This window comes from Paracoccus aestuarii (assembly GCF_028553885.1).
In the GTDB taxonomy this organism is placed as follows: Bacteria; Pseudomonadota; Alphaproteobacteria; order Rhodobacterales; family Rhodobacteraceae; genus Paracoccus; species Paracoccus aestuarii.
Genome location: NZ_CP067169.1, coordinates 831,217 through 882,500, shown reverse-complemented (window position 1 = coordinate 882,500; position 51,284 = coordinate 831,217). Strand labels below are relative to the sequence as shown.

Genomic DNA, 51,284 nt, shown 5'->3' with positions numbered 1-51,284 from the left:
TAACGTTTTTTGATGAAACTTTTCGACAGGGGTAGAAACTGCTCGGTTTGCGGGGAAACTCGGCCCGTTCGGACCGATCGGTTCGTGTATCCCCTGCAAGTCGGCTTTGAAACATCCCTGTGACTGCCTATTATCACGGCAGTCTTTCGGCGGGTTTCCGTCGCTTGAAATGTTGCACAGATGCAACGGCTGGCGTGGCCCCGCAACGGAACGGGCCCGGTGCCGCACCGGAAAACCCCACGAAAAAGGCCCGAACCAGAGGTCCGGGCCTTGATGGCGCACCGATCGATCCGCGCTCAGGGCAGCGAATCCGGCCGCAGGTCGCGGGCGACGTGATCCAGGACGGCATTTACGAAGCGCGCCTCGCGTCCCTCGGGAAAGAAGGCTTCGGTCAGGCGGACATATTCCGAGATGACCACCTTGGCGGGGGCGCGTTCGGCCACGATCTCGGCGCCCGCGGCGCGGAAGACGGCCCGCAGCACCGGGTCGATGCGGTCGATGGGCCAGCGCGCCACCAGGCCGCGATCGGTCGCTTGGTCGATGCGCGACTGCCAGGTGACGGCATCATCGACGATGCGGTTGAACAACGCCTCGTCGGCCTCGGCGGTGGGGCCGTCGCGATCCTCGAAATCGATGCGGAAGTTCTGGAATTCGCGCGTCACGCGGTCGGCGGACTGGCCGGCGGCCTCCATCTGGAACAGGGCCTGCACGGCATAGAGACGCGCGGCGCTGGACAGGGTGCGGCGGTCGGGGCGGGGGCTGCGGTCCTGATCGGTCATGCCTTGCCCTGCCCTTCCAGCTCGCCCGCCAAGCGAATCACGTCATGGCCCGGCGCCATGACCGGCCCCGGGCGCGCGGACCAACGGCGCGACAGCGCCACCAGATGCAGCGCCGCCGCGGCGGCACCGCCGCCCTTGTTCTGGCCTTGGGGATCGGCGCGGACCTCGGCCTGGGGGCGGGTCTCGACCGTCAGGATGCCGTTGCCGATGCACAGCCCCTGCAGCCCCAGCAGCGTCAGCGCGCGCGAGCTGTCGTTGCAGACCGTGTCGTAATGCGTCGTCTCGCCCCGGATCACGCAGCCCAGCGCGACATAGCCGTCGTAGCCAGGCCCCCGCGCCGCCAAGGCGATGGCGGTGGGGATCTCCAGCGCGCCGGGCACCTCGACCACCTCCAGCATGGCGCCGGCGGCATCGGCCACGGCGCGCACGCCCGCCAGCAGCCCGTCGGTGATGTCCTTGTAATAGGGCGCCACGACCGCCAGCAGCCGCACCGGGCCGTCGATCCGCGGCAGCGGCAATTCATGATGTTGGGTGTTCGACGCCATCTCTCAATCCTTGGGAATAGGCCGGGTGGAATGGATGGAAAGCCCGTAGGCGTCAAGCCCCACCACCTTGACCGGCGCCGAATTGGTCAGCAGCACCAGGTCTGACAGGCCCAGCGCCGACAGGATTTGCGCGCCCAGCCCGTATTGGCGCAGCGTGTGCGGGCCGACATCGCCGCCCTCGCCGATCGCCTCGGTCAGGTCGCGGATCAGGACGACGACGCCGCGCCCCTCCTCGGCGATGGCGCGCATGGCGGCGGGCAGGCTGCCCGCGCCCTCGCGCCCGATGCCCAGCACGTCATGCAGCGGGTCCAGCGCGTGCATCCGCACTAGGACCGGCCCCTCGGCGGTCAGATCGCCCTTGGTCAGCACGACATGTTCGGTGCCCTGCGTCTCGTCGGCGAAGACGCGCATCATCCAGTCCCCGCCATGCACGGACCGCACCGCCTGCTGGGAGCGTTCCGCTATCAGGTTGTCATGGCGGCGGCGGTACCGGATCAGGTCACTGATCGTGCCGATCTTCAGCCCGTGGCGCTGCGCGAAGGCGATCAGGTCGGGAAGGCGCGCCATGCTGCCATCCTCGTTCATGATCTCGCAGATGACGCCCGCCGGGTTCAGCCCCGCCAGGCGCGAGATGTCGACCGCGGCCTCGGTATGGCCCGCGCGGACCAGGACGCCCCCGTCGCGGGCGCGCAGCGGAAAGATGTGGCCGGGCGTGGCGATGTCGGCCGCGCCCTTGGTCGGGTCGATGGCCACGCTGATCGTGCGGGCGCGGTCATGGGCGCTGATCCCGGTGGTCACGCCCTCGCGCGCCTCGATGGACATGGTGAAGGCGGTCTCGTGGCGGCTGGAATTCTTGGGGCTCATCAGCGTCAGGCCCAGGGTCTCGATCCGCTCGGCGGTCAGCGACAGGCAGATCAGGCCGCGGCCATGGGTGGCCATGAAGTTGATCGCATCCGGCGTGGCCATCTGGGCGGGAATGCACAGATCGCCCTCGTTCTCGCGGTCCTCGTGGTCGACCAGGATATACATGCGGCCGTTGCGGGCCTCGTTGATGATGTCCTCGATGGGCGCGATCGCGTCGGAAAGGTCGCGTTCGACCGGGCCGGGTTCTTCAAATTGCATGCTGTGGTCCTTTGGGCGCGCGTCCTGCAAGGTTCGGGCTGCGAGGTTCGGGCTGCGGGGTTCAGGTCTGATGGGGGCGGTCGGCCATCGCCTCGGCAAGCCGGGCGACATAGCGGGCCAGGGTGTCGATCTCCAGGTTGACGGCATCGCCCTCGGCGGCATCGCCCCAGGTGGTGACCTGCTGGGTATGGGGGATCAGGTTGATGCCGAAGCGGTTGCCCTCGACCTCGTTCACGGTCAGCGAGGTGCCGTTCAGCGTCACCGACCCCTTGGGCGCGATGAAGCGGGCCAAGTCGGCGGGCGCCTCGAAGGTCAGGCGCAGGCTGTCGCCCTCGCGCGCGGCCCGGGTGATGCGGGCGACGCCATCAACATGGCCGCTGACGATATGGCCGCCCAGCTCGTCGCCGACGCGCAGCGCGCGTTCCAGGTTCAGGCGCTGGCCCAGGGACCAGCCCTCGGCGCCGATGCGCGTCTTGGACAGCGTCTCGGCTGAGATGTCGACATCGAACCAGTCGTCCCCCTTGGCGATGACGGTCAGGCAGACGCCGTCGCAGGCGATGGACGCGCCCAGATCGACGCCCGCCATGTCATAGGCGCAGCCGATCCGCGCGCGCATGTCGCCCCGCATCTCGACCGCGCGGACGGTTCCGATATCCGTGATGATGCCGGTGAACATCGCGGCCCCTCCCTGATGGTTACGATCCGAACTAGGCCATCCCCCCTGCCCGTTCAAGCGTCAAGCCGCGACGCCGCGGCAAGGCCTGCTTAACCGCGATGCACAAAAATCTGGAACCGAGGGGCGAAGCATGGCATGTGCGGACCAACGGGCCCGATGGTTTCAACGGGCCGCCCCTGTTCCAAGTTCCGCATGTTCCACGCCGGTCCCCATCTGTCCGACCCCGCCCCCCAGGCGCGGCGGGGGCCACGGTCTGGCGCTGCGGGTTCAATGCGGGGGACGAATTCTTCTGGTCCGACCCGGCACGGTTCCTGCGCCACGAAGGCTCGGTGGCGGATTGGCCCGACCATCTGCAGGCGATCCTGGACGACAAGGGCGTGACCGACATCGTCCTTTACGGCGATGTGCGCCCCATTCACGCCACCGCCCGCCGCCTGGCGGCGGAACGCGGCATCCGCGTGCATGTCTTCGAGGAAGGCTATCTGCGCCCCTACTGGATCAGCTATGAACGCCAGGGGTCGAACGGGAATTCGGCGCTGATGCGCATCCCGCTGGCCTCGATGCGCGCGGCGCTGCGCGAACAGGTCAGCGAGATCCGCCGCCCCCCCGCCCATTGGGGCGACATGCGCCATCACAAGTTCTATGGCGCCTTCTATCATTTCCTGATCCTGGTCGCGAACCGCCGCTATCGCGCCTATGCCGGGCATCGGGCGATCCCGGTGATCCAGGAATTCCGCCTGAACCTGCGCCGGCTGGTGCTGGCCCCGGTCTACAACCTGGGCCGCGCGGTGCAGTGGCGGCGGCTGCGGCTGTCGGGCGTGCCCTACACGCTGGCGCTGATGCAGCTGGAACATGATTCGAACTTCCTGGGCCATTCGCCCTTCACCCGCAACGCCCAGTTCATCCGCCTGCTGGTCGAGCATTTCGCCCGCTCGGCCCCGCGCCACCACCACCTGGTCTTCAAGGCCCACCCGCTGGAGGATGGCCGCGCCGGCAACCGCCGCGCCATCCGCGAGGCGGCGGCCGAATTCGGCATCCCCGACCGGGTCCATTACATCCGCGGCGGCAAGCTGGCCGAGATCCTGTCCCATGCCCGCGCGGTGGTCACGGTGAATTCCACCGGTGCCCAGCAGGCGCTGTGGCGGGGGATTCCCGTCAAGACCCTGGGCCGGGCGGTCTATGAAAAACCGGGGCTCGTGTCCGAACAGCCACTGGACGATTTCCTGGCCCGGCCCGAGGCGCCGGACCCCCAGGCCTATCGCGTCTTTCGCGACTATCTGCTGCAGACCAGCCAGATTCCCGGCGGTTTCTATGCCGGCCGGTCGCGCGCCCATGCGCTGCGGCTGGTGGCCGACATGCTGCTGTCGCATCAGGACCCCTATGACACGCTGGCGGCGGGGCCGATCCTGCCGCGTCGACAGGTGAGCCGCCATACGCAATAGACAGAGGTCTTGCGTCAAGAAGCGATAGCCTGTTCCTGCAACCGACGTTAGAATGGCACGAAACCGGCCCCGAGGTCGGGATAAGAAACAGGAGTATGTGAGGTGACAGTTTCCATCCAGCCGGCAGTTTCAGTCCGGCTGCTTCTGATTGCGTCGCTGGTCCTGCTTGCGGCCTGCGGCCTTCCGCGCTCGGGTCCCAACAAGTCCGAGATCATCAGCGGCGCGGTCGAACGCGGCGGCAACACCCAGGTGATCTATGTCAACGACCACGTCACCCGGGCATCGGCCTTCGCCCCCAGCTACGGCTTCTCGAACAGCTTCCGCGCGGCCGGACAGGTCGGCGCGGATGAGATCCGGGCCGGCGACGTGCTGGGCCTGTCGATCTGGGAAAACGTCGATGACGGGCTGCTGACCTCGCTCGGGGCCAGCTCGACCACCCTGACCGAGATCCAAGTGGACAGCGACGGCTTCATCTTCGTGCCCTATGCGGGCCGGGTCCGGGCGGCGGGCAACACGCCCGACCAGCTGCGCCAGACCATCACCGCGCGGCTGTCCGAACAGACCCCCGATCCGCAGGTCACCGTCCAGCGCGTGGCGGGCGACGGCGCGACCGTGTCGGTCGTGGGCCGCGTGGGCGCCCAAGGCGTCTATCCGATCGAACGCCCGACCCGGTCGCTGTCGGCCATGCTGGCCCGCGCCGGCGGCGTCGCCATCGAACCCGAGGTCGCGGTCGTCACCGTCAAGCGCGGCAATGACAGCGGCCGCGTCTGGCTGACCGACCTTTACGGCAGCCCCACCAACGACATCGCCCTGCGCCCCGGCGACCTGATCGTGGTCGAGGAGGATCAGCGCACCTTCACCGCGCTCGGCGCGCTTGGCGGGCAGACCCGCGTCCCCCTGGGCAACGAGGTCATCAACGCGGCCGAGGCGATCGCCATGGTCGGCGGCCTGAACAGCGCCCTGGCGGACCCGACCGGCGTCTTCGTGCTGCGCGACGAACCCGAAGGCGTGGCCAGCCGCGTGCTGGGCAAGCCCGTCCGCGGTTCGCAGCGCTTCGCCTATGTGCTGGACCTGACCCGGCCGAACGGGCTGTTCCTGGCACGCGACTTCATCATCCGCGACGGCGACACCGTCTATGTGACCGAGGCGCCTTATGTCCAATGGCAGAAGACCCTGTCGGCGGTGACCGGCGGCGCGGCGACCGCCGATTCGCTGACCAGCATCGGCAACTGAACCGGCCATGCGCCATGACGACATCACAGCCGCCGGGCCATCCCGGCGGCTGTGCGTTTTCAACCTAGGCTTTCTGACGCGGCCCCGGATCGCCCGGATCCTGACCCTGGCCGGGCAGCGCCCGGTCCTGGCCCTGCCCCGCCCCGGCGACCACGTGGGCATCTGGGGCGCCAGCCCCACCGCTTGGCGCGGCCGCGCCATCGCCGCCCGCCGCGACTGCCCCGTCACCACCGTCGAGGATGCCTTCCTGCGATCCGTCCTGCCCGGCCGCGCGCGCGGCAGGCTGGCGGCGCGCGGCCCCCTGGGCCTGCTGATCGACCCGGTGGGGCTGCATTTCGACCCGACCCGCCCCTCGCTGCTGGAGGGACTGATCGCCCGCCCCCCCGATCCCGACCGGACCGACCGCGCGGTGCGCGCGCTGGCGCGGCTGCGGGCGGCGGATCTGTCGAAATACAACCATCACGACCCGGCCCTGTCGGCCCCGCCGCCGGGCTATGTCCTGGTCGTGGACCAGACCCGGGGCGATGCGTCGCTGCAGGGGGCCAACCGGGCACTGTTCCTGCGGATGCTGCAGGCCGCGCGGGACGAACATCCCGGCAAGCGCATCGTGATCCGCAGCCACCCGGAAACCGCCGCGGGCCTGCGCCCCGGCCATCTGGGCCCCAAGGACCTGCGCGCGGGCGACATGCTGAGCGACGGCCCCGTCTCGCCCTGGCGGCTGGTCGAGGGCGCGGATGCCGTCTATGCCGTCAGTTCGCAGCTGGGATACGAGGCGCTGCTGGCCGGGCACCGCCCGCGGCTGTTCGGGCGGCCCTTCTATGCGGGCTGGGGCCTCAGCCAGGACGAGGATCCCATTCCCCGGCGCGGTTCCGCCAGCCGGGAATCGCTCTTTGCCGCCAGCCATCTGGACGGGCCGGTCTGGTATGATCCCTGCCGCGACCGGCTGACCGATCTGGACGGCGCGCTGGACCAGATCGAGGCCGAGACCCGCGCCTTTCGCCAGGATCGCGACGGCCATCTGGCCCATGGCATGCGCCTGTGGAAGCGCCGGTTCCTGTCGCGCGAATTCGGCGATGTCCGGCCGCTGCGCTTTGCCAAGGCGCCCTCGCCCCAGGTCACGCTGGCCTGGGCGGGGGCGGCCGCGGCGGTGCCGCAGGCGATCCGGGTCGAGGACGGGTTCCTGCGGTCACGGGGCCTGGGCGCGGCGCTGACGCCGCCCTTGTCGCTGGTGGCGGATGATCTGGGGATCTATTTCGACCCGACCGCGCCATCGCGGCTGGAATCGCTGATCGCGCTTGGGCCGCCGCCCTGCGGGCGGGCGCGGGCCGAACAGCTGATCGCGGTGCTGATCGCCGGCGGGGTCACGAAATACAATCTGGGCGGGGCGACGGCCCTGCCCGACGCGGGCGGGCGGATGCGCATCCTGGTCCCCGGCCAGGTCGAGGACGATGCCTCGATCCTGCGCGGCGCGGGGGCCGAGCGCACGAACCTGGCTTTGCTGCGCCGCGTCCGTGCCGAGAACCCGGAGGCGCAGATCATCTTCAAGCCCCATCCCGATGTCGAGGCCGGGCTGCGTCCCGGCCGCATCGCCCCCGCCGATCTGGCGGGGCTGGCCGATCACGTGGCCGACCGCGCCGATCCGGTGGCGCTGATCCAGGCCTCGCAGGCGGTCTGGACGATCACCTCGACCCTGGGCTTCGAGGCGCTGCTGCGCGGGTGTCCGGTAACCACGCTCGGCGCGCCCTTCTATGCGGGATGGGGTCTGACTCGGGATCTGGGGCCGGTGCCCGCGCGGCGGCGGGCGCGGCCCGATCTGGCGGCGCTGGTCCATGCCTGCCTGATCGCCTATCCCCGCTATCGCGATCCGGTCACGGGCCTGCCCTGCCCGGTCGAGCTGGCCTTGGAACGGCTGATCGCGGGCCGGACCGCGCAGCCCCCCGCGCTGCGCCTGCTGGCCAAGCTGCAGGGCGCCTTGGCGGGCCATGCCTGGATCTGGCGGCGCTAGGCCCGGCGCCAGCGGTGGAACAGGTCGGGGCCGATCACCCGCGTCTCGGCCAGCGTGAAGCGCGGCGCATCGGCCAGGCGCGTCCAGCCCGCAGGCCCCAGAAAGGGCCGCGCATCGCCCCCCAGCACCAGCCCCGCCTGATAGGCGACCAGCTGATCGACCAGCCCCGCCTGCAGCAGCCCCGCCGCCAGCCGCCCCCGCCCTCGCAGAAGACGCGGGTGATGCCGCGCGCGGCCAGGTCGGTCATGATCGCGTCGGGCGCGCCCTCGACCCGCCACAGGGGGCCGTGATCGGCATCCTGCACCGCCAAGGGCGGCAGCGCCTGCGATGACACGACGATCCGCACCGGCTGCTGCGGGGTGTGGATGCCCCGGACGTTCAGCTGCGGCAGATCGCTGCGCGCGGTCGCCCCGCCGACCATCACCGCGTCATGCTGGGCGCGCAGCGCATGGACATGGGCCCGCGCCGCCGGGCCGGTGATCCAGCGGCTTTCCCCGCTGGCCATGGCGATGCGGCCGTCCAGACTGCTGGCCAGCTTCAGCGTGACGAACGGCCTGCGCGCGCCGATCCGCAGCAGGAACCCGGCCTGCAGTTCCGCCGCGGCCCGGGCGCGCACGCCCTCGGTCAGGGCGATGCCCGCATCGCGCAGCATCTGGTGGCCGCGCCCGGCGACGCGGGGATCGGGATCGGTCAGCGCGGTCACCACGCGCCGCACGCCCGACGCGACCAGCCCCGCGGCGCAGGGCGGGGTGCGGCCGTGATGGGCGCAGGGCTCCAGCGTCACATAGGCGGTGGCGCCGCGCGCCAGCGGTCCCGCCGCATCCAGCGCCATCCGTTCCGCATGGGGCCGCCCGCCGGGCTGGGTCCAGCCGCGCCCGACCACCCGGCCCTCGCGCACCAGGATGCAGCCCACCGCCGGATTGGGCCAGACATTGCCCAGGCCGCGACGGGCCAGGCGCAGCGCATGATCCATGTGCCGCGCGTCATCTTCCGCGGCCAGGCTCAATCCGCGGCGGCGCCGGGGCGCAGCTCGGACACGAACTTGTCGAAATCATCCGCATCCTGGAAATTCTTGTAGACGCTGGCAAAGCGCACATAGGCGACATTGTCGATCCGCGACAGGGATTCCATCACGATCTCGCCGATGGCCTTGGAGGGGATGTCGGTCTCGCCCGTGCTTTCCAGGCGGCGGACGATGCCGCTTATCATCTGTTCGATCCGGTCGGGTTCGACCGGGCGCTTCTGCATGGCGATGCGGATCGACCGGGCCATCTTGTCGCGGTCGAAATCCTCGCGCCGGCCGTTCGACTTCACGACCACCAGATCGCGCAGCTGGACGCGTTCATAGGTGGTGAAGCGCCCCCCACAGGACGGGCAGAACCGGCGGCGGCGGATCGCCACGTTATCCTCGGCGGGGCGGGAATCCTTGACCTGGGTATCGACATTTCCGCAAAACGGGCAGCGCATTCCGTTGTCCCTGTGCCTTGGGCGATCCGCGACAACTATAGGCAGCTTGGCAGGGATTGGGTAGCCCGATCTTCCGCCCCACAAGATAGGCCCCCCGGAACCTGTGGCCCGAATGCCGCGTTGCCCGGCATCCCAGCAACCCCGGAGGTTCCCATGGCCCAGACCCTGTTCATCACCGGCGCATCATCCGGCATCGGCGCGGCCACCGCCCGCGCGGCCGCCGAGGCGGGGTGGAACACCGCCCTCTTCGCCCGCTCGGCCGACCGGCTGCGGGACCTGGCGGACGAGCTGGGCGGACAGGCGCTGGTCCTGACCGGCGACGCCACCGATGCCGAGGCCTTGAGCGATGCCGCCGCGCGCTGCGCCGATCATTTCGGGGGCATCGATGCGGGTTTCGCCAATGCCGGGCGCGGGCTGTCCAAACCCGGCACCGAGGCGGGCGATCTGGACGACATCCGCGGCATGATCGATCTGAACGTGACCGGCGTGGTGCTGACCGCCCGCGCCCTGCTGCCGCATCTGCGGCGCAGCAAGGGCACGCTGGTCCTGACCGGGTCGGCGGCGGGGCGGCGCCATATCGCGGGCTCGATCTATGGCGCGACCAAATGGTTCGTGCACGGCTATGCCGGCAACCTGGCCGAGGAGATGCGCGAATGGGGCGGGCGCTGCGGCGTCGTGGCGCCGGGAATGGTCGACACGCCCTTCTTCGACGCGGGCGCGCCCGACAAGCTGCAGCCCCAGGATGTCGCGGCCGCGGTCCTGCAGATGATCACCGCCCCCGAACGCGCCGCCATCCGCGAGGTCTTCCTGATGCCCCAGCAGGGCTAGACCGCCTGGAACGCCATCGCCACATGGCGATCATGGGGCGCGCGCCGGTGTTCGACCAGATAGACCCCCTGCCAGCGCCCCAGCATCATCGCCCCGCCCTGCACCGGGATCTGCAGCGTCGTGGGCAGCATCGCGGCCTTCAGATGGGCGGGCATGTCGTCCGGCCCCTCGTAGCGATGCGTGATCCAGCCCATCGAGGGATGATCGGCGGGCGGCGCCAGACGGTCCAGCCATGCCAGCAGGTCCTGCTGCACCTCCGGGTCCGCATTCTCCTGAATCAGGATCGAGGCCGAGCTGTGGCGCACCATCAGCGTCAGAACCCCGTCCCCCGCGCCGATCCCGCCCAGCCATTCCGCGATCCGCCGGGTGATCTCGTGGCAGGCGGGGCCGGACGTGCGGATGGTCAGGCTGTCGATCATTCCGCGGCCTCGGGACCGGGCAGCGAGGCCGCATCGTCGTCACGGTCGTGATCCAGCGCGATCTGCTTGCTGGCCCGGGCGCCCAGGGCGCGCAGCATCTCGACCTGGCGGATGACATTGCCGGGGCCGCGAGACAGCCGGTCCATCGCCTGCGCCTGCGCGCGGCTGGCTTGGTCCAGCGCCTTGGCGACGCCCTCCATCGACTCCACGAAGCCCGCCACCTTGTCATAGAGCTGCCCGGCCCGGCGCGCGATCTCCATGGCATTGGTCTCGCGCCGCTCGACGGCCCAGATATGGTCCACGGTGCGCAGCGTCAGCATCAGCGTCATCGGCGTGGTCAGCCCGACCCGGCGTTCCATCGCAAAACCCGCCAGCCCCGGATCGGCGCGCAGCGCCTCCGAGAAGGCGCCTTCAATCGGGATGAACATCAGCACGTAATCCACTGAATTGTCGTCCATCCGCTGATAGCCGCGTTCCGACAGCCCGGTGATGTGGGCGCGGATCGCCGCCACATGGCGGCGCAGGGCGGCCTCGGCCTCGGCCGGGTCGTCCGAGGTCGCCGCCAGCTCGTAATCGTTCAGCGAGACCTTGCTGTCGATCACCATCGCCTTGCCGCGGGGCATGCGCACGACCACGTCGGGGCGCCACAGCTTGCCGGCCTCGTCGCGCCAGCTGGCCTGGACCTGGTAATGCGTGCCCTCCAGCAGGCCGGATTCCTCCAGGATACGCTCCAGAACCATCTCGCCCCAGGCCCCTTGGCGCTGCTTCTCGCCCTTCAGGGCGCGGGTCAGGTTCACCGCCTCGCGGCTGATCGCCTCGCTGCGGTTGTGCAGGGACAGGATCTGTTCGCGCAGCCGGGCGGATTCCTCGTCCAGCACCTTGTTGCGGGCCTGCAATTCCGTCTGGAACCGCCCCACCTGGTCGCGAAAGGGCGCCAGCAGCGCGGAAAGCTGGTCGTTCTGACTGCGCTGCAGATCCTCCTGCTGGGCGCGCAGCGTCTCGGCCGAGAGCAGCTTGAAATGCTGGGTCATCTCGGCGCGCAGCTCGCGCAGGGTGGCGATCTCGCGCGCGCTGGCCTCGGCATCCTTTTCGGCGCGCAGCCGGGTCTCGGCCAGCCGCGTCTCCAGCTGAGACAGCTGCTGGCGGGTCTGGTGCAGCGCGTCGGTCAGCCCGTCACGCTCCTCGGTGATCCGGGACAGGCGCTGGCCCGCGGCCTCGGATTCCACCTCCAGCCGGGAATGGCGCAGGGCCCGGTCCTGCAGGTCGGCCTGGGCGCGGGCCAGTGCCGAACGCCCCCGCAGCCACAGGGCGACGGCCAGGCCCGCGACGGCCAGCGCGATCAGGGTCAGCGGGTCCAAGGACTGGGGCATCGGCCCGTCCCCCCTTTCGTGGTCTCAGACGGCGATGGACATCATGAAGGCGACGACGCCGCCCGCATAATCCCCGCGATGCACGGTCGAGCTGTCGGATTTCGCGAACCAGTCCATCAGCGAGGCCTTGTCGCGGTCCGAAAACCGCATCCGCCAGTCCTGGAACCGGCGATGATCCAGCGATCCCTGGTCCAGCACGTCCAGCGAGACATGCCGCCGGTCGCGCTCGATCGAGGCCACGACGTCGCGCAGCCCCTCGACCGGGCCTTCCAGCCATTGAAAGAACAGCCCGTCCTCGTAATGCAGGCAGCCGGTCAGGCCCAAGGCCTGGTTGCGGCGCCGGGCCTCCAGCAGGATGTCCTGCAGCTCGTCCGCGCCCAGCCCGTCACGCGCCGTGCTTCGATAGAGGTAGAACCCGAGCCCCTCCACGCTGTTCAGATCACTGGTCAAGGAACGACCGCAGTTTTCTGCTGCGCGAGGGATGTTTCAGTTTACGCAATGCCTTGGCCTCGATCTGGCGGATACGTTCGCGGGTGACGCTGAACTGCTGCCCCACCTCTTCCAATGTGTGGTCCGTGTTCATGCCGATGCCGAAGCGCATGCGCAGCACGCGCTCCTCGCGCGGGGTCAGGCTGGCCAGGACACGGGTCGTGGTCTCCTTGAGGTTCTCCTGGATGGCGCTGTCCAGCGGCAGGACGGCGTTCTTGTCCTCGATGAAATCGCCGAGCTGGCTGTCCTCCTCGTCCCCGATCGGGGTCTCGAGGCTGATCGGCTCCTTGGCGATCTTCATCACCTTGCGGACCTTCTCCAGCGGCATCTGGAGTTTCTCGGCCAGTTCCTCGGGGGTCGGCTCGCGGCCGATCTCGTGCAGCATCTGGCGGCCGGTGCGGACCAGCTTGTTGATCGTCTCGATCATGTGGACCGGGATGCGGATGGTCCGCGCCTGATCCGCGATGGACCGGGTGATCGCCTGCCTGATCCACCAGGTCGCATAGGTCGAGAACTTGTAGCCGCGGCGGTATTCGAACTTGTCCACGGCCTTCATCAGGCCGATATTGCCTTCCTGAATCAGGTCCAGGAACTGCAACCCGCGGTTCGTGTATTTCTTGGCGATGGAGATGACCAGACGCAGGTTGGCCTCGACCATCTCCTTCTTGGCCTGGCGGGCCTCCTTCTCGCCGCGCTGGACCTGGGCCACGATGCGGCGGAATTCCTCGATATCGACACCGACATATTGCCCGACCTCGGCCATGTCGCCGCGCAGCTTTTCCACCGCATCCCGCGAACGGTCGAACAGCGCCTGCCAGCCGCGACCGGCCTGGGCGGACATGCGGTCCATCCAGGTCGGGTCCAGCTCGGCCCCGCGATAGGCGTCGATGAATTCGCGACGGTTGATGCGGGCGGCATCGGCCAGCTTGACCATGCCGCTGTCGATGGTGACGATGCGGCGGTTGATGCCATAAAGCTGGTCGACCAGCGCCTCGATCCGGCCGCTGTTCAGGTGCAGCGAATTGACCAGCACCACGATCTCGGAGCGCAGGGTCTGGTAGTCGCTCTCCGCCGTGGCGGAAAAGCTGTTATCCTCGTTCAGCGTCGCGGACATGCGCTGATCCTGCATGTCGGCCAGCCGCTCGTAGTAATGGGCGATGGATTCCAGCGTCTCCAGCACCTTGGGCTTCAGGCTGGCCTCCATCGCGGCCAGGGACAGGTTCGCGCCCTCGTCCTCGTCCTCGTCCTCCTCGACGCGCAGGGGGTTGCCGTCGGCGTCGTATTCCTCGCGCTTTGGGGCCGCGCTGGCGCCGGCATCGCCCTCGGCGACCAGCTCCTCCTCGTCACCTTCCTCGCCGTCCATGGACTGGCCGAAGGTCGTCTCGAGGTCGATCACGTCGCGCAGCAGGATCTCCTCGTCTAGAAGCTCCTCGCGCCACAGCGTGATGGCCTTGAAGGTCAGCGGGCTTTCGCACAGGCCCGCGATCATCGTGTTGCGGCCGGCCTCGATGCGCTTGGCGATGGCGATCTCGCCCTCGCGCGAGAGCAGCTCGACGCTGCCCATCTCGCGCAGATACATGCGGACGGGGTCGTCGGTGCGGTCCAGCTTTTCGGTCTCGGTCGCGGCGACGGCCAGTTCGCGCGACCCGGACCCGGCGGCGACCACGGCCCCGCCTTCGGATTCCTCGGCGGCCTCGTCATCCTCGATGACGTTGATGCCCATCTCGGACAGCATCGACATCACGTCCTCGATCTGCTCCGAGCTGACCTGTTCGGGCGGCAGGACGGAATTCAGCTGGTCATAGGTGATGTAGCCACGGTCCCGCGCCTCGGCGATCATCTTCTTGACCGCAGCCTGGCTCATGTCCAACGAATGGGCGTTGTCGTCCTTGTCGGTCTTGTCGTGGTCGTCGTCCTTGGCGGCCATCCAGGGCTCCTTCTCGGCGCGGCGTGGAGAGACGATTCGCTGGAGGCCGCGAATCGTCGCAAAATCGTTTCGGTTCTAGCGCGGTTCCCGACCGAATCAAAGGCCGGGCCCCGCTGATGATTCGCAACGGCGATTCGCGGTCACCGCCGGGGCGGCTTGCGCCAGATCTGGCCCGACAGCCAGTCGGAAAGCTGCGCCGAGAGCGCGTCGCCATCCTCGCCCGCATCCTTGACCCCGTCCAGTTCGCGCCGTTCGGTCAGGTGCCGGGACCGGGCGATCTGGCTCATGCGCCATGTCAGGCCCTCGTCGGCCTCGCCCTGCATCTCGGTCTCGGCGCGGCGCAGTTCCTGGTGGGTCGCGCGGGCGACCTCCAGGCGATCCAGAAGATCGGCAAGGATCAAGGAAGCGGCATCATCGGCCTTCTGTTCGATCACCGTCGGGGTCAGGCCCAGATGGGCGTCGCGGCGCAGGGTTTCAAGGCCGCGCCGCCCCGCGGGGCTGTCCGCCCGCGTCAAAAGATCATGCAAGAGCGCGGCCCGGTCCGGATCGCGCGGCAGCAGCCGTTCCAGGCGCGATTCCACCGGGATCATCGCCGCGGGACGCAGCGCGCAGATCAGCAGCGCGGCGCCCTCCAGCAGGTCCTCGCCCTGTTCCGGCATGGGCGGCGCGATGGCCGAGATCGGCGCCCGCGGGGCCATCGAGGCCCCTTGGCGCCGTGCCGGGCCCTGCCCGGCCGCCCGGCCCGGCCGCTGCGCCCGGCGCGCGGCGCCGAAGAGGTCCCATTGCTTGCGGCGGATCTCCTCGGCGTAATGGCGGCGGGTGGGCTCGTCGGGGATGCGGGCCACGGCCTCGGCCAAGCGCTGGTCCAGCGCGGCGCGGCGTTCGGGGCTGTCGAAGACCTGGCCCGCCGTCTCGCGCGACCAGAGCAGGTCGATCAGCGGCCGCGCCTGGTCCAGCACCGCACCCATCGCGCCCGGCCCCGCGGCGCGGATCAGGTCGTCCGGGTCCTGGCCCTGGGGCAGGAAGGCGAAACGCAGCGCCTGACCCGGCCCGGTCAGCGGCAGCGCCAGGTCGATCAGCCGCTGCGCCGCCCGCTGGCCTGCCGCATCCCCGTCCAGCGCGATGATCGGTTCGGGCGAGATGCGCCACATCAGCCGCAGCTGATCCTCGGTCACGGCGGTGCCCAAGGGTGCCACCGCGCCCTCGAACCCGGCCCGGGCCAGCGCGATCACGTCCATGTAGCCCTCGGCCACCACCAGCCGCTGGCCCTTGGAGACCGCCGCCCGCGCGGGCCCCATGTGATAGAGGTTGCGCCCCTTGTCGAAGAGCGCGGTCTCGGGGCTGTTGAGGTATTTCGCCCGCGCGTTCGGGTCCATCGCCCGCCCCCCGAAGCCGATGCAGCGCCCCTGGCCGTCGCGGATCGGAAAGACGATGCGCCCCCGGAACCGGTCATAGGGCGCGCCGCCCCCATCGGGCCGCGCGGCCATGCCCGCATCCACGATCCGCGCATCGTCGAAGCCCTTGTCGCGGAGCGCGGCGGTCAGGGCGGTGCGCTGATCGGGGGCGAAGCCGATCTCGAACCGGTCCAGCGCGGGCTGGTCCAGGCCGCGCCGCTGCAGGTAATCGCGCGCCTCGGCCGCGGCCCCGGTCTGCAGCTGCAGGCGGAACCAGCGGCAGGCGGCCTCGGTCACCTCCAGCAGCTGGGCGCGGCGGTCGGTGCGTTCGCGGGCGCGGGGATCGGGTTCGGGCATGGACAGCCCCGCCTCGGCGGCCAGCAGCTTGACCGACTCGATGAATTCCATCCCGTCATGGTCGCGCAGGAACCCGATCGCGTCGCCCTTGGCGTGACAGCCGAAGCAGTAATAGAACCCCTTCTGGTCGTCGCAATGGAAGCTGGCGGATTTTTCCTGATGGAACGGGCATGGCGCCCACCAGTCGCCGCGCGCCTGGTTCGACTTGCGCAGGTCCCATGTCACCTTCTTGCCGATCACGCGGCTGATCGGAACGCGGTTGCGAATCTCGTCGAGGAAACCGGGGGGCAGGGACATGGGCGCGATTATCGGTCATGCCCGCCCCGCCCACAAGGCGTCACGCGCCGACCGCCCCGCGCGCCAGGCCCCAATAGATCTGGACGATGCGGTCGCGATCCAGCCGCCCGCCCTCGCGATACCAGTTCGTCACCCCGGTCAGCATCGCGATCAGCGCCAGCGTGGTCAGCTTGGGATCCTCGATCCGCATGGCCCCCGCCGCCACACCGTCGCGCAGGATCGCCTCCAGAGCCGCCTCGTAGCGGCCGCGCAGGGCGGTGATGCGGGCGAAATTCGCGGGCTCCAGGTTGCGCAGTTCCATATAGGACAGAAAGACCGCATCCGGGTGGTCCAGGCTGAAGGCGATGTGGAACCGCACGAAGCGTTCCAGCCGGGCCAGGGGCGCGGCCCCGGGATCGTCGCGCCAGGCATCCAGCAGGTCCTGCATGTGGCTGTCCAGCAGGTCACGCAGCAGCGCCTGCTTGTCGGGCGTATAGGCATAGAGCGCGCCCGCCTGCACCCCCACCGCCGCCGCGATCTGGCGCATCGAGACCGCCGCATAGCCGTGCCGCGCGAACAGGCGGCGCGCCGTGTCGCGGATCAGGGGGCCGGTGATATGGGCGCGGGAACCTTGCGTGCGGGCCATGGCGCCCTGTCTAGCGCGCGGCGGGGGGCGATGAAAGCGGCGAAGCCGTTGCCCGGCGCGCCCGGCCCGCGTAACGATGCGGGGATGAGACATCTGCTTGCCCCGACCCTGACGGTCACCCTGATCCTGTCCGCCTGCGCGCCATCGGACGATGCGGCCTATCCGCGCCTGCTGCCGACCGACCGGATGCTGGCCGAACCTGCGCTGCCGGCCCATGCGGGCCCGGCCCGCGCCGATCCCGGCCCGGTCCGCACAGCGGCGGTCGGGCGGGCTGATGCGCTGCGGGCGCGGGCCGATGGCCTGCGCGGCCCCGTGGTGGACCCCGCGCTGCGCGACCGCGCCGCCAGGTGATTGCCAAGCCGGGTACGGACTGGTAAGAAAACCTTACCAGTAGCGAAAGGCCCGGCCATGCCCGTCATCACCTGCATCGACGACCTGAAGCGCCTGCACCGGGCGCGGACCCCGCGGATGTTCTATGACTACGCGGAATCGGGCAGCTATACCGAACAGACCTTTCGCGACAACACGGCCGATTTCGCGCGGCTGAAGCTGCGCCAGAAGGTGGCCGTGGACATGTCCGACCGGCGCCTGTCGCGGCGGATGGCGGGGCTGGACGTGACCATGCCCGTGGCCTTGGCCCCCGTCGGGCTGACCGGCATGCAGCATGCCGATGGCGAGATCCACGCCGCCCGCGCGGCCGAGGCCTTCGGCGTGCCCTTCTGCCTGTCCACCATGTCCATCTGTTCGATCGAGGACGTGGCCGAGCACACGACCAAGCCCTTCATGTTCCAGCTTTATGTGATGAAGGACCAGGATTTCCTGGCCGCGATCATCGACCGGGCCAAGGCTGCGGGCTGCAACGCGCTGGTCCTGACGCTGGACCTGCAGATCCTGGGCCAGCGGCACAAGGACCTGAAGAACGGGCTGTCGGCCCCGCCGCGCATGACCCTGCCGACGATGCTGGATCTGGCCACGCGCTGGCGGTGGGGCATGGGGATGCTGGGGACTAAGAGGCGGCATTTCGGTAATATCGTAGGCCATGCCAAGGGCGTGGGCGACACGCGCAGCCTGATGAGCTGGACGGCCGAGCAGTTCGACGAGCGCCTGGACTGGGACAAGATCGCCCGCATCCGCGACATGTGGGGCGGCAAGCTGATCCTGAAGGGCATCCTGGACCCGGAGGATGCCCGCATCGCCGCCGATTTCGGCGCGGACGCGATCGTGGTCAGCAACCATGGCGGCCGCCAGCTGGACGGGGCGCTGTCCTCGATCCGCATGCTGCCCCATATCGTCCAGGCGGTGGGCACCTCGGTCGAGGTGCATATGGATGGCGGCATCCGCTCGGGCCAGGACGTGCTGAAGGCACTGGCCCTGGGTGCGCATGGCACCTGGATCGGGCGCGCCTGGCTGCATGGGCTGGGGGCCATGGGCGAGGCCGGCGTGACCCGCGCGCTGGAGATCATTCGGAAGGAGCTGGATGTCAGCATGGCGCTCTGCGGGGAACGCGACCTGAATGCGGTCGGGCCTCAGAACCTGTTGATCCCGCGCGGGTTTCTGGACGAATACCCGGTCGCCTGACCCGCGCGGCGCCGGTCCAGCGCCAGCACCACCGCCAGCGGCAGCAGGAAGCCCAGCACCGCCCCCGTCGGCGGATGGTCGATGCCCAGCATCGGCAGGCCCTGCAGCACCAGCACATGCGCGACATAGATCGCCGCCGCCGCCCGGCCCAAGGGCAGGTCCGTCCGCGGCAGCCGCCAGCGCATGACCAGCAGCAGGATCGCCGGGCAGGCCAGCAGATGGCCCGGCGGCATCTCCAGCAGGGGGTCCTCGCCGATGCGGTGCAGCCAGAACAGGTTCTCGGCCACGCAGGCCGCCAGCCCCAGCACCGCCGCGGCCCAGAGCCACCCCGCCCCGATCCGCGGCAGGCCCTGCGCCATCAGCCAGCCCATCGCCAGATAGGGATAGAGATAGAGCGGCCCGTTGCGGTAATGCTCCATCGGCACCTCGGACAGGCCGGCCATGCGCGCATATTGCAGCGCCAGCCCGGCGCCCCCCAGCACCACCGCCGATGCCGCGACAGCCCCCCGGCCCAAGGCGGCAAAGCCCGCCAGCAGCACCCCGGCCACGGCCAGCCCCTGCAGGAACCACAGATGCATGAAGCCCAGGACCAGCTCGGACCCGGTCAGCGCCAGCGGCCGGTTCGCGTAATAGGGGCCCAGGAACACCAGATAGATCGCCGACCAGACCGCATAGAGCACCAGCAGATGCCCCGCCCAGCCCGACAGCCCGCCCCGCCGCATCACGCCCGCCAGAAACCAGCCCGCGATCAGCGTGAAGACCGGCACGGCCACGCGCAGCACGCTGTTGCCCAAGGCCAGCCAGACCAGACCGGCCTCGCCCGCGTCGCGGATCGACTGGCGCGCCAGGCCCGAATGGGCCACGACCACGAAACCCGCCAGAACCACCCGCAGGTAATCGACCGCGATCATCCGCTGCATCCGCCGCCCCTCTGGCCAGACCCTCCGGCCCGGCATATGTGTCGGGGCGATGACAAGTCAAACCCAATACGTTTGACGCTTCACATCCCGGCCGTTTTGCGCTAGGGGCACCCCCTGGCGCCACGCACCCTTGGAGGATGGCGCCCCCAACAATGGTTAAGGATTAGAAAAATGGCCAAAGAGATTCCGAATCTGGTGGCCGAGGCACGTGCGGGGTCGGGCAAGGGGGCCGCTCGCCAGGCTCGCCGCGACGGCAAGGTGCCCGGTATCGTCTATGGTGACGGCAAGGACCCGGTCTCCATCCAGTTCGACTTCAACAAGCTGCTGACGCAACTGCGCGCCGGCCGCTTCATGTCGACCCTGTGGAACCTGCAGGTCGAAGGGCAGGAAGACGTCCGCGTCATCTGCCGCGGCGTCCAGCGCGACGTCGTCAAGGATCTGCCGATCCATATCGACTTCATGCGCCTGCGCCGCACGTCCAAGGTGAACCTGTTCATCCCGGTGGAATTCATCAACGAGGACAAGTGCCCCGGCCTGAAGCGCGGCGGCACCCTGGTCACCGTCCGCCCCGAGGTGGAGCTGGTCGTGACCGCCGGTGACATTCCCGACCACATCACCGTGGACCTGGAAGGCCGCCAGATCGGCGACACGCTGAACATCAGCGACGTGACCCTGCCCGCCGGCGCCAAGCCGACCATCGACCGCGACTTCGTGATCGCCAACCTGGCCGCGCCCTCGGCGCTGCGCTCCGAGGATGACGCCGCCGAAGGCGAGGGCGATGCCGCAGCCGACGCGCCCGAGGCGCCCGCCGAGGCCTGATCCCGCGCGGATCGGTCGCATGACCTTGGGGGCGGTGCCACTGGCGCCGCCCCTTTCCATTTCGCCCCCGCCTTGCTAGCCCGCCGTCAAGGAGACATGCATGGAACCCGTCAACATCATCGGTGCCGGCCTGGCCGGATCGGAGGCCGCCTGGCAGATCGCCCGCATGGGCGTGCCGGTCATCCTGCACGAGATGCGCCCCCAGGTCGAAACCTTCGCCCACAAGACCGGCGACTGCGCCGAGATGGTCTGCTCGAACAGCTTCCGTTCGGATGACGACGTGATGAACGCGGTGGGCCAGCTGCATTGGGAGATGCGCCAAGCGGGCGGGCTGATCATGGCCATGGCCGACCGTCATCGCCTGCCCGCGGGCGGCGCGCTGGCCGTGGACCGCGAGGCCTTCGCCGCCGCCGTGACCCGCACCCTGCAGGACGAGCCGCTGATCACCATCCGCCCGGGCGAAGTCGCCGATCTGCCCGATGCCGGCAACTGGATCGTGGCGACGGGGCCGCTGACCTCGGACCGGCTGGCCGGGTCGATCCGCGGGCTGACCGGGACGGATGCGCTGGCCTTCTTCGACGCCATCGCACCGATCGTGCATGCCGACACCATCGACATGTCCATCGCATGGGAACAGTCGCGCTATGACAAGGGCGAGACCGAGGCCGAACAGAAGGCCTATATCAACTGCCCGATGAACCGCGACGAATACGAGGCCTTCATCGACGCCCTGCTGGCCGCCGAGAAGACCGAGTTCCACGAGGGCGAGACGGCGGGCTATTTCGACGGCTGCCTGCCGATCGAGGTCATGGCCGAACGCGGCCGCGAGACGCTGCGCCACGGCCCGATGAAGCCCGTGGGCCTGACCAATGCGCACAAGCCCCAGGAAAAGGCCTATGCCGTGGTCCAGCTGCGCCGCGACAACGCCTTAGGCACGCTCTATAATATCGTGGGCTTCCAGACCAAGATGAAATACGGCGCCCAGACCCAGGTCTTCCGCATGATCCCCGGTCTGCAGAATGCGGGCTTTGCGCGGCTTGGCGGGATCCACCGCAACAGCTTTCTGAATTCGCCCACGCTGCTGGACGACCGGATGCGCCTGCGGCCCGCGCCGCATCTGCGTTTCGCGGGCCAGGTCACGGGGGTCGAGGGCTATGTCGAAAGCGCCGCGATGGGCCTTCTGGCCGGGCGCATGGCCGGTGCGCAGGCGCTTGGCCGCGACCTGGCGCCGCCGCCCTTCACCACCGCGATGGGCGCGCTGGTCAACCACATCACCGGTGGGGCCGAGGCCAAGACCTTCCAGCCGATGAACGTGAATTTCGGCCTGTTCCCCCCCCTGCCCGAGATGCGCGGCGGGCGGCGCGGCCGCAAGGACCGCTATCCCGCCTATACGCAGCGGGCCAAGGACGATTACGCGGCATGGCTGGCCGCCCAGTGACCACCGGCCCGGTGACGCGCTTTGCGCCGTCGCCCACCGGGCTGCTGCATCTGGGTCATGCGTTCTCGGCGCTGACGGCGGCGGCCCATGGGCGGTTCCTGCTGCGGATCGAGGATATCGACCGCGAACGCTGCCGCCCGGAATACGAGGCCGCGATCTCCGAGGATCTGGCCTGGCTGGGCCTTACCTGGCCGCGGCCGGTCCTGCGGCAATCCGACCGGATGGCGGCCTATGGCGCGGCGCTGCGGCGTCTGGCGCCGCTTTGCTATCCCTGCCGCTGCCGGCGGGGGGACATCCGCGCGGCGCTGTCGGCCCCGCAGGAAGGGGCACCGCCCGCGGGGCCGGACGGGCTGATCTATCCGGGGACCTGCCGGGGGCGGGACATGGCGGATGCGGGCCCGGATGACGTGATCCGGCTGGATGTCGGGCGGGCCTTCGCGGCGCTCGGGGTCGACCGGCTGTCGTTTCGGGACCAGGACGGCGCGGATCATCCGATGGGCGCGCGGGATTTCGCCGCGACCATCGGCGACGTGATCCTGGCGCGGCGAGGGATGGGCACGTCCTATCACCTGGCCGTCGTGGTCGATGACGCGGCCCAAGGCATCACCTTGGTCACGCGGGGGCTGGACCTCTTCGATTCGACCTGGATCCATGTGCTGCTGCAGCGCCTGCTGGACCTGCCCACGCCCGTCTATCTGCATCACCGGCTGATCCGCGACGATGCCGGGCGGCGACTGGCCAAGCGCGACGATGCCCGCGCGATCCGCCATTACCGCGAGGCCGGGGCCAGCCCGGCCGATATCCGCGCGATGCTGCGCTTCAGCCCATCGGCGCCATGATCTCGACCTCGGCCCCGTCGCGCAGGGCGGTGTAGAAGCAGCTGCGCCGGTTCGTATGGCAGGCGGGCCCGGTCTGGCGGACCAGGACCAGCAGGCAGTCGCGGTCGCAATCGACCCGCATCTCGACCAGTTCCTGGACATGACCCGAGCTTTCGCCCTTGATCCAGAAGGCCTGCCGCGACCGCGACCAATAGGTCACCCGCCCCGTCCGCAGCGTCTGCGCCACCGCATCGGCATTCATCCACGCCATCATCAGCACCTCGCCCGAGTCCGCATCCTGGGCGATGGCGGGCAGCAGCCCCGCCGCATCGTATTTCAGGCTGAGAGGGTCGAACATCGGGTTTCCTTTCATCCGGCGCGTGCCTATCTAATCCGGGCACGCCACGCGCGAAACCCCAAGCGGAGGATCGATGGCCGATTCCGACCTGATGCAGCTCTATTCCCGGCGCATATTGGCGCTGACCTCGGCCATTCCGCATCAGGGGCGGCTGGCCGATCCGCAGGCCAGCGCGATGCGCCGCTCGCCCCATTGCGGATCCTCGGTGCTGGTGGACCTGGCCCTGCGCGACGGCCGGATCAGCGATTTCGCCCAGGAGGTGCGCGCCTGCGCCCTGGGTCAGGCATCGGCGGCGGTGCTGGGCCAGACCGCCCTGGGGCTGGACCGCGCGACCCTGTCGGCCACGCGCGACGCGCTGAAATCCATGCTGACCCAGGATACGCCCCCCCCCGACGGCCCCTTCGCCGATCTGGAGGCGCTGACCCCGGCCCGCGCCTATCCCAACCGCCATGCCTCGATCCTGCTGGCCTGGGATGCCGCGCTGGAGGCGATGGACCAGGCCTTGGCATGAAAAAAGGCCGGCCCCTGCCAGGGCCGGCCAGTTGCGCGTGCTTGGAACAGGGAGGCCGCACAGGCGGGGCGTCCTCCGGCAACGCGGGGCAGTCGGTCAGATCTGCAGGATGGCGGGCAGCCACAGCAGCAGGATCAGGGTCACGCCAAGGGCAGCGCCCCCGACAAGATCAACGGCAGTGTCACGGGTCATGGCGGCTTCCTTTCTGTTGCGTGTTTGTTCTCATGTTCCGGCGATTCGGTAAAGAACTTTTTAAGAACATTCTGCTTGGTCAGCCGACCTGGATCAGTCGAATCGCCTGATCCTGCTGCATCAGCCACATCAGCATGCGCAGCGCTTGCCCGCGCGGGGACTCCAGCGCAGGGTCGATCTCCAGCAGGGTGCGGGCATCCTGGCGGGCCACGGCCATCAGCGCGGGTTGATGTTCCAGATCGGCGATGCGGAACCGCGGCAGGCCGGACTGGGCGGTGCCGATCACGTCGCCCGCGCCGCGCATCTCCAGATCGACCTCGGCGATGCGAAAGCCGTCCTCGGTGTCGCGCAGCGTGGTCAGGCGGCGGGCGCCGGTCTCGTTCAGAGGGGCGTGATACATCAGCAGGCAGGTGGACGCCCCCGAGCCGCGTCCCACCCGGCCCCGCAGCTGGTGCAGCTGCGCCAGGCCAAAGCTCTCGGCGCGCTCGATCACCATGATCGTGGCTTGGGGCACGTCCACGCCGACCTCGATCACCGTGGTCGCCACCAGCAGCTGCGCGGTGCCGTCGGCAAAGTCGCGCATCGCCATGTCGCGCTGATCGGGCGGCATCTGGCCATGCACCATCCGCACCCGGTCGCCGAACAGCGCACGCAGATGGGTGAAGCGCGCCTCGGCCGCGGTCAGGTCGCTGACCTCGCTTTCATCGACCAAGGGACAGACCCAATAGGCCCGCGCCCCCTGCGCCATGGCGGCGCGCAGGCGTTCGGTGACCTGGTCCAGGCGGGTGTCGGCGATCATCACCGTGGTGATGGGCTGGCGGCCGGGGGGCTTTTCATCCAGCACCGACAGGTCCAGATCGCCATATTGCGACAGGGCCAGCGACCGCGGAATGGGCGTGGCGGTCATGATCAGCATGTCGGGCGGCACGATGCCCTTGGCCGACAGCTCCAGCCGTTGGGCCACGCCGAAGCGGTGCTGTTCGTCGATGATCGCCAGCCGCAGGTCGCGAAAGGCCACGTCCTTCTGGAACACCGCATGGGTGCCCACCAGGATGTCGATGCCGCCATCGGCCAGATCGGTCAGAATCCGGCCCCGCAGGTCGCGCTTGTCGCGCCCAGTCAGCGCGGCCAGCCGCACCCCCGCCGCCCGCGCCAAGGGCTCCAGCGCGCGGGCATGCTGGCGGGCCAGGATCTCGGTCGGCGCCATCAGCACGGCCTGGCCCCCGGCCTCGACCGCGACCAGGGCGGCCATCAGCGCGACCAGCGTCTTGCCCGCGCCGACATCGCCCTGCAGCAGGCGGTTCATGCGGCGGTCGCTGGCCATGTCGGCGGCGATCTCCTCGACCGCGCGGGCCTGGGCGCCGGTGGGGGGCCAAGGCAGGCTGTCCAGAACCTTGCGCCGCAGATGCCCGTCGCCCCGGCTGCCCCGCCCCTTCAGCCGCCGCTTGTCACGCCGCACCAAGGCGAGCGTCATCTGATGAGCTAGGAATTCGTCATAGGCCAGCCGCGCCCGCGCCGGGCTGTCGGGCGACAGGGCGGCGGGCGATCCCGGCGCATGGGCATGGCGCAGCGCATCCGCAAAGGACGGCCAGCCGCGCGTCGCCATGACCTGGGCGTCGATCCATTCGGGCATGTCGGGCACCCGGTCCAGCGCGGCCTCGGCGGCCTTGGCCATGCCGCGCTGCGTCAGCCCCGCCGACAGCGGATAGACCGGCTCGAATTCCGGGGGCTGGGGGTCGTCCGCGGCCAGGATGTGGTCGGGATGGACGATCTGGGCCTGGCCGTCGAACAGCTCCAGCTTGCCGCTGACGGTGCGGGTCGCGCCTTGGGGCAGCTGCCCCTCGATCCAGGCCTCGCGCGGGCGGAAGAAGACCAAGGTCAGGTCGTCATGCCCGTCGGTGCAATGCACGCGCCACGGGCGGCCGCGGACCTGCGGCGGATGGTGGCGCAGGACGGTCACCGCGATCGTCACGATCTCGGGGGCGCGGGCCTCGGACAGGCGGGCGATGCGGCGGCGGGTGATGCCGCTCGCGGGCAGCGTCAGGACCAGGTCGCGCGGCTTGTCGATGCCCATCTGTTCCAGCGCGGCGCGGCCCTTGGGGCCGATGCCGGGCAGCGTGTCGATCCCCGCGAACAGCGGGAACAGCGCGGGCGGGCGGCCCTTGGCTGGGGTCATCCCGCCCCCGCGATGCGCAGCCATTCATCCTCGTCGATGACGGTGACGCCCAGGGCCTCGGCCTTGGCGGCCTTGGATCCGGCACCCGGCCCCGCGATCAGCAGGTCGGTCTTGGCGCTGACCGATCCCGCGACCTTGGCGCCCATCGCCTCGGCCCGGGCCTTGGCCTCGGCCCGGGTCATGCGCTCCAGCGTGCCGGTGAAGACCAGCGTCTTGCCCGAGATCTCGGTCCGGGCGGCATCGGCGGTCCGGGCGGCCTGGATGTCCAGCAGGTCGGTCAGCCGGTCGATGCTGGCGCGTTCGGTGGGCTGGGCGAAGGTCGTGACCAACGAATGGACCAGCACCGCGCCGATCCCGTCGATGCCGGTCAGTTCGGCCCAATGCGGGCTGTCGGCCAGTGCGGCGCGGCGGGCGCGGTCGTCGGGGGCGGCAAAGGCGGGTTCGGCCGCCGCCCCGTCGATCGCCGCGACCAGGCTGGGCCAGTCGTGGAAATGCCGCGCCAGCGTGGCCGAGGCGACCTCGCCCACATGGCGGATGCCCAAGGCGAAGATCAGCCGCGCCAAGGGGATGGCGCGCCGATCCTCGATCGCGGCAAAGAGCTTTTCGGCCGAGCGTTCGCCGAAGCCGTCGCGGTTCTTCAGCTTGGTGAAATTGGCGGCGTCGCGGGTGGCCAGGGTGAAGATGTCGGCAGGCTCGCGGATGGGCAGCTGGTCATCGGCAAAGAACATCTCGACCTGCTTGGCGCCCAGCCCGTCGATGTCGAAGGCGGCGCGGCTGACGAAATGCTTCAGCTTCTCGACCGCCTGCGCGGGACAGATCAGCCCGCCGGAACAGCGGCGCACGCTGTCGCCCGGCTCGCGGATCGCGTCCGAGCCGCATTCCGGGCAGGTCTGCGGAAAGACATATGGCCGCACATCCTCGGGGCGGCGGGCCAGGTCCACATCGGCGATCTTGGGGATCACGTCGCCCGCGCGATAGATCTTGACCCAATCGCCCTCGCGGATGTCGCGCCCCTCGCGGATGGGCGCGCCGGCATTGTCGCGCCCGGCGATGTAATCCTCGTTGTGCAGCGTCGCGTTCGAGACGACGACCCCGCCCACGGTCACCGGCTCCAGCCGGGCGACGGGGGACAGCGCGCCCGTGCGGCCCACCTGGATCTCGATCCGGTCGAGGCGCGTCCAGGCGGTTTCGGCCGGGAACTTGTGCGCCAAGGCCCATCGCGGCGTGGTCGACCGGAACCCCAGACGCGCCTGATAGGCCAGGTCGTCCACCTTGTAGACCACCCCGTCGATGTCATAGCCCAAGGTCGCGCGCTGCTGTTCGATCGCGCGCCAGACCGCGATCAGCCCCGCACCGTCATGGCAGAGCCGCGTCAGCGGGTTCGTCTGGAACCCCAGTTCGGCCAGCCGCCCAACCGATTGCGCCTGGGTAGGCGCCAGGGGGGCGGACAGTTCGCCCCAGCCATAAGCGAAGAAGCGCAGCGGGCGGCGGGCCGTCACCGCCGGGTCGATCTGGCGCAGCGATCCCGCCGCCGCATTGCGCGGATTGGCAAAGACCCGGCCCGCATCCACGGCGTTCAGCGCCTCGAAATCGCCGTGGCTCATATAGACCTCGCCGCGGACCTCCAGGATATCGGGGGCGCCTTGGGGCAGGGTCTGGGGAATGTCGGCGATGGTGCGGGCGTTTTCGGTGACGTTTTCGCCCACGGCGCCGTCGCCGCGCGTGGCGGCCTGGACCAGCCGCCCGCCCTCATAGCGCAGCGACAGGGACAGCCCGTCGATCTTGGGCTCGGCCGTCATGTCCAAAGGCGCGTCCGGCGCCAGGCCCAGAAAGCCGCGCACCCGGGCCACGAAATCGGCGACGTCCTCCTCGGTGAAGGCATTGCCCAGGGACATCATCCGGCGGGCATGGACGACCTTGCCGAAACCCTCGGCCGGGGCGGCGCCGACCTGGCCCGTGGGGCTGTCGGGCATGGCCAGCGCGGGAAAGGCCCGCTCCAGCGCGGCCAGCCGCGCCTTCATCGCGTCGTAATCGGCATCCGAGACCTCGGGCGCGTCCCGCCCGTGATAGGCCTCGTCGGCAGCCGAGACCCGGGCGGTCAGATCCGCGATCTCGGCCGCCGCCTGATCAAGGCTCAGCCGATCCACTGCCATCCTGTCCGCCATCCGCGCCCCCGTCCTGTCAGCATCGCGATTGCGGGTATCGCCCATGGGCGCGCGATCGTCCAGACGGGTCGCAGGGCGCGCGCGCGACGGCCGGGATCAGGCGCCGATGGCCAGCCGTTCCTCGTTGCCCGGCCCCGGATCGCGCAGCACATAGCCGCGGCCCCAGACCGTCTCGATATGGCTTTCACCGCCCAGGGCCTCGGACAGCTTCTTGCGCAGCTTGCAGATGAAGACGTCGATGATCTTCAGCTCCGGCTCGTCCATGCCGCCATAGAGATGGTTCAGGAACATCTCCTTGGTCAGGGTGGTGCCCTTGCGCAGGCTCAGCAGTTCCAGGATCTGGTATTCCTTGCCGGTCAGGTTCACCGGCTTGCCCTTCACCTCGACCGAGCGGGCATCCAGGTTCACCACGATCTCGCCCGTGCGGATCAGGGCCTGGCTGTGACCCTTGGAGCGGCGGATGATCGCCTGGATCCGCGCCTGCAGCTCCTCGCGGTTGAAGGGCTTGGTCATGTAGTCGTCGGCCCCGAAGCCGAAGCCGCGCAGCTTGCTTTCGGTATCGTCGGACCCGGTCAGGATCAGGATCGGCGTGTCGATGCGCGCCAGGCGCAGATGGCGCAGGACCTCCATCCCGTGCATGTCGGGCAGGTCCAGGTCCAGCAGGATCAGATCGTAGTCATAGAGCTTGGCCAGATCGATCCCTTCCTCGCCCATGTCGGTCAGGAACACGTTGTAGCTGGCCGTCGTCAGCATCAGTTCGATGGCCCGCGCGGTGCTGGGATCGTCTTCTACCAAAAGGATTCGCATGGCTTGATCTTACCCCCGATTCGCCAAATCTGATGTCCCGACAATCCCGCAATGGGGTTAACATGCCGTTACCAATGAATTGACTTTGCCAAAAGCAACCTAGGGTTGTCTATACTTTTGCAGCGACGTGACCTTCAAGGCCGCCTTTCCGTGTCGCGCGACCGCCGCGCACCAGCCGTCGAACTCCTCCTCCGACAGGCCGTATCGGCTCAGCGCGTCGGTGCGGCTGATCAGCCCGTGGGTCACCGCCAGCACCACCGTCTGCTTGCGGCTGGCCACCCATCGCGTGTCCGCCATCGGCAGATCCGCAATGCTGAGAATGCGCCCGTCATCGAGCGTGACGATCCGCGGTCCAGAGGTCTTTTTCACGAACATTGCAGGGTCCTTCCTTCACGTCCTGCAATCACTGCCCCAAACCGCTTAAGCCGCGGTTAGGATCACCGCAGATTACGCCCCCCGCGGGGTTGAGAATATGGCGTATTTACCTATATTTTGACGCAATCCGCGCCGGACGCCCTGAGCCGGACCCCCTGACCTTTGCCCGATGCCGGCGTGCCGGGCCGAAAGACCGTCCATGACCCTGACCGCCGAAACACGCGCGCCCGCGCGCCCCGCCGAATTGAACAGCCTGGGCTTTGCCAAGCCCCCGGCCCAGACCCGCGTGGTCGTGGCCATGTCGGGGGGCGTGGACAGCTCCGTCGTCGCGGCGCAGCTGAAATCCGAAGGGTATGACGTCATCGGCGTGACGCTGCAGCTCTATGACCACGGCGCGGCCTTGGCCAAGAAGGGCGCCTGCTGCGCGGGTCAGGACATCCATGACGCGCGCCGCGTGGCCGAACGCATGGGCTTTCCCCATTACGTTCTGGATTACGAGAACAAGTTCCGCGAATCGGTGATCGACGAATTCGCCGATGCCTATCTGGCCGGCGCGACGCCCGTGCCCTGCATCCGCTGCAACGAGCGCGTGAAGTTCCGCGACCTGCTGGAGACCGCGCGCGACCTGGATGCCGATTGCATGGCGACGGGCCACTACATCCAGCGCAAGCAGGGCCCCCACCGGGCCGAGCTGCATATGGCGGCGGATGCGAATCGCGATCAGAGCTATTTCCTCTTCTCGACCACGCAGGAGCAGCTGGATTTCCTGCGCTTCCCCTTGGGCCATCTGGTCAGCAAGGCCGAGACGCGCGCCCTGGCCGCCGAATACGGCCTGTCGGTCGCGGACAAGCCCGACAGCCAGGACATCTGCTTCGTTCCCAATGGCGATTACGCCTCGGTCATCGAGAAGCTGCGCCCCGGCGCGGCCGATCCGGGCGATATCGTCGACCGCGAGGGCCGGGTGCTGGGCCGGCATCGCGGCGTCATCCATTACACGATCGGCCAGCGCCGGGGCCTCGGCATCGGCGGGGGCGAGCCGCTCTATGTGCTGCGGCTGGAGCCCGAGACGCGCCGCGTCGTCGTGGGCCCGCGCGAGGCGCTGTCGACCAGCATCGTCAACGTGACCGAGGTGAACTGGCTGGGCGATCAGCCCTTCGAGGGCGAGATCGCCTGTCTGGTGCGCATCCGCTCGACCCGCCCGCCGCGCCCGGCGATCCTGCGCCCCCTGCCTGGCCGCCGCGCCGAGGTCGAGCTGTTGGACCCCGAGGATGGCGTCAGCCCCGGCCAGGCCTGCGTCTTCTACGACACCGACAGCACCCGCGTGCTGGGCGGCGGCTGGATCAGCCTGCGTCGGCGGCCAGCTGCCTGATCCGGGCGATCATCGCGCGCAGCCCGTTCGACCGTTGCGCCGACAGATGCTCGTCCAGGCCCAGGCGCGCCAGCGCGGCCTGGGCATCCACATCACCCACCTGCGACACCGGCAGCCCGGAATAGAGCGCGTGCAGGACCGCGATCAGCCCGCGCACGATCACCGCGTCGCTGTCGCCTTGGAAATCGAAGGTCGGCCCCTCGATCCGGGGCATGATCCAGACCTGGCTGGCGCAGCCGTCCACCTTGGTCGCGGGCACCTGCAGCGCTGGCTCCATCGCCGGCATCGCGCGGCCCAGTTCGATCAAATGGCGATAGCGTTCCTCCCAATCGTCCAGAAATTCGAAGGTTTCGGCGATATCCTCGAAGGCTTGCGTGGTCGGCATGGCGGTCTCCTGGCTGCGGGTCCGGGTTAGCCCGCGCGCGCCCGAAGGTCAAAGAGGCTTTTCCGCACGCCCCGGATCGCCTATCACCGCAGCAGGATGCCAAGGGGACGCGCCATGACCAGAATTACCCTGTCGCTGCTGATCGCCGCCGCCATGCTGACCGGCTGCGGCAGGCTGGGCGACAGCGCCTGGAACCCCTTTTCGGGCGGCGGCGCGCGCAGCGCCCCCGAGACGCTGGAACCCGAGGGTGGATACGGCACCGTGCTGGACGCCCGCCCCTCGGTCCCCCAATTGCTGGGCGCGGAATGGCAGAGCCTGCCCGAGGGCCGCCTGCTGGTCGTGCGCGGCTTCGCCCCGGTCAAGGGCTATCATTCGGCCATGCTGGTCCGGGCGGGCGGGCGCACCGGGCCGGACCGGCTGGCCCCCGATCCCGACGGGGTGCTGCGGCTGCGCTTCGTCGCGGTGCCGCCCGCCCCCGACAGCCCGGCGGCGCGCATGCCCGCCAGCCCCGCGACCGACACGATCACCGTGGCCCTGCCCCTGCCGACCGCGCGCCTGGCGCGGCTGACCGGCATCGAGATCCAGGGCGGCGACCGCGTGATCCAGCTGCGCCGCTGATCCCTCAGGCCCGGCGCAGCTTTCTGAACGCGGCCGAGGCACCCCAGCCCGCGATCACCGCCACCGCCAGCGACATCAGCCCGTAGAGCAGCGGCTGATCGAAGGCCAGGCGATAGAGCCAGCGTTCCAGCCCCACCTTGCGCACCTCGATCGCCGCCGCATAGGCGTCGATCACCGCCCCCTCGCGCAGCAGGAAGATGCGGGCGCGGTAATCCCCCTCCAGCAGGTTGGCGGGCAGGCGGATATCGGTGCGGAACAGCGTGTCCTGGACCAGGGTGACGGCGCCCTCCTCGACCCGGTAATGCCCGTCCTGCTGGCGCAGGCGCAGCAGCGCCTCGGTATAGGGGCGGGTATCCGCGACCTCCGGGGCGCCCGCGAAGGCGCGCAGCACCAAGGGCAGCGAGATGCGGTAGCGGTTGTCCCAGTCCGGCGCCAGGATCTGGTCCAGGGGCCGCGTCGTGGCCACCGCATAGAAGCTGGGCGCCGCCCCGATATCCACGCGGTCGGTATTGACCCAGATGCCGAAGCGGCGGGCCTTCTGCCAGATGGTCAGGGGCTGGGACGGGGCCTCGATGGTCACGATCACGTCCAGCGGCCCCTCGGGGATCGGCGTCTCGCGGCGCACCGCGCCATAGATCAGGATGTCGGATCCGTCAAAGCTGGTGGTGATGGCGACGGCGCTGTTGGACAGCCCGGCCACGACCTGTTCCTCGGGGCCGACGGGCACCGCCTCGACCGGCTGGCGCGGCGCGCCGGGATCGGGAAAGAGCGGCCAGTCCGGGCCCTGCGGCACGGGCGGGATCAGCCCGGCCTGCGGATCGGCGGGCATGGTCGACCCGGCCCCCTGCGCCAGGCCCGCGCCGGGGATCAGCCCGATGATCAATGCCAGCACCAGCCGCATCACGCCCCCCGCGTCGAGATCGAGAACAGGTCGTCCGGCGTCAGGAACAGATCCAGCGCCAGCTTGCCGCAGACCGCCAGCACCAGCAGCGCCAAGAGGATGCGCAGCTGTTCGGCCCGCAGCCGCGCGCCCAGGGTCGTGCCGACCTGCGCGCCGATCACGCCCCCCACGATCAGCAGCACCGCCAGCATCACGTCGACCGTGTTGTAGCTGACCGCATGCATCAGCGTGGTGAAGGCCGTGACAAAGGTGATCTGGAACAGCGACGTCCCCACCACGACCTTGGTCGGCATCCCCAGCAGATAGATCATCGCGGGCACCATGATGAACCCGCCGCCCACCCCCATGATCGCCGCCAGAACCCCCACCGCGACCCCCACCATCAGGGGCGGGATGACACTGATGTAAAGGCCCGAGGCCCGGAACTTGATCTTCAGCGGCAGGCGGTGGACCCACATATGCTGATGCAGGCGGCGGCGCTTGGCCTGGGGGCTGCGGGCGCGCAGCAGGGCGCGGACGCTTTCCTGCAGCATCATCGCGCCGATCAGGCCCAGAAAGACGACATAGCACAGCTGGACGACCAGCTCGACCTGGCCGATCCGCTGCAGCAGGTTGAAGACCAGCACGCCCAGTGCCGATCCCACCAGGCCGCCGACCAGCAGCACGCCGCCCATGCGGAAATCGACCGTGCGCCGCTTCATATGGGCCAGCACGCCCGAGACCGACGAGGCCACGACCTGGTTCGCCCCGGTCGCCACCGCGATGGCGGGCGGGATGCCGATGAAGAACAGCAGGGGCGTGATCAGGAACCCGCCGCCGACGCCGAACAGGCCGCTCATGACGCCCACCAGCCCGCCCAACCCCATCAGCGTGAAGGCGTTGACCGAGACCTCGGCGATGGGAAGATAGATCTGCATCTGCGCGCGGTCCTTGCCCCGGGGTCAAAGGATGCAACGCCCCCGGGCGCAGGTCAAACCGCTTTCGCATCCCGCCCCGCCGCAGGAACGGGTTGAAGCAGGCCCGCCCCGCCGCTAATCAGATCGGGTCACAAGGGCGTGCGACGGCAGGATCGTGCCGACCGGCGCCCGGCCATCACGGACGGGGGACAGGATGCGGATTCTCATCACCAATGACGACGGCATCAACGCCCCGGGCCTGGAGGTGCTGCACCAGATCGCCACCGAACTGGCCGGCCCGCGGGGCGAGGTCTGGACCGTCGCCCCCGCCTTCGAGCAGTCGGGCGTGGGCCATTGCATCAGCTATACCCACCCGACCATGGTCGCACGCCTGGCCGACCGCCGCTATGCCGCCGAGGGCAGCCCGGCCGATTGCGTGCTGGCCGCCTTGGGCGACATCGTGAAATTCACCCCCGACCTGGTCCTGTCGGGCGTGAACCGCGGCAACAATGCGGGCGAGAACGCGATGTATTCCGGCACGATCGGCGGCGCGATGGAGGCCGCGCTGCAGGGCCTGCCGGCGATCGCGCTGTCGCAATACATGGGGCCGCGCACGGCCGGGCTGGACGATCCCTTCGACTGTGCGCGGGTGCATGGCGCGTCGGTGATCCGGCGGCTGCTGGATCACGCGGACTGGTCGCAGGGCGACGATTACCGGCTGTTCTACAACGTGAACTTTCCCCCCGTCCCGGGGGCCGATGTCGCCGGCCTGCGCGTCGCGCCGCAAGGCCAGCGCCAGGGATCGCGCTTTGCCGCCCTGCCCTATGACGCGCCGAACGGGCGGCGGTTCATGTGGATCTCGGGCGGATCGCAGCAGGCCACCGCGCGCGAGGGCAGCGACGTGGCGGTGAACCTGGCGGGCTATGTCGCGGTGACGCCGATGCGGGCCGACCTGACCTGCCACGCATCGCTGGACCGGCTGTCGGCGGCGCTGGACACCCCCTTGGGCCAGGCCGCCGAATGACCGAGGAGGACAGCCCCGCCGAACGCAAGATGCGGTTCCTGTTCCAGCTGCGGTCGCGCGGGGTGACCGATCCGCGCGTGTTGGAGGCGATGGAGCGGATCGACCGCGGCCAGTTCGTGCGCGGCCAGTTCGCCGACCGCGCCTATGAGGACACCCCCCTGCCCATCCCCTGCGGCCAGACGATCAGCCAGCCCTCGGTCGTGGGGCTGATGACGCAGGCGCTGGAACCCGGCCCCCGCGACACGGTGCTGGAGGTGGGGACCGGCTCGGGCTATCAGGCGGCGGTCCTGTCGGGGCTGTGCCGCAGGGTCTATACCGTCGACCGCCACCGCCGCCTGGTCCAGGAGGCCGAGGCGACCTTCCGCGCCTTCGGCCTGCACAACATCATCGCGCAGGTGGCGGACGGGTCGCGCGGGCTGCCAGACCAGGCGCCCTTCGACCGCATCCTCGTGACCCCCGCGGCCGAGGATCCGCCCGGCCCCCTGTTGGCACAGCTGAAGATCGGCGGTATCATGGTCGTGCCCGTCGGACAGTCGGACGCGGTCCAGACCCTGATCCGCGTCACCCGGACCGAAGGCGGGTTCGAATATGACGAATTGCGCCAGGTGCGGTTCGTTCCGCTGGTCGAGGGGTTGGGACAGACATGACCCCCGGCCGCAGACAGGCAAGCTGAGGGACAGGTCATGACAGGACGGAATTTTCGGGCAGGCTGCGGCGTGGTGGCGCTGGCGGCGCTGGTTTCCTGCGGGCCGGATGGCGGGTTCGACCCGGACCTGCGCGGTTGGATGGGCGGGATGGACACCGCATCGGCCGCCGCCGCCGCGGCCCCCCGCCCCCAGCCCGACCAGCGCGGCGTGATCACCTTCTCGAACGGCCAGGTCGCGGTGGCGCAGGCCAATGACACCCCCTCCAGCATCGCGGCACGCCTCGGGCTGCCGGCGGCCGAGCTGGCGGCGCATAACGCCCTGCCCGTCGATGCGCCGCTGCAGGTGGGCGCGGTCCTGGTCCTGCCCCGGGCGGTGGCGGGCGGCGCGCGCGGCGGCGGGCGGGCCCACGGTGATCCGCGACCCCTTCGCCGGGTCCCAGCCCGCGGCGACGGCCCGCGCGGCCACCCCGCCGACCCCACCGACCCCCGCGGCCCCCGCCGCATCCGCCGCAGCCCCCGCGAACATGTCGTGGCGGCGGGCGAGACGGCCTGGGCCGTGGCGCGGCGCTATGGCGTCACCGTGCAGGATCTGGCCAGTTGGAACGGCCTGCCCGCCGACATGAGCCTGCGCCCCGGCCAGCGGCTGATCGTCCCCCAGCCCGGCCAGCGCCCCGACGAGCTGGCGACGACCGCGCCGGGCAGCGGATCGCCGACCCCCACGCCGCCCTCGGCCGCGCAGCCCCTGCCCGACGAATCGACGGCCCCCGCATCCGCGCCCGCGCCCGATGCGCGCAGCACCGATCTGGGCGCGACGCGGACGGCGGCCTCCTCCGGGGGGCAGTTCCGCATGCCCGTCGAGGGCGCGATCATCCGGGTCTATGAAAAGGGCCGCAATGACGGCATCGACATCGCGGCACCGACGGGCACCCCCGTCTCGGCCGCGGGCAGCGGCGAGGTCGCGGCCATCACCCGCGACAGCTCCGGCACGCCGATCATCGTGGTCCGCCACCAAGGCGATCTGATGACGGTCTACACCAATCTGGGCGAGGTCGCGGTGGCCCGGGGCGACACGGTCGCACCCGGGCAGTCGCTTGGACAGGCGGGCGATGCGGGCTTCGTCCATTTCGAGGTCCGGCGCGGCTTCGAGAGCCTGGACCCCGAGACCTTCCTGAACTGATCCCCGACCGCCCGGCCCGTCACAGATGGGTCAGGCGGTCATCCAGCGCGACCGAGATCTCGCGCCGCAGGACGGTGCGCAGATTGCCCGAGAACCGCGCGCCCATCTCGCCCTCCAGATCCTCGCGGATCATTTCCTGCAGATGGTCGCGCAGCGTGCCGTCGGCGGTGATCCGGGCGATCGCCTCGGCCACGATCTCGTCGATGGGCACGGGCGGGGCGGTGATCTGGATCACCGCGGGCGCGGCCTCGGTGACGGGCTGGGGCGCCGCGGGTTGCTGCGCGGCGGGTGCATTCGCGATCTCGGGCGGCATCAGGCGCCACATCAGCCAATCGCCCCAGGCCGAGAGGAGCCGCGCGATGCGCGACCGGCGCACCGGCATGACGATGCCCGGAACCTCGGGCTGGACCGGCACGCGCGGGCCGTCGCCGGGACCGCCGGTCTCGGCCACGCCCCCGTCCTGGACCTCGTCCCGGATGTCGGGCAGATCGGCCGCCGCCTCATCCTCGGCCGGCAGGCGCATATGCGGGACCAGGTCGATCACCTGCGCCCCGGCCGAGCGGTGCGGCCGCGGTGCCGGATCACGGCAGAGGCGGGTCAGCAGCTCATGCGCGTCCATTGGGGGCAAGGGGGGGGCATCGTCCAGCATCCGCCGGATCTGGGCGACGCCGCTGCGGATCTGGGCGATCTCGGCCGCGGCGCCGCCGACGGCGGGGCGTTCCACAGCCGCGGGGGTCGCGGCCTTGGGCTTGCGCTTGGCCGGGGTCTTGGGTGCGGGTTTCGCGGCGGCATCGGCCTTGGGCTTGCGGCTGCGGGGGGCTGCGGCCTTGCGGCGCGGGCTCGCGACTTCAGCGTCGGGGGCGGGGGTGCGGCGCGCCTCAGCCATGGCGCACCGCCGGGGTCAGACGCTCAGTTGCGACCGATGGCGCGCAGGACGCGGTCGAGGCTTTCGCCTTGGCGGCTGGTTGCGGGCGCGTTCCGCACGGCGTTGTAATATTGCGATGGATCATAGGTCGGGATTCCCAGTTGCAGGTTTTCTACCGTCAACAGACCCATAGCAGCCAGAAGTTGATAATGAGCTAACTGCAGATTGGATTCGGCCGAAATCCGATCCGCCCGCGCCTGCAGCAGCGACTGTTCCGCATCCAGCACGTCCAGCGTCGTCCGCGCCCCCAGCAGCGCCTCCTCGCGCACGCCGTCATAGGCCTGCTGCGCGGCCGAGATCTGCTGGCCGATCGCGTCAATCTGGGCGCGGGCCACCGCGATGTTCGCCCAGGCCTCGCCCACGCGCTGGCTGACCTGGCGCGAGGTGTTCAGCAGCCCCGACCGCGCCTGATCGCGCTGCGCCATGGCGCGGCGATGGCCCGCCGACAGCCGCCCGCCGGAATAGAGCGTCTGGCTCATCTCCAGCCCGACCGAGGAGGAATTGCGGCTGTCGTAATTGCCGAAGGGTGCCTGAGGGGCGCGGGTCACCCCCACGCTGGCATTGGCCGACAGGGTCGGGTTGCGTTCGGCGGCGGCGCCCGCCACGGCCAGTTCGGCGGCGGCGGCCTGGCGCTGTGCCTGGCCGATCGCGGGATGGCTGCGCTGCGCGATGGCGCGCGCCTCGTCCACCGTCGCGGGCAGCGAGGGCAGCGCGGGCGGCGGCGCCAGCTGGCCCGGGCGGCGCCCGGTCACGGCCAGATACCCCTCGCGCGCGATCTCCAGCTGGCCATTGGCGGCGGCCAGCCCTGCCCGCGTCGCTGCCAGCTGCGCATCGGCCAGCGCCACGTCGGTCACCGTGACCTCGCCCACGTCGAAACGGTCCTGCGCGGCCTGACGCTCGCTGGTCAGCACCTCGACCGAGTTCTGCTGCAACCCGACCTGCTGGATCGCCTCGCGCACCTCGAAATAGGCGACGGCGGCCGAGAGCAGAACGTCCTGTTCGACCGAGACCAGCGCCTGGCGCGTGGCCAGCACCTGTTCCTTGGCCCCGTCGATGGCGATCTGGGACCGCCCGAAATCATAGAGCGTCATCTGCGCCCCGAGCGACAGCGAGGTCGAACGCTGCGTCGTCGCACCCTCGTTCCGGGTCGCGCCGTGGCGGGCGATCCACTGGACCACCGGGCGCAGGGCGGCGACCGAGGCCGCCACATCCTCGTCCGCGGCGCGCAGCACGGCGCGGTTCTGTTCCATCAGCGCCGAATGGCGATAGGCCGCGACCATCGTGTCGGCCAGCGATTCGGCGCTGGCCGGCAGGGCGGTCGCCACGGCGATGACGGCGGCCCCGGCCAGCCTGCGCAGCGCGATCATAGCGTGAATCCCCGTTGGCGTTCGAATCCCGGCAGCATCGGGGCATTCGCGTTGAAGGCATAGCGCCAGGACAGGTTGTCGCCATGGCGCGTGCCGATCCGCGCGACGCCCAAGGACCCCTCGCGGAACAGCGCGGCGATGCGCCCGCCGGGGCGCAGCTGGTCGATGATGGCGGCGGGGATCTCCTCGACCGCGCCCTCGATCAGGATGACGTCATAGGGCGCCTGGCCCGGGCATCCGGCGGTCAGCGCCGATTCCAGCACCGCGACGTTGAAGATGCCCGCCTCGGACAGGCGGCGTTCGGCCTCCGAGGCCAGCTCGGCCTGGTCCTCGACCGCGACGACGGCCTCGGCCATGCGGGCGATGACGGCGGCGGAATAGCCGTAGCCGCAGCCCAGATCCAGCACCAGCTCCGAGGGCTGGATGTTCAGCGCGTCGACCATCTTGGCCAGCGTCCGGGGTTCCAGCATGACGCGGCCATGGCCGATATCCAGGTTTTCGCCGGTATAGGCGACGGGGCGGCGGTTGGCGGGGACGAATTCCTCGCGCGGGATGGTCAGCATCGCCTCGATCACCGGGAAACGGGTGACGTCACTGGGGCGCACCTGCGTGTCCACCATCATCGTGCGGCGCGCGGCGAAATCGCTCATCTGCGGGAACCTCTGCTTGGTCGTTTGCGCGACTATTGCCATGTTTCCCCCAACGGGGCAACGCCGGACATCCGGGCCGCCGATCCCGTCTTGCATGGGTCGCGGCAATCCGCTAGGACGGCTCCACCTTCGACGGCGGCGGGTTGGCGGAGAGGTTACGCACCGGATTGCAAATCCGTGAAGACCGGTTCGATTCCGGTACCCGCCTCCACCGACAACCGCGGGGGCCTTCCATCCCATGATCTATGACGCCACGACCCGCATCGCCGAGGCCGCGCTGCGGATGCGCGCCCGCATGGGCGGATCGGCGGCCCTGCGCGAGCGTCTGGTCTGCGGCACGCCCCCCGGGCCGGCGGCGATCTGGATCCATGCCGCATCGGTGGGCGAGCTGACCTCGGCCCGGCGCATCATCCGCGCGCTGGCCGACCGCCATCGCGTCCAGATCACCACCAACAGCGAGACCGGGCGCGACCTGGCGCGGGGCTGGGACCTCCCCGCGCGGCTGGCGCCCCTGGACCTGCCCGGGACGCTGGCGCGGTTCCTGGGCGCGGTCCGCCCCCGCCTGGCCCTGACGGTCGAGGGGGAATTCTGGCCCCTGCGCTCGCGCCTGCTGGCGCAGGGCGGGGTGGCGCAGGCGATGATCGGGGCGCGGATGTCGGAACGCTCGGCCGGGACATGGGGGCGGTTTCCGCGCGTGATCGGGCCGATGCTGGGGCGGATCGACGCGCTGTCGGCGCAGGATCAGGGCAGCGAGGCGCGGCTTCTGTCCCTGGGCCTGCCGCATCGGGCGCTGATGCCGCGGCTGGACCTGAAACTGCTGGACCCCGCCGCCCTGCCCCTGCCGCCCTCCGATGCGGGGCGCGACGCGGTGATCCTGGCCGCCTCGACCCATGAGGGCGAGGACGGCCCGATCCTCGACGCCTTCGCCGCGCTGCGGGGCGTGCGGCCGGACCTGCGGCTGATCCTGGCGCCGCGCCATCCAGGTCGCGGCCCGGCCATCGCGGGGCTGATCGCGGCGCGCGACCTGCCCATGGCCCGGCGCGGCGAGGGGGCTGCGGACGCGCCGCCGGGCGGCGTTCTGCTGGCCGATACCTTGGGCGAGATGCCCCGCTGGTATGCCCGCGCGGGCCTCTGCATCATCGGCGGCAGCCTGGCCGATCACGGCGGCCATACCCCGTGGGAGCCCGCGGCCCATGGCTGTGCGCTGATCCACGGGCCGCATGTGGCGAATTTCCTTGATGCCTTCGACAGCCTGGACGCCCATGGCGCGGCGCGCCCCGCGGGCGATCTGACCGGGACCTTGGCACGGCTGCTGGATCATCCGGCCGAGGCCCGCGCCATGGGCGCCGCCGCGCGCCGGGTTCTGGACGACCGGGCGGGCGATCCGGGCGGGCTGATCGCGCGTCTGGACGGGCTTGCAAGCGCCACCGCCTGACCCGATATGACGGACAGGTGACGGGGATAGTTCGATGATCCGCTATGATCTGCGCTGCGAGAAAGGCCATGATTTCGACGGCTGGTTCCGGTCCTCGGACGGGTTCGAGACGCTGCGCGATGCGGGCCAGGTCGCCTGCGCCACCTGCGGCACGACCCGCGTGGACCGCGCGCTGATGGCCCCCGCCCTGGCCGAAAAACGCCCCCTGACCGCCGCCCGCAACCCCGCCGAGGCCGCGCTGGAGGCGCTGCGCCGCAAGGTCGAGGAAAGCTCGGACTATGTCGGCCTCAGCTTTGCCGAGGAGGCCCGCGCCATGCATGACGGCACCAAGCCCGCCCGCGCCATCCATGGCGAGGCCCGCCCCGAGGAGGCCCGCCGCCTGATCGAGGACGGCGTGCCCGTGGCCCCCCTGCCCTTCCTGCCGCGGCGGCGCGCCAACTGATTGCGCCTCTTGCGGTTTGCCGCACCCGCCCCTAAAAGCCCCGCCGACGCACATCCTTTGGCGGGAGGCCCTTGATGCCGCTTCTGGTAATGAAATTCGGCGGCACTTCGGTGGCCGATCTGGACCGCATCAGGAACGCCGCCCGAAAGGTGCAGCGCGAGGTGGATCGCGGCTATGACGTCATCGTCATCGTCAGCGCCATGTCCGGCAAGACGAACGAGCTGGTGGGCTGGGTCGAACAGACGCAGCCCATGTTCGACGCGCGCGAATATGACGCGGTCGTCAGCTCGGGCGAGAACGTGACCGCCGGCCTGATGGCCCTGACCCTGCAGGAGATGGGCGTGCCCGCGCGCAGCTGGCAGGGCTGGCAGGTGCCGATCAACACGACCGCCGCCTATTCGGCCGCGCGCTTCGTGGACATCCCGCGCAAGAACCTGGACCAGAAATTCGCCGAGGGCTTCAAGGTCGCGGTGGTCGCGGGCTTCCAGGGCGTCTCGCCCGAGGGCCGCATCACCACCTTGGGCCGCGGCGGGTCGGATACGACTGCTGTGGCCTTCGCTGCCGCCTTCGGCGCGGAACGCTGCGACATCTATACCGATGTGGACGGGGTCTATACCACCGATCCGCGCATCACCTCCAAGGCGCGCAAGCTGCCCCGGATCGCCTTCGAGGAGATGCTGGAGCTGGCATCGCTCGGCGCGAAGGTCCTGCAGACGCGGTCGGTGGAACTGGCCATGCGCTACAAGGTGCGCCTGCGGGTGCTGTCCTCCTTCGAGGAAACCGACGAAAATTCCGGCACGCTGATCTGCGATGAGGATGAAATCATGGAATCGAAAGTCGTCAACGGTGTCGCCTCCTCGCGCGACGAGGCCAAGATCACCCTGGTCACGGTCGAGGACCGGCCCGGCATTTCCGCCGCGATCTTCGCGCCCCTGGCCGATGCGGGTGTGAACGTGGACATGATCGTCCAGAACATCTCGGAAAAGGATTACGACGATCATCCGGGGTCGGTGACGGACATGACCTTCTCGGTGCCGATCAACCAGGTGGAACGCGCCAAGCGCGCGATGGAGGAGGCCCGCCAGGCCGGCCACATCGCCTATGACGAGCTGGTCGTGGATACCGAGGTCGCCAAGGTCAGCGTCGTCGGCATCGGCATGCGCAGCCATGCGGGCGTCGCCGCGCGCATGTTCAAGGCGCTGGCCGATGAGAATGTGAACATCAAGGTCATCGCCACATCCGAGATCAAGATTTCGGTGCTGATCGACCGGAAATACATGGAACTGGCCGTGCAGGCGCTGCATGATGCCTTCGAACTGGACAAGGCGTAAGCCATCCGGTCCGGCCCCCGCGGGGGGCCGCGGCGCAGGCAGAAGGCGGGGCAGGCGATGCAGGATCGCAGCGATAGCGACTCGCGCAAGCTGCTGCGGCGGCTGAAGGAAATCCTGGCCGCCGCGGGTGGGGGCCAGGACCGGCTGGACCAGATCACCCATCACATCGCCGATTCGATGGGGACCGAGGTCTGCTCGATCTATCTGTTCCGCGACCCCGAGACGCTGGAACTCTGCGCGACCGAGGGCCTGCGCGCCGAGGCCGTCCACCAGACCCGCCTGCGCTTGGGCGAGGGCCTGGTCGGCCGCGTCGCCCGCACCGGGCGCAACGTCAACACCGCCAACGCCCCCGCCGAACCCGGTTTCCGCTTCATGCCCGAAACCGGCGAGGAGGTGTTCCCCGCATTCCTGGGCGTTCCCATCCAGCGGGTCGGCGAACGCTTGGGCGTCTTGGTCGTGCAATGCGCCACCGCCCGCCAGTTCAGCGAGGACGAGGTCTACGGCCTGGAGGTCGTGGCCATGGTCCTGGCCGAGATGACCGAACTGGGCGCCTTTCAGGGCAGCCAGTCCGACAGCCTGCCCTTGGCGCATCGCTTTCCGCTGATGATCCGCGGCGCGACCGGACAGGAGGGCGCCGCCGAGGGCCGCGTCTGGCTGCACGAGCCGCGCGTCGTGGTGGCCAATCCGGTGGGCGACGATCCCGACAAGGAACTGGCCCGCCTGCACGAGGGCGTGGACCGGCTGCGCAGCACCGTGGACACGATGGTGGCCGCGGCCGACATGGGCGGCGACGGCGAACACGCCGCCGTGTTGGAGGCCTATCGCATGTTCGCCCATTCCCGCAGCTGGCTGCGCCGGATGGAGGAGGACATCCGCCTCGGCCTGTCCGCCGAGGCCGCGGTCGAAAAGGAACAATCCGCCGCCCGCGCCCGACTGGAGATGTCGGCCGACCCCTATCTGCGCGACCGCCTGCACGATCTGGACGACCTGTCGAACCGGCTGCTGCGTATCCTGACCGGCCAAGGCACCGATACCGGGGCCGAGATGCCCGAACGCCCGATCCTGGTCGCACGCAATATCGGCCCGGCCGAACTCCTGGATTACGGCCGCCGCCTAAAGGGCGTCGTGCTGGAGGAAGGCTCTGTCGGCAGCCATGCGGCCATCGTCGCCCGCGCGCTGGCGATCCCCTTGGTCATCCATGCGGGCCGCATCACATCCGAGGCGCTGAACGGCGATCCGATCCTGGTCGACGGCGATCAGGGCGTCGTCCATCTGCGCCCGGAGGAGACCGTCCACAAGGCCTTCCTGGACAAGATCGCCATGCAGGCCGAGGCCCAGGACCGCTATGCCGGGCTGCGCGATCTGCCCGCCACGGGGCGCTGCGGGACGACCGTGCAGCTTTACATGAATGCCGGGCTGATGGCCGACCTGCCCTCGCTGGAGGGGTCGGGCGCCGAAGGGGTGGGCCTGTTCCGCACCGAATTGCAGTTCCTCGTGCGCAACCACGTCCCCCGGCGCGCGGAACTGGCAGGGCTTTATGCCCGCGTCATGGACAATGCGCAGGGCAAGCCGGTGATGTTCCGCACGCTGGATATCGGGTCTGACAAGGTCCTGCCCTACATGAAGCCCCAGGACGAGCCGAACCCCGCCATGGGCTGGCGCGCGATCCGGGTGGGGCTGGACAAGCGCGGCGTGCTGCGCATGCAGCTGCAGGCGCTGATCCGGGCCAGCGTGGGCCGGCCCCTGCATGTCATGTTCCCCTTCATCGCCGATATCGGCGAATACGAGGACGCCTATCGCATCCTGATGCAGGAGATGGCGCGCGAACAGCGGCTCGGCCATGCCATGCCGAGCGACATCCGCGTCGGCGCCATGCTCGAGACGCCCTCCATGGCCTTCGCGCCCAAGCGCTTCTTCGAGATGTGCGATTTCGTGTCGATCGGCGGCAATGACCTGAAACAGTTCTTCTTTGCCGCCGACCGCGAGAACGAGCGCGTGCGCCGCCGTTATGACACGCTGAACCTGTCCTTCCTGGCGCTGCTGCGCCAGATCGTGCGCCGCTGCGACGAGGCCCGGGTGCCCCTGTCCTTCTGCGGCGAGGATGCGGGGCGGCCGATCGAGGCGCTGGTCTTCGCCGCCTTGGGCATCCACCGCCTGTCCATGCGCCCCGCCTCGATCGGGCCGGTCAAGCACCTGATCCGGCGCATCAGCATCACCGAACTGGCCCGCGTCATCGCCCAGGCCGAGGCCGACGGCATCCCCTCGGTGCGCGGCCCCGTGACCGAATGGCTGGCCCGGCAATAGCGCGATTTGCGCTTGCCCGACAGGGGGTTGTCGGCAGATAAGCGCCCCTGCGGACCGTCGCGCTTGTTGCGGCCGGGCTGCCTGCCTATAGTTTCGCAACCCTTCCCCTTGAGACATCAGCTGACATGAAGCGTCGCCAATTCCTCAATGCCGCCACCGCCATGGCCGCCGGCGGATCGCTGCTGGCCGTCCCCGCGCAGGCGCAGTCGCCCGACGGTTCCGCAGTCAACGGGCCCGCAGTCCAGGGGCCGCCCGCGCCCCAGCCCTTCGGCTTCGAACAGGTGGCGGCCTTGGCGCAGGACCGGGCCAGCCGCGTCTATACGCAGCCCGTGGCCGAACTGGTCGGCAGCTTCGCGGGGCTGGATTACGACCGCTATCGCGGCATCCGCTTCCGCCGCGACCGCAACCCGCTGGCCGGGCATCCGCGCTTCGGCCTGGACCTGCTGCCGCCGGGGGCGATCTTCTACGAGCCGGTCAAGATCAACCTGGTGCGCGGCGGCATGGCCCAGCCCGTGGCCTTCGACCCGGAGATGCTGGAATTCGACCCCCAGCATTTCCCCGACGGCGCCGACCTGCAGACCGTGGGCGAGATGGGCTGGTCGGGTTTCCGGATGCGCACGCAGCTGAACCGGCCCGACGTGATGGACGAATTCCTGGTCTTCCAAGGGGCCAGCTATTTCCGGGCGGTGGCGCGCGGCACGCTCTATGGCCTGTCGGCACGGGGCCTGGCCATCAAGACCGGCAGCCCGGATGGCGAGGAATTCCCGCTCTTCACCGATTTCTGGATCGTCGAGCCGGAACAGACGGCCGAGACGGTGCGCATCTATGCCCTGCTGGACAGCCGGTCCGTCTCGGCCGCCTTCCAGTTCGACGTGACGCCGGGCCGGGTGACGATGGTGCGCACGCGCGTCGCGCTCTTTCCCCGGGTCGATCTGCGCGAGACGGGACTGGCGCCGCTGACCTCGATGTTCTGGTTCAGCCCGGCCTCGCGCCGGGTGGTCGATGATTACCGCCCCGCCTGCCATGACAGCGACGGGCTGCAGATGATCACCGGCGCGGGCCAGTCGCTGTGGCGCGGGCTGATGTCGCCGCGCAACCTCCAGATCTCCAGCTTCGTGGACAGCAATCCGCGCGGCTTCGGCCTGATCCAGCGGGCCCGCGACTTTGCCGATTTCCAGGATGCCGAGGCGCTCTATCACCTGCGCCCCTCGGCCTGGATCGAACCCGAGGGGCCTTGGGGCAATGGCGAGGTCCGCCTGATCGAGATCCCGGTCGAGAACGAGTTCAACGACAACATCGTCAGCTACTGGCTGCCGAGCGAGGTGATCCCCCGCGGCCAGCGCACCGAATTCCGATACCGCATGTCGTTTTCCGCCCTGCCGCCCCGCGACCTGCCCTTGGCCAAGGTGCGCCAGGTGCGATCGGGCCGGTCGATCAACGTGGCCACCACGCGCAGCTATGTCATCGATTATGACCTGGCCATGTTCCGCGACGCCATGCCGCGATACCGCGTCAGCGCCTCGGACGGCCAGATCGCCCATGCCTATCTAAAGGCCCTGCCGGACGAGGGCGTGCTGCGCCTGGCCTTCGAATTCGAGCCCGGGCGCGGCGCCCTGTCCGAGCTGAAGGCCGAATTGACCGACGAGGACGGCTTGCCCCTGAGCGAAGCCTGGCTGACGCGCTGGACGGCATGACCGGGGATCTGATGCGCGGCCAGCCCGCCGTTCCGCCCTTGGCGCCGCTGTCCATGCCGACCCAGGATTTCGCCGCCCCCTCGCAGGGTGGCCCCGCGCGCCGCATGAACCATCTGCGCGTCTGGATGGCGCGGCTGGTGGCATTCGGCGGCACGGCGGCCTTGGCGGTCTTCGGCTTTTCGCAGATGCTGGCGGCCTTCGGGGCCAATCCGACGCCGACCCAGATCGCGCTGCTGATCCTGTTCGTGCCGACCTTTGCCTGGGTGGGCTTTTCCTTCTGCGGGACGCTGGCGGGGTTTCTGGCCCCGCGCCTGTCCACGCCGGACGGCCCGAACGATGCGCGCCTGGTCGTCGTCATGCCGATCTATCACGAGGATGTCGCCGTCAGCACCGGCCTGCTGGTGGCCTTGGCGCGCGAGCTGGCGGCCGAGGGCATGGCCGACCGGGCCGAGATCTTCGTGCTGTCCGACAGCCGCGACCCCGCCATGGCCGTGAACGAGACCCTGGCCATCGATGCCGCCCGCGCCCTGTCGCCCCTGCCCCTGTGGTATCGGCGGCGGCTGACCAATGACGACCGCAAATCCGGCAACCTGGCGGAATTCGTGCGGGCCTGGGGCGGGCGCTATGACCAGATGGTGGTCCTGGACGCCGACAGCGTGATGACCGGCGCCACGATCCGCGCCCTGTCGGCGCGCATGTCCGCAGACCCCCAGGCCGGGCTGATCCAGACCATGCCCATGCTGGTCGGGGGCGAGACGATCTTTGCCCGCCTGACCCAGTTCGCGGGCCGCGTCTATGGCCCGATGATCGCGCGCGGCGTCTCGGCCTGGTCGGGCGATACCGGCAATTACTGGGGTCACAATGCCATCATCCGGGTCAGCGCCTTTGCCCAGGCCTGCGGGCTGCCGCGCCTGCCCGGCCGGCCACCCTTCGGGGGCACGATCCTCAGCCATGATTTCGTCGAGGCCGCGGCGCTCTGCCGGGCGGGCTGGTCGGTGCGGCTGGATCACGACCTGCGCGGCAGCTTCGAGGGCTGTCCGCCCACGCTGCTGGACATGGCGGTGCGGGAACGGCGTTGGGCCCAAGGCAACCTGCAGCATTCGCGCCTGCTGGCCATCCGCGGGCTGCGCGGCATCAGCCGGGCGCATTTCATCATCGGCATCATGGGGTTCCTGATGTCGCCCCTGTGGCTGGCGCTGATCCTGGTGGGCCTGGTCCTGTCGGCCACGGTGCTGCTGTCCACGCCCGAATATTTCCCGACCGCCTATCAGCTCTTCCCCGACTGGCCGGTCTTCGACAGCCGCCGGATGCTGTGGCTGTTCGCGGTGGCGATGGGGCTGCTGCTGCTGCCCAAGTTCATCGCGACATTCCGGGCCTGGGCGCGGCCCTTGGCGAAAAATTCCGGGGGCCGGGTGCGCATCTTCGCCAGCGCCATCTTCGAGACGGTCCTGTCGGCGCTGATCGCGCCCGTCCAGATGCTGGTCCAGACCCGCCAGATCTTCGAGATCCTGTCGGGCCGGGACAGCGGCTGGAACGCCCAGACCCGTGCGGGATCCATGCCGCCATGGCGGGTGGTGCTGGCCCATCACTGGGCGCATGTCGTCTTGGGCGCGGGCACGCTGGCGGTGCTGTGGACCTTCTCGCCCGGCCAGCTGATCTGGCTGTCGCCGATTTTGGCGGGGCTGATCCTGTCGCCCCTGACCTCGCGCCTGTCGGCCAGCCCGCTCTTCGGGCGGTGGGCGCGGATGCGCGGCCTGCTGGTCACCCCTGAGGAACGCGACCCCCCCGCCATCCTGACCGAGGCCGCCGCCCTGTCGCGCGCCCTACCCCAGCCCGTGACCGGCCCCGACAGCCTGCTGCGCCTTGGCCAGCGGCCCGATCTGCTGGCCCGCCATGTCGCGATGCTGGCCCCCATGCCCGAGGACATGCCCCGCGCCGTGCGCCTGGCCCGCGTCACCGCCTGCGCCAAGATCGACCATGCGACCAGCCGCGACGAGGCGCTGGCCGACATGGACCGGCCGGAGGTCGATGCCATGCTGCTCTGCCCGGACCTGCTGACCCGCTGGAGCGGATTGCCCGGATGAGCCGCCTGATCACGCTGGACATGCTGCGCGGCTATGCCTTGGTCAGCATCATGGTCAACCACATGCCCATCTCGGTCATGCGGGGGGTGACGCTGCCCAATTTCTCGATCTTCGACGCGTCCGAGCTGTTCGTCCTGCTGTCGGGATTTCTGGTGGGGCTGGTCTGGCGCGGGATGGAGGCCCGCGACGGCCGCGCCGCCGCACAGCGCCGCTTTGCCCGCCGCGCCTTCGAGGTCTGGCGCGCCATGCTGATCGGCGCGGTGCTAATGGCGGCCCTGTCGGCGGCGCTGCTGGCGCTGGACCGGCCGCATACCGCGATCTGGAACCAGTATGCGCGCTGGATCATGGAAAACCCCCTGGGCTATGTCGGCACGGTGGCGACCTTCTGGGTCCAACCCAACATCATCGACGTGCTGGCGGTCTATGTGATCCTGATCGCGGCGGCGGTGGTGGTGGTGCCGCTGATGCTGCGCTGGCCGCTGCTGGTGGCCGCGGCATCGGTCCTGCTGTGGTGGCACGGGCCCCAGCTGAACGCGCTGATCCCCAATCACCGCAGCCAGGGCGGGTTCCTCTTCAATCCCTTCGGCTGGCAGATGCTGTTCTTCACGGGCACGGCGCTCGGGCTCTATCGCCAGCGGCTGATCCAGGCGCTGTGGCCGTGGCGGCATCTGGTGACGGTGCTGGCCCTGGGCATGTTCGTCTTCGGCAGCGCCATCGTCATCGGCGCGCGCATCGGCGAACCCGCCCTGCCCCTGCGCGAGGCGCTGAAATCCGTCTATGGCACCATCGACAAATGGAGCCTGGACGGCACCCGCTATCTGGCCATCGTCGCCGCCGCCTGGCTGGTCGCCGTCCCCTTGGCCCGCCCGGCCGAGGCGCTGGCCGCCAGCCGCTTGGGCGTCGCGCTGCAGCAGATCGGGCGCGGAGGGCTTTTCGCCTTCGTGGCCTGCGTGCTGCTGTCGGTCCTGGGGGATGCGTTCCAGATGACGCCCGCGGGCCAGCCGGCATGGCGCAGGCTGGCGGTGGATCTGTGGGCCTGCCTGGCGCTGTGGTGGGCATCGGCGCTGTGGCTGGAACACGGCGCCCCGTGGCAACGCCGCCGCAAGCAGCGGCGCGATGCGAAAAGGGGCCAGGCCAGGGCCTGACCCCCTATGAGCAATATATCCACGCTAAGGTTTGACATCGCTTAAACGCCAGCACGCCGAACCTGTGCCAGGGCGCCCAGCATTGGAAAGATGACGTTATCGGGCCGGGTATCGCTATGGCCCGGCAGGCCGCCCGCCATCTCGGCCACCTCGATCGAGGTCAGCACCGGCGTCACGTCCAGCTGCGACAGGATCGCGCCGATGCGGATCGCGGTGCGGCGGTCGCCCACGCCCAGCACCGCCTGGCTGGGGGCGCGGAAATCGGCCAAGGCGCGACCGGCGCGCAGCCGGGCCGGCCAGTGGCAGACGCCGAAATCGCGCCCGGCCTCCAGGCCCGACCCGTCCTCCATCGCGGCGATCAGCACGCCGCGCGTGGTGCCGGGCGCGACCGGCGCCTGCTGCAGCACGACGTGAAAGCCGTCCTTCAGCGCCAGCATCCGGCCCAAGGCCCGGCCCGTCGCGGTCAGCGCATAGCTGTCGGGCGCGCCGAAGGCATCCTGGCCGCATCCGCCGGTGACGATGGTCACGTCGCTGGACAGCACCCCCTCCATCATGTCGTCGCAGGCGGTGATCCGCCCCGAGGCCACGCCCTGCCGCAGCAGCAGCGCCAGCCCCGGCTCGGTCAGGTCCTGCAGATCCGCATCGGGCATCAGCATCGCCAGGCGGTCGGGATCCATGTCTACGGCGATCACCCGATGCCCCAGATCGGCCAGGGCCGCGACCGTGACCAGCCCCTCGGGGCCCATCCCGATGACCGAGATGACCGGGCGGTGCCCCGTCACGGGACGGGCCGGGGCGGTGGGGACGGGCCGGTGGGAAGCGGTGACGAACATGGCGGGCACTCCTGCTGCTGTGCCCCCTTTATGCCATGGCGCGGGGCGACCGTCGCACCGGCAAAAGGATGCCCCGCCCCCGCGAAGGGATAGGTCCTATCCTTTCGCATAGGCCCGAATGCCGACGGCCCCGCGATCGCGCGCGGGGCCGTCGGACGGGGTCGGTGCGGATGGGGTCAGCTGTCCATCTTCAGCGCCTGGATGAAGGCGGTCTGCGGGATCTCGACCTTGCCGAACTGGCGCATCTTCTTCTTGCCGGCCTTCTGCTTCTCCAGCAGCTTCTTCTTGCGCGTGGCGTCGCCGCCATAGCATTTGGCGGTCACGTCCTTGCGCATGGCCGACAGCGTCTCGCGCGCGATGACGCGGGCGCCGATGGCCGCCTGGATCGGGATCTTGAACATGTGCCGCGGGATCAGGTCCTTGAGCTTTTCGACCATAGCGCGGCCGCGGCTTTCGGCCCGGTCGCGATGAACCATGATCGACAGCGCGTCCACCGGCTCGTCATTCACCAGGATCGACATCTTGACCAGGAAATCCTCGCGGTATTCGCTGATCTGATAATCGAAGCTGGCATAGCCCTTGGTCACCGATTTCAGTCGGTCATAGAAGTCGAACACCACCTCGGCCAGCGGCAGGTCATAGACGACCATCGCCCGCGCGCCCGCATAGGTCAGGTCCAGCTGGATGCCGCGGCGATCCTGGCACAGCTTCAGCACATCGCCCAGATATTCGTCCGGCACCATGATCGTAGCCTTGATGCGCGGCTCCTCGATATGGTCGACATGGGTCAGGTCGGGCATGTCGGCGGGGTTGTGCAGGTCGCGCACCTCGCCGTCGCGCATATGCAGCTTGAAGACCACCGAGGGCGCGGTGGTGATCAGGTCCAGATCGTATTCCCGCTCCAGCCGGTCGCGGATGACCTCCAG

General features: G+C 69.7%; 47 protein-coding genes, 1 tRNA gene and 1 pseudogene (1 of these 49 running past the window's edge). 23 read left to right on the top strand and 26 right to left on the bottom strand.

What is annotated here, in order from left to right; all coding sequences use genetic code 11:
- Nucleotides 1-296: 296 nt before the first annotated feature.
- The 4 genes from nusB to JHW48_RS04510 form a co-directional block, all read right to left on the bottom strand.
- The gene (gene nusB / locus JHW48_RS04525) at nt 297-779 is read right to left on the bottom strand and encodes a transcription antitermination factor NusB (RefSeq protein ID WP_119887610.1); all 483 of its coding nucleotides are present in this window, start codon (nt 777-779) and stop codon (nt 297-299) included.
- A complete protein-coding gene (locus tag JHW48_RS04520) occupies nt 776-1,324 on the bottom strand; it encodes a 6,7-dimethyl-8-ribityllumazine synthase (protein ID WP_119887611.1) in 549 nt (182 codons plus the stop codon). The genes nusB and JHW48_RS04520 overlap by 4 nt, the downstream gene beginning before the upstream one ends.
- Nucleotides 1,325-1,327: 3 nt before the next feature.
- On the bottom strand, nt 1,328-2,446 hold the full coding sequence (ribB, locus tag JHW48_RS04515) for a 3,4-dihydroxy-2-butanone-4-phosphate synthase (RefSeq protein ID WP_119887612.1): 1,119 nt from the start codon (nt 2,444-2,446) through the stop codon (nt 1,328-1,330).
- Nucleotides 2,447-2,507: 61 nt separating this feature from the next.
- A complete protein-coding gene (locus tag JHW48_RS04510; RefSeq protein WP_119887613.1) occupies nt 2,508-3,122 on the bottom strand; it encodes a riboflavin synthase in 615 nt (204 codons plus the stop codon).
- Nucleotides 3,123-3,451: 329 nt separating this feature from the next.
- Here JHW48_RS04510 and JHW48_RS04505 point away from each other — a divergent pair, with 329 nt between their 5' ends.
- From JHW48_RS04505 to JHW48_RS04495, 3 genes are all read left to right on the top strand, one after another.
- A complete protein-coding gene (locus JHW48_RS04505; protein ID WP_272835787.1) occupies nt 3,452-4,564 on the top strand; it encodes a capsule biosynthesis protein in 1,113 nt (370 codons plus the stop codon).
- 102 nt (nt 4,565-4,666) lie between these two features.
- Nucleotides 4,667-5,797 (top strand): polysaccharide biosynthesis/export family protein, encoded by a 1,131-nt coding sequence (locus JHW48_RS04500; protein ID WP_240637962.1) that lies wholly within the window; start codon nt 4,667-4,669, stop codon nt 5,795-5,797.
- A gap of 7 nt (nt 5,798-5,804) precedes the next feature.
- Nucleotides 5,805-7,802, top strand: a complete 1,998-nt coding sequence (locus tag JHW48_RS04495; RefSeq protein ID WP_272835786.1) for a capsular polysaccharide biosynthesis protein — start codon at nt 5,805-5,807, stop codon at nt 7,800-7,802.
- Here JHW48_RS04495 and ribD read toward each other — a convergent pair.
- Nucleotides 7,799-8,775 (bottom strand): annotated as a pseudogene (ribD, locus tag JHW48_RS04490) (bifunctional diaminohydroxyphosphoribosylaminopyrimidine deaminase/5-amino-6-(5-phosphoribosylamino)uracil reductase RibD). The gene JHW48_RS04495 and the pseudogene ribD sit on opposite strands and share 4 nt — an antisense overlap.
- Before the next feature lie 29 nt (nt 8,776-8,804).
- Nucleotides 8,805-9,269, bottom strand: a complete 465-nt coding sequence (gene nrdR / locus JHW48_RS04485) for a transcriptional regulator NrdR (protein WP_119887377.1) — start codon at nt 9,267-9,269, stop codon at nt 8,805-8,807.
- A gap of 153 nt (nt 9,270-9,422) precedes the next feature.
- Here nrdR and JHW48_RS04480 point away from each other — a divergent pair, with 153 nt between their 5' ends.
- Nucleotides 9,423-10,097, top strand: coding sequence for an SDR family oxidoreductase (locus tag JHW48_RS04480; RefSeq protein WP_119887378.1), 675 nt, complete (start codon nt 9,423-9,425; stop codon nt 10,095-10,097).
- Here JHW48_RS04480 and JHW48_RS04475 read toward each other — a convergent pair.
- From JHW48_RS04475 to JHW48_RS04450, 6 genes are all read right to left on the bottom strand, one after another.
- Nucleotides 10,094-10,516, bottom strand: coding sequence for a secondary thiamine-phosphate synthase enzyme YjbQ (locus JHW48_RS04475; protein ID WP_119887379.1), 423 nt, complete (start codon nt 10,514-10,516; stop codon nt 10,094-10,096). The two genes, JHW48_RS04480 and JHW48_RS04475, sit on opposite strands and share 4 nt — an antisense overlap.
- Nucleotides 10,513-11,886 (bottom strand): DNA recombination protein RmuC, encoded by a 1,374-nt coding sequence (locus JHW48_RS04470; RefSeq protein ID WP_119887380.1) that lies wholly within the window; start codon nt 11,884-11,886, stop codon nt 10,513-10,515. Before JHW48_RS04470 ends, JHW48_RS04475 begins: the two co-directional genes overlap by 4 nt.
- Nucleotides 11,887-11,910: 24 nt before the next feature.
- Nucleotides 11,911-12,336, bottom strand: a complete 426-nt coding sequence (locus JHW48_RS04465) for a BLUF domain-containing protein (RefSeq protein ID WP_170152347.1) — start codon at nt 12,334-12,336, stop codon at nt 11,911-11,913.
- Nucleotides 12,326-14,302 carry an RNA polymerase sigma factor RpoD gene (rpoD, locus tag JHW48_RS04460; protein WP_119887382.1) on the bottom strand — a complete coding sequence of 659 codons (1,977 nt, stop codon included), beginning with the start codon at nt 14,300-14,302 and terminating at the stop codon, nt 12,326-12,328. Before rpoD ends, JHW48_RS04465 begins: the two co-directional genes overlap by 11 nt.
- A 140-nt stretch (nt 14,303-14,442) precedes the next feature.
- The gene (gene dnaG, locus JHW48_RS04455) at nt 14,443-16,350 is read right to left on the bottom strand and encodes a DNA primase (protein WP_119887383.1); all 1,908 of its coding nucleotides are present in this window, start codon (nt 16,348-16,350) and stop codon (nt 14,443-14,445) included.
- Between the two features lie 40 nt (nt 16,351-16,390).
- Complete coding sequence (locus tag JHW48_RS04450) at nt 16,391-16,975, bottom strand: TetR/AcrR family transcriptional regulator (RefSeq protein WP_119887384.1); 585 nt, start codon at nt 16,973-16,975, stop codon at nt 16,391-16,393.
- An 84-nt stretch (nt 16,976-17,059) separates the two neighbouring features.
- Between JHW48_RS04450 and JHW48_RS04445 the strand changes: the two genes are divergently transcribed.
- Nucleotides 17,060-17,326, top strand: coding sequence for a hypothetical protein (locus JHW48_RS04445; RefSeq protein WP_119887385.1), 267 nt, complete (start codon nt 17,060-17,062; stop codon nt 17,324-17,326).
- A gap of 57 nt (nt 17,327-17,383) precedes the next feature.
- Entirely contained in the window at nt 17,384-18,553 is a 1,170-nt protein-coding gene (locus tag JHW48_RS04440; RefSeq protein WP_119887386.1) for an alpha-hydroxy acid oxidase, read from the top strand.
- Here JHW48_RS04440 and JHW48_RS04435 read toward each other — a convergent pair.
- Entirely contained in the window at nt 18,502-19,473 is a 972-nt protein-coding gene (locus JHW48_RS04435; RefSeq protein ID WP_272835785.1) for an acyltransferase family protein, read from the bottom strand. The genes JHW48_RS04440 and JHW48_RS04435 overlap by 52 nt on opposite strands.
- Nucleotides 19,474-19,644: 171 nt before the next feature.
- Here JHW48_RS04435 and JHW48_RS04430 point away from each other — a divergent pair, with 171 nt between their 5' ends.
- The 3 genes from JHW48_RS04430 (at nt 19,645) to gluQRS (ending at nt 22,569) form a co-directional block, all read left to right on the top strand.
- Nucleotides 19,645-20,292 carry a 50S ribosomal protein L25/general stress protein Ctc gene (locus JHW48_RS04430; RefSeq protein WP_119887214.1) on the top strand — a complete coding sequence of 216 codons (648 nt, stop codon included), beginning with the start codon at nt 19,645-19,647 and terminating at the stop codon, nt 20,290-20,292.
- Between the two features lie 100 nt (nt 20,293-20,392).
- On the top strand, nt 20,393-21,730 hold the full coding sequence (gene trmFO, locus JHW48_RS04425; protein ID WP_119887213.1) for a methylenetetrahydrofolate--tRNA-(uracil(54)-C(5))-methyltransferase (FADH(2)-oxidizing) TrmFO: 1,338 nt from the start codon (nt 20,393-20,395) through the stop codon (nt 21,728-21,730).
- On the top strand, nt 21,712-22,569 hold the full coding sequence (gene gluQRS, locus JHW48_RS04420; protein ID WP_119887212.1) for a tRNA glutamyl-Q(34) synthetase GluQRS: 858 nt from the start codon (nt 21,712-21,714) through the stop codon (nt 22,567-22,569). Before trmFO ends, gluQRS begins: the two co-directional genes overlap by 19 nt.
- Here gluQRS and hisI read toward each other — a convergent pair.
- A complete protein-coding gene (hisI, locus tag JHW48_RS04415) occupies nt 22,550-22,906 on the bottom strand; it encodes a phosphoribosyl-AMP cyclohydrolase (protein WP_205961959.1) in 357 nt (118 codons plus the stop codon). The genes gluQRS and hisI overlap by 20 nt on opposite strands.
- A gap of 73 nt (nt 22,907-22,979) precedes the next feature.
- On the opposite strand from hisI, the gene JHW48_RS04410 reads away from it, so the two are divergent.
- Nucleotides 22,980-23,417, top strand: a complete 438-nt coding sequence (locus JHW48_RS04410) for an iron-sulfur cluster assembly scaffold protein (protein WP_119887210.1) — start codon at nt 22,980-22,982, stop codon at nt 23,415-23,417.
- 271 nt (nt 23,418-23,688) lie between these two features.
- On the opposite strand, the gene recG is transcribed toward JHW48_RS04410, so the two are convergent.
- The 4 genes from recG to sciP all read right to left on the bottom strand — a co-directional run bounded on the left by recG (nt 23,689) and on the right by sciP (nt 29,132).
- Nucleotides 23,689-25,809 (bottom strand): ATP-dependent DNA helicase RecG, encoded by a 2,121-nt coding sequence (recG, locus tag JHW48_RS04405; RefSeq protein WP_272835783.1) that lies wholly within the window; start codon nt 25,807-25,809, stop codon nt 23,689-23,691.
- The gene (gene ligA / locus JHW48_RS04400; protein WP_119887209.1) at nt 25,782-27,950 is read right to left on the bottom strand and encodes an NAD-dependent DNA ligase LigA; all 2,169 of its coding nucleotides are present in this window, start codon (nt 27,948-27,950) and stop codon (nt 25,782-25,784) included. The genes recG and ligA overlap by 28 nt, the downstream gene beginning before the upstream one ends.
- Nucleotides 27,951-28,046: 96 nt before the next feature.
- Nucleotides 28,047-28,757 carry a response regulator transcription factor CtrA gene (gene ctrA, locus JHW48_RS04395; protein ID WP_119887208.1) on the bottom strand — a complete coding sequence of 237 codons (711 nt, stop codon included), beginning with the start codon at nt 28,755-28,757 and terminating at the stop codon, nt 28,047-28,049.
- Nucleotides 28,758-28,856: 99 nt separating this feature from the next.
- A complete protein-coding gene (gene sciP, locus JHW48_RS04390) occupies nt 28,857-29,132 on the bottom strand; it encodes a CtrA inhibitor SciP (RefSeq protein WP_119887207.1) in 276 nt (91 codons plus the stop codon).
- Nucleotides 29,133-29,331: 199 nt separating this feature from the next.
- On the opposite strand from sciP, the gene mnmA reads away from it, so the two are divergent.
- Complete coding sequence (gene mnmA, locus JHW48_RS04385) at nt 29,332-30,501, top strand: tRNA 2-thiouridine(34) synthase MnmA (RefSeq protein WP_119887206.1); 1,170 nt, start codon at nt 29,332-29,334, stop codon at nt 30,499-30,501.
- Here mnmA and JHW48_RS04380 read toward each other — a convergent pair.
- The gene (locus tag JHW48_RS04380; protein ID WP_119887205.1) at nt 30,473-30,886 is read right to left on the bottom strand and encodes a SufE family protein; all 414 of its coding nucleotides are present in this window, start codon (nt 30,884-30,886) and stop codon (nt 30,473-30,475) included. The genes mnmA and JHW48_RS04380 overlap by 29 nt on opposite strands.
- A gap of 114 nt (nt 30,887-31,000) precedes the next feature.
- On the opposite strand from JHW48_RS04380, the gene JHW48_RS04375 reads away from it, so the two are divergent.
- Entirely contained in the window at nt 31,001-31,504 is a 504-nt protein-coding gene (locus JHW48_RS04375) for a hypothetical protein (protein WP_119887204.1), read from the top strand.
- Nucleotides 31,505-31,508: 4 nt separating this feature from the next.
- Here JHW48_RS04375 and JHW48_RS04370 read toward each other — a convergent pair whose 3' ends face one another.
- Nucleotides 31,509-32,405, bottom strand: a complete 897-nt coding sequence (locus JHW48_RS04370; RefSeq protein ID WP_272835781.1) for a TIGR02186 family protein — start codon at nt 32,403-32,405, stop codon at nt 31,509-31,511.
- Nucleotides 32,405-33,322, bottom strand: a complete 918-nt coding sequence (locus tag JHW48_RS04365) for a sulfite exporter TauE/SafE family protein (RefSeq protein ID WP_272835780.1) — start codon at nt 33,320-33,322, stop codon at nt 32,405-32,407. The genes JHW48_RS04370 and JHW48_RS04365 overlap by 1 nt, the downstream gene beginning before the upstream one ends.
- Nucleotides 33,323-33,515: 193 nt before the next feature.
- Between JHW48_RS04365 and surE the strand changes: the two genes are divergently transcribed.
- Genes surE through JHW48_RS04350 form a run of 3 tightly spaced genes read left to right on the top strand, consistent with a single transcriptional unit; the run spans nt 33,516 to nt 36,148 of the window.
- Nucleotides 33,516-34,325, top strand: coding sequence for a 5'/3'-nucleotidase SurE (gene surE, locus JHW48_RS04360; protein WP_119887898.1), 810 nt, complete (start codon nt 33,516-33,518; stop codon nt 34,323-34,325).
- Nucleotides 34,322-34,972, top strand: coding sequence for a protein-L-isoaspartate(D-aspartate) O-methyltransferase (locus JHW48_RS04355; RefSeq protein ID WP_119887897.1), 651 nt, complete (start codon nt 34,322-34,324; stop codon nt 34,970-34,972). The genes surE and JHW48_RS04355 overlap by 4 nt, the downstream gene beginning before the upstream one ends.
- A 36-nt stretch (nt 34,973-35,008) precedes the next feature.
- Nucleotides 35,009-36,148 carry a LysM peptidoglycan-binding domain-containing protein gene (locus JHW48_RS04350; protein ID WP_272835779.1) on the top strand — a complete coding sequence of 380 codons (1,140 nt, stop codon included), beginning with the start codon at nt 35,009-35,011 and terminating at the stop codon, nt 36,146-36,148.
- 19 nt (nt 36,149-36,167) lie between these two features.
- Here JHW48_RS04350 and JHW48_RS04345 read toward each other — a convergent pair whose 3' ends face one another.
- From JHW48_RS04345 to JHW48_RS04335, 3 genes are read right to left on the bottom strand one after another with little or no spacing between them, the layout of a single operon-like run.
- Nucleotides 36,168-37,034 carry a hypothetical protein gene (locus JHW48_RS04345; protein ID WP_119887799.1) on the bottom strand — a complete coding sequence of 289 codons (867 nt, stop codon included), beginning with the start codon at nt 37,032-37,034 and terminating at the stop codon, nt 36,168-36,170.
- A gap of 23 nt (nt 37,035-37,057) precedes the next feature.
- A complete protein-coding gene (locus tag JHW48_RS04340; protein WP_119887798.1) occupies nt 37,058-38,440 on the bottom strand; it encodes a TolC family outer membrane protein in 1,383 nt (460 codons plus the stop codon).
- On the bottom strand, nt 38,437-39,090 hold the full coding sequence (locus tag JHW48_RS04335) for a protein-L-isoaspartate O-methyltransferase family protein (protein ID WP_119887797.1): 654 nt from the start codon (nt 39,088-39,090) through the stop codon (nt 38,437-38,439). Before JHW48_RS04335 ends, JHW48_RS04340 begins: the two co-directional genes overlap by 4 nt.
- A 137-nt stretch (nt 39,091-39,227) precedes the next feature.
- Here JHW48_RS04335 and JHW48_RS04330 point away from each other — a divergent pair.
- From JHW48_RS04330 to opgC, 8 genes are all read left to right on the top strand, one after another.
- Nucleotides 39,228-39,301 (top strand) — tRNA-Cys (locus JHW48_RS04330).
- A gap of 27 nt (nt 39,302-39,328) precedes the next feature.
- Nucleotides 39,329-40,525, top strand: a complete 1,197-nt coding sequence (locus JHW48_RS04325; protein WP_119887796.1) for a 3-deoxy-D-manno-octulosonic acid transferase — start codon at nt 39,329-39,331, stop codon at nt 40,523-40,525.
- Between the two features lie 34 nt (nt 40,526-40,559).
- Nucleotides 40,560-40,967, top strand: a complete 408-nt coding sequence (locus tag JHW48_RS04320) for a DUF1178 family protein (protein ID WP_272835778.1) — start codon at nt 40,560-40,562, stop codon at nt 40,965-40,967.
- 74 nt (nt 40,968-41,041) lie between these two features.
- Nucleotides 41,042-42,298, top strand: a complete 1,257-nt coding sequence (locus JHW48_RS04315; RefSeq protein WP_119887039.1) for an aspartate kinase — start codon at nt 41,042-41,044, stop codon at nt 42,296-42,298.
- 57 nt (nt 42,299-42,355) lie between these two features.
- On the top strand, nt 42,356-44,602 hold the full coding sequence (gene ptsP, locus JHW48_RS04310; protein WP_119887038.1) for a phosphoenolpyruvate--protein phosphotransferase: 2,247 nt from the start codon (nt 42,356-42,358) through the stop codon (nt 44,600-44,602).
- A gap of 125 nt (nt 44,603-44,727) precedes the next feature.
- Entirely contained in the window at nt 44,728-46,296 is a 1,569-nt protein-coding gene (locus JHW48_RS04305; protein ID WP_119887037.1) for an OpgD/OpgG family glucan biosynthesis protein, read from the top strand.
- Entirely contained in the window at nt 46,293-48,380 is a 2,088-nt protein-coding gene (mdoH, locus tag JHW48_RS04300; RefSeq protein ID WP_119887036.1) for a glucans biosynthesis glucosyltransferase MdoH, read from the top strand. Before JHW48_RS04305 ends, mdoH begins: the two co-directional genes overlap by 4 nt.
- Nucleotides 48,377-49,525, top strand: a complete 1,149-nt coding sequence (opgC, locus tag JHW48_RS04295) for an OpgC domain-containing protein (RefSeq protein WP_119887035.1) — start codon at nt 48,377-48,379, stop codon at nt 49,523-49,525. Before mdoH ends, opgC begins: the two co-directional genes overlap by 4 nt.
- 41 nt (nt 49,526-49,566) lie before the next feature.
- Here opgC and JHW48_RS04290 read toward each other — a convergent pair whose 3' ends face one another.
- Nucleotides 49,567-50,358, bottom strand: coding sequence for a Rossmann-fold NAD(P)-binding domain-containing protein (locus JHW48_RS04290; protein WP_119887034.1), 792 nt, complete (start codon nt 50,356-50,358; stop codon nt 49,567-49,569).
- Nucleotides 50,359-50,534: 176 nt separating this feature from the next.
- Nucleotides 50,535-51,284, bottom strand: the final stretch of a protein-coding gene (gene lepA, locus JHW48_RS04285; RefSeq protein WP_119887033.1) for a translation elongation factor 4. The gene runs 1,050 nt beyond the window's last position; only the last 750 of its 1,800 coding nucleotides appear in the window; its start codon lies off the right edge, out of view; the stop codon is at nt 50,535-50,537.

Bases quoted from the DNA above. Each gene is read 5' to 3' on its own strand.
- nusB (WP_119887610.1), bottom strand. From the start codon at position 779: ATGACCGATCAGGACCGCAGCCCCCGCCCCGACCGCCGCACCCTGTCC.
- JHW48_RS04520 (WP_119887611.1), bottom strand. From the start codon at position 1,324: ATGGCGTCGAACACCCAACATCATGAATTGCCGCTGCCGCGGATCGAC.
- ribB (WP_119887612.1), bottom strand. From the start codon at position 2,446: ATGCAATTTGAAGAACCCGGCCCGGTCGAACGCGACCTTTCCGACGCG.
- JHW48_RS04510 (WP_119887613.1), bottom strand. From the start codon at position 3,122: ATGTTCACCGGCATCATCACGGATATCGGAACCGTCCGCGCGGTCGAG.
- JHW48_RS04495 (WP_272835786.1), top strand. From the start codon at position 5,805: ATGCGCCATGACGACATCACAGCCGCCGGGCCATCCCGGCGGCTGTGC.
- nrdR (WP_119887377.1), bottom strand. From the start codon at position 9,269: ATGCGCTGCCCGTTTTGCGGAAATGTCGATACCCAGGTCAAGGATTCC.
- JHW48_RS04480 (WP_119887378.1), top strand. From the start codon at position 9,423: ATGGCCCAGACCCTGTTCATCACCGGCGCATCATCCGGCATCGGCGCG.
- JHW48_RS04475 (WP_119887379.1), bottom strand. From the start codon at position 10,516: ATGATCGACAGCCTGACCATCCGCACGTCCGGCCCCGCCTGCCACGAG.
- JHW48_RS04470 (WP_119887380.1), bottom strand. From the start codon at position 11,886: ATGCCCCAGTCCTTGGACCCGCTGACCCTGATCGCGCTGGCCGTCGCG.
- rpoD (WP_119887382.1), bottom strand. From the start codon at position 14,302: ATGGCCGCCAAGGACGACGACCACGACAAGACCGACAAGGACGACAAC.
- dnaG (WP_119887383.1), bottom strand. From the start codon at position 16,350: ATGTCCCTGCCCCCCGGTTTCCTCGACGAGATTCGCAACCGCGTTCCG.
- JHW48_RS04450 (WP_119887384.1), bottom strand. From the start codon at position 16,975: ATGGCCCGCACGCAAGGTTCCCGCGCCCATATCACCGGCCCCCTGATC.
- JHW48_RS04445 (WP_119887385.1), top strand. From the start codon at position 17,060: ATGAGACATCTGCTTGCCCCGACCCTGACGGTCACCCTGATCCTGTCC.
- JHW48_RS04440 (WP_119887386.1), top strand. From the start codon at position 17,384: ATGCCCGTCATCACCTGCATCGACGACCTGAAGCGCCTGCACCGGGCG.
- JHW48_RS04435 (WP_272835785.1), bottom strand. From the start codon at position 19,473: ATGCAGCGGATGATCGCGGTCGATTACCTGCGGGTGGTTCTGGCGGGT.
- JHW48_RS04430 (WP_119887214.1), top strand. From the start codon at position 19,645: ATGGCCAAAGAGATTCCGAATCTGGTGGCCGAGGCACGTGCGGGGTCG.
- trmFO (WP_119887213.1), top strand. From the start codon at position 20,393: ATGGAACCCGTCAACATCATCGGTGCCGGCCTGGCCGGATCGGAGGCC.
- gluQRS (WP_119887212.1), top strand. From the start codon at position 21,712: ATGGCTGGCCGCCCAGTGACCACCGGCCCGGTGACGCGCTTTGCGCCG.
- hisI (WP_205961959.1), bottom strand. From the start codon at position 22,906: ATGTTCGACCCTCTCAGCCTGAAATACGATGCGGCGGGGCTGCTGCCC.
- JHW48_RS04410 (WP_119887210.1), top strand. From the start codon at position 22,980: ATGGCCGATTCCGACCTGATGCAGCTCTATTCCCGGCGCATATTGGCG.
- recG (WP_272835783.1), bottom strand. From the start codon at position 25,809: ATGGCTGCGCATCGCGGGGGCGGGATGACCCCAGCCAAGGGCCGCCCG.
- ligA (WP_119887209.1), bottom strand. From the start codon at position 27,950: ATGGCGGACAGGATGGCAGTGGATCGGCTGAGCCTTGATCAGGCGGCG.
- ctrA (WP_119887208.1), bottom strand. From the start codon at position 28,757: ATGCGAATCCTTTTGGTAGAAGACGATCCCAGCACCGCGCGGGCCATC.
- sciP (WP_119887207.1), bottom strand. From the start codon at position 29,132: ATGTTCGTGAAAAAGACCTCTGGACCGCGGATCGTCACGCTCGATGAC.
- mnmA (WP_119887206.1), top strand. From the start codon at position 29,332: ATGACCCTGACCGCCGAAACACGCGCGCCCGCGCGCCCCGCCGAATTG.
- JHW48_RS04380 (WP_119887205.1), bottom strand. From the start codon at position 30,886: ATGCCGACCACGCAAGCCTTCGAGGATATCGCCGAAACCTTCGAATTT.
- JHW48_RS04375 (WP_119887204.1), top strand. From the start codon at position 31,001: ATGACCAGAATTACCCTGTCGCTGCTGATCGCCGCCGCCATGCTGACC.
- JHW48_RS04370 (WP_272835781.1), bottom strand. From the start codon at position 32,405: ATGCGGCTGGTGCTGGCATTGATCATCGGGCTGATCCCCGGCGCGGGC.
- JHW48_RS04365 (WP_272835780.1), bottom strand. From the start codon at position 33,322: ATGCAGATCTATCTTCCCATCGCCGAGGTCTCGGTCAACGCCTTCACG.
- surE (WP_119887898.1), top strand. From the start codon at position 33,516: ATGCGGATTCTCATCACCAATGACGACGGCATCAACGCCCCGGGCCTG.
- JHW48_RS04355 (WP_119887897.1), top strand. From the start codon at position 34,322: ATGACCGAGGAGGACAGCCCCGCCGAACGCAAGATGCGGTTCCTGTTC.
- JHW48_RS04350 (WP_272835779.1), top strand. From the start codon at position 35,009: ATGACAGGACGGAATTTTCGGGCAGGCTGCGGCGTGGTGGCGCTGGCG.
- JHW48_RS04345 (WP_119887799.1), bottom strand. From the start codon at position 37,034: ATGGCTGAGGCGCGCCGCACCCCCGCCCCCGACGCTGAAGTCGCGAGC.
- JHW48_RS04340 (WP_119887798.1), bottom strand. From the start codon at position 38,440: ATGATCGCGCTGCGCAGGCTGGCCGGGGCCGCCGTCATCGCCGTGGCG.
- JHW48_RS04335 (WP_119887797.1), bottom strand. From the start codon at position 39,090: ATGAGCGATTTCGCCGCGCGCCGCACGATGATGGTGGACACGCAGGTG.
- JHW48_RS04325 (WP_119887796.1), top strand. From the start codon at position 39,329: ATGATCTATGACGCCACGACCCGCATCGCCGAGGCCGCGCTGCGGATG.
- JHW48_RS04320 (WP_272835778.1), top strand. From the start codon at position 40,560: ATGATCCGCTATGATCTGCGCTGCGAGAAAGGCCATGATTTCGACGGC.
- JHW48_RS04315 (WP_119887039.1), top strand. From the start codon at position 41,042: ATGCCGCTTCTGGTAATGAAATTCGGCGGCACTTCGGTGGCCGATCTG.
- ptsP (WP_119887038.1), top strand. From the start codon at position 42,356: ATGCAGGATCGCAGCGATAGCGACTCGCGCAAGCTGCTGCGGCGGCTG.
- JHW48_RS04305 (WP_119887037.1), top strand. From the start codon at position 44,728: ATGAAGCGTCGCCAATTCCTCAATGCCGCCACCGCCATGGCCGCCGGC.
- mdoH (WP_119887036.1), top strand. From the start codon at position 46,293: ATGACCGGGGATCTGATGCGCGGCCAGCCCGCCGTTCCGCCCTTGGCG.
- opgC (WP_119887035.1), top strand. From the start codon at position 48,377: ATGAGCCGCCTGATCACGCTGGACATGCTGCGCGGCTATGCCTTGGTC.
- JHW48_RS04290 (WP_119887034.1), bottom strand. From the start codon at position 50,358: ATGTTCGTCACCGCTTCCCACCGGCCCGTCCCCACCGCCCCGGCCCGT.